Source organism: Streptomyces albus subsp. albus (genome assembly GCF_000719865.1).
Classification (GTDB): Bacteria; Actinomycetota; Actinomycetes; order Streptomycetales; family Streptomycetaceae; genus Streptomyces; species Streptomyces albus_E.
Map to the genome: position 1 here is coordinate 227,444 of NZ_JOID01000003.1, position 44,149 is coordinate 271,592.

Sequence of the window (44,149 nt, forward strand, 5' to 3'; positions counted from 1 at the left end):
CGCCGGGCTGCCGCGGCGCGGCGTGCGACGGCAAGGACCCGGAGAGCATGGGCTGCGGGATCACCGTGCGGACCCTCGGCGGCCACCGCACGGCCCGGGGAGCGGGCATGGAGATCCGCTACAGCGAACGCTGCGGTGCCGCGTGGGCCCGGATCTGGCAGTCGCGCGTCGGGGACCGGGTCCGGATCACCGCCCCGGGCGGCCGTTTCCAGCAGGCCGCGGTGGCCGACCGGTACGACGCCGAGGGCTATGTCTACACACCGATGATCGGAGCCGGAGTGCGGTCCGCCCTCCGTGCCTGCCACCTCCCGGCCCCGGGCGGGGAGCGCGAGTGCTTCGACACCACCGCGGACGGGGAGGAGACCGGGGATCCGGCCGCCGGCGCGGACGCGACCTGACGGGCCGCGGCGCCCCCCGCCTTCGGGGCCCTCGGTCCGACGCCGTCAATCCCCGTATTCGCGCCACGCGTTGACCTGTTGACCCGTCGAGCCCTCGTGTCCCGGTGGGCGGCGGAGCCCGTCCCCTCCCCCGAGCAGGACGAGCTCCGCCTGCCTCCGAGCCTCTTCGTCCGCGTGTTCGGGATCAAGAGTCAGGGGTGCTCTGTGGCCCGGAGGTGACGGTTCCGGCACGTCGTGATCATGCTGTGCGCGGTGTGTCGGGAGTCGGTAACGGCTCGGCACGGCCGTGTCCCGGTCCCGCCCGGTCCCGCCCGGTCCCGCACCGTCCCTCGCCCGCGGCCCAACCCGTCCCGAACGGCACGGATGCGGGCGTACCGCCGCCGGTGCGGGGGGTGATCCGGGGCCCTCGCGTCCCGAACCGGGAACACCCGTGTCGCCGCCGTGGAGGAACTGACATCCTGATCCCGAACATCCTTGACGGCAGGCGGTGTTACTGGGAGGTGCACCGCCGCCGGGTACGTGTGCACATGCGGGGGGAACAGGGGGAGGCAATGCCTCGTTGGAAGGTGCTGCCGGAGGAACTGGACCCGCAGATACGGGAGTTCACCGGACAGCTCCGCCGGATCGTCGAACTGAGCGGTCTGGGGGTCGGGTCCGTCGCGGACCGCACCGGCTACAGCAAGACCTCGTGGGACCGCTATCTGAACGGACGTCTGCTGCCGCCGCTCGGCGCCGTGGTGGCGCTGGCCGAGGTGACGGGCTACGCCATCGGGCCGCTCACGGCCCAGTGGGAGCGGGCCGAGGCGGCGTGGGCCCGCGCCGAGGCCGGGCAGGAGCCCGCCACGGAGCCGCCGCCGGACCCGGCGCCGGGCCGGACGGCGTCCGGGCACGCCCCGCCCGGACCCGGGCCGGAAGACGCGCCGCCCGGCCGGTCGACTCCCGGTCGCGGGACACCCGGACGGCCGGCCGGTCATGCCGGTCCCGGCCGGACGGCTTCGGAGCGCCCGGACCCCGGGTATCCGACCCCGGACACCGTCGCGCTGTCCGTCGTGACCGCCCCGGCCGGGCCGGGCGGGGGCCGCGACGCGCGCTCCGGCTCCGGCCCGCGGCCCGGCGGCGGTGCCCGGCGTGCGCTGCTGTTCGGTCTCGGGCTGGCCGGGGCGCTGGCCGCGGCCGCCGGCGCGGTCTTCTTCCTCGACCTCGGTGACGATGCCCCGGCGGACGGCAAGGCCCGGGTCGCCACCACGCCGGCGTCCACCCCGGAGCAGGAGCGGACGGAACTCCCGGAGGGCGTCACCTGCTCCGGTGACGACTGCACGGGTGAGGACCCGGAGGAGCAGGGCTGCGGCGGCGAACATGCCGGTACGGTCACGGAGTTGCGGGTCGGCGCGGCGTTCGTCGAGATGCGGCACAGCGAGGTCTGCGGCGCGGTCTGGGCGCGGATCACCGAGGCGGCCCCCGGCGACTCGGTGCGGGTGGCCGTGGGAGAGCGGAGCGAGAGCTCGGAGGTCGCGGCCGGGACGGGGACACAGCCCGGGGTGACGGAGGCGTACACCCGGATGGTGGCCGCCGAGCGGCCGTCCGACGCCGAGGTCTGCGCCACCACGGCCGCGGGCGAGAAGGGCTGCGCGCGGCCCGGCGCCGCGGAGGGCTCCGCGACGTCCGCCCCGCCGGGCGACGGGACCGGGACCGGGGCACCCCCGACCCCGGCAGCTCCGCCCGCCGAGGGGTAACCGTCCCGCACGGCCGGCCCCGGTTCGCGGCGTGGCCGCGGTCTCGTGGGCCGGGCTCCGCGGGGGACGGGCTCCGCGGGCCGGGTGGCCGGGCTCCGCGGGCCGGGGCCGGGTGGCCGGGGCCCGGCGTTCGGGGTGCTCCAACCGGGCGCCGGGATGCTCTCCGCCGGGCGCCGGGGTGCTCTCCGCGGGGCGGTGGCCGTCCTTCCGTTTCTTTCCGCCGGCCAGGGCGCATGCTCCCGCCGATCGGGGGCAGGCGCTCCACTACCCCCCACGGGTGCGGCACACCCCCTTGGCGGCCGCTCGTCTCCCCCTCCTCGACGAGCGGCCGCCCTCGCCGTGCCCGGGGACCTCCGCGCCCGTGCCACCGCCGCACCCAGCCGTACCGCCGTACCCCCGCACCCTCCGTCCTCCGGCCGGGCCGTGAGCCGGGACACACAGGGGCGGCAGGGCCCCGCGGACCCGTGGTCGGATAGCCTGGCGCCGGTCTCCCGTACCTTGCTTTCCCGGGCACAACCGGGCGGAAGACCGTAGATCACATGGGGCAGGGACACCCACCACGACCCGCAGCAGGAGATCGCACATGACTCGCACTCCCGTCAATGTCACCGTCACCGGAGCGGCCGGGCAGATCGGCTACGCGCTGCTCTTCCGTATCGCCTCCGGTCACCTCCTCGGCGCGGACGTGCCGGTCAAGCTGCGCCTCCTGGAGATCCCGCAGGGGCTCAAGGCCGCCGAGGGCACCGCGATGGAGCTCGACGACTGCGCCTTCCCGCTGCTGCGCGGCATCGAGATCACCGACGACCCGAACGTGGCCTTCGACGGTGCGAACGTCGGCCTCCTCGTCGGCGCCCGCCCCCGCACCAAGGGCATGGAGCGCGGTGACCTGCTGGAGGCCAACGGCGGCATCTTCAAGCCGCAGGGCAAGGCGATCAACGACCACGCGGCGGACGACGTGAAGGTCCTCGTCGTCGGCAACCCGGCCAACACCAACGCGCTCATCGCCCAGGCCGCGGCCCCGGACGTACCGGCCGAGCGCTTCACCGCGATGACCCGCCTGGACCACAACCGCGCCATCTCGCAGCTCGCGGCGAAGACCGGCGCCGCCGTCTCCGACATCACGAAGCTGACGATCTGGGGCAACCACTCCGCCACCCAGTACCCGGACATCTTCCACGCGGAGATCGCCGGCAAGAACGCCGCCGAGGTCGTGAACGACGAGGCCTGGCTCGCCGACACCTTCATCCCGACCGTCGCCAAGCGCGGTGCCGCGATCATCGAGGCCCGGGGCGCGTCCTCGGCCGCCTCGGCCGCCAACGCCGCCATCGACCACATCCACACCTGGGTCAACGGCACCGCCGCGGGCGACTGGACCTCCATGGGCATCCCGTCGGACGGCTCCTACGGTGTCCCGGAGGGCCTGATCTCCTCCTTCCCGGTCACCTGCGAGGGCGGCCAGTACAAGATCGTCCAGGGCCTGGACATCAACGAGTTCTCCCGCACCCGCATCGACGCCTCGGTGCAGGAGCTGGCGGAGGAGCGCGACGCGGTGCGCGGTCTCGGCCTGCTCTGATCCCCGCCCCGGACCGGCCCCCGGCCGGTCCCGGCATCTCCCGGCGGCCCGCCGCCCGGTCCGTGACACGACCGGCGGCGGCCCGCCGTGGTTCCGGCACCGGCCGGAACTCGCAGTGCCGGATCTCCCGGTGCCGGGATGCCCAGTGCCGGAACTCTCAGTGCCGGCCCGGCTGGTAGACGCCCGGCAGGGCCCGGGTGGTCACGGCGATCCGGTTCCAGGCGTTGATGGTGAGGATGAGCCCGATGAGCTGGGCGAGCTGGGGCTCGTCGAACTGCGCGGCGGCCCGCTCGTAGACCTCGTCCGGGACCCCGCCGGGCAGCAGGGTGACCGCCTCGGTGAGGGCGAGCGCCGCCCGCTCCTGCTCCGTGTAGTAGCCGGTGGCCTCCTCCCAGGCGCTCAGCAGGTAGATGCGGTCCTCGCGCTCGCCGGCGGCGCGGGCGTCCTTGGTGTGCATGTCCAGGCAGAAGGCGCAGTGGTTGAGCTGTGAGGCGCGGATCTTGACGAGCTCCGCCAGCACCGGGTCCACGCCCTCATTGGCGGCCCGGTCGAGGGCCACCATGGCCCGGTAGACCCCGGGGGCCAGCTTCGGCAGATTCATCCGGGGTCCCCCGAGGGAGTCCCCCGCAGTGCCGCTTTTTCCCGCGGTGCCGGCCGCGCCGGTCCCGTTCCCCGCTGCCGTGTTGGTCTCGATCTCGGTCGTCGTGTTCGTCATGACAGGAACGCTACGGGGCGGGTGGCGCAGACGGATGGGCCATTTCACCAGTCTGTGTACGGGCCAATCGCCGTGCGCCCGAAGGAGGTTGGCGGCACACCCGGCCGCCCCGGCGGCATTCGGCCATGGCTGTGCGCGCCATTGACGTGCTCCGGCGAGCGCTCTACGTTCGTTTCGCTTTCCGCACATTCGTGCACAGAGCGAACGCGTGGTGCATGTTCCCCGCGGACATTCGGGGCGGAACCACCGGCTATCACCGGTCCTCACACTCGGGAGTCTTCATGCACCACCGGCTTTCCGGACTCGTCATCGCGGCGGCCACCGCCGTCGCGCTGGCCGGATGCGGTTCCTCGGCATCCTCCGACGGCGGCGCCGAGACGGGGGAGGGCGGCACCGCGCAGGTGAAGGTCGGCGTCATCCCGATCCTCGACGTCGCCCCCCTCTACCTGGGCGAGAAGAAGGGCTTCTTCAAGGAACGGGGCATCGAACTCACGCTGGAGAGCGGTCAGGGCGGCGCGGTCATCGTGCCCGGCGTGGTGAGTGGCCAGTTCCAGTTCGGCTTCTCCAATGTGACCTCCCTGATGGTTGCCCACTCCCAGGGCGTGCCGATCCAGTCGGTCGCCAACGGCGTGGCCTCCACCGGCAAGGACGGCGCCGACTTCGGCGGCGTGGCGGTGGCGAAGGACAGCGGGATCAAGTCGGCGAAAGACCTCGCCGGCAAGAAGGTCGCCGTCAACACGCTGAAGAACATCAGCGACACCGCCGTCCGCCAGTCGGTGCGCGAGGCCGGCGGCGATCCGAAGGACATCGAGTTCACCGAGCTCGCCTTCGACCAGATGCCCGCCGCGCTCTCCGAGGGCCGCGTCGAGGCAGCCTTACTGGTCGAGCCCGCGCTCTCCATCGCCAAGGCCCAGGGCGCCCGCGTCATCGCCTCCAGCTTCGTCGACGCCGCCCCCGACCTGACCGTGGCCACGTACTTCACCTCCGACAAGACCGCCCGGGAGCACCCGGAGCTGGTGAAGAAGTTCACCGAGGCGATGAACGAGTCCCTGCGGTACGCCGACGAACACCCGGACGAGGTCCGCGAGATCCTCGGCAGCTACACCAAGATCGACGCCAAGCTGGCGGAGTCCCTGACGCTGCCGCGCTGGCCCACCGGGACCAACCGCGAATCGATCGAGAAGCTGGCCGAACTCGGCCGGAAGGACGGCGTGTTCACCAAGACCCCCGATCTGGACGCTCTCTTCCGATGACCTCCACCACCCTGCCGGGGGAGACGGGCACGGCCGTCCCCGGCCGCCTCGGCCCGGCGCTGCGCGGCCTCGCCGGACTCGCCGGCCTGGCCGCGCTGCTCCAGGCGCTGCCGCTCACCGGCCTCGTCTCCCCCGACTACCTGCCCACCACCACCTCCATCCTCGGCGCGTTCACCGGACTGCTCGGCGACCCGGCGTTCTGGACCGCGCTCGGCGACACCCTGACCGGCTGGGCCCTCGGCCTGGCCATCGCCGTCACCGCCGGCGTCGCGCTCGGCATCGTCATCGGCTCCGTACCCCTGCTGCGCGCGGTCACGGCCTCCACCATCGAGTTCCTGCGGCCGATCCCGTCCGTCGCGCTCATCCCGGTGGCCGTGCTGCTCTACGGCACCGACCTCCGCTCCACCCTGCTGCTGGTCGTGTACGCCGCCTTCTGGCAGGTGCTCGTCCAGGTGCTGGCCGGCGTCCACGACGTCGACCCGGTGGCCGACGACACCGCGCACAGCTACCGGCTCGGCCGCTGGGGCCGCGTCCGGTACGTGCTGTGGCCCACCGCCCTGCCCTACGTCATGACCGGGGTGCGGCTGGCCGCGGCCGTCGCGCTCGTCCTCGCCGTCACCGCCGAACTCATCATCGGCACCCCGGGCCTGGGCAAGCGGCTCGCCGTCGCGCAGAGCTCCGGCGCCGTCCCCGAGGTGTACGCCCTCGTCCTCGTCACGGGACTGCTCGGCGTGGCGATCAACCTCGTGGCCCGCGCGGTCGAACGGCGCACGCTCTTCTGGCACCAGTCGGTCCGCGGGAAGGAGCCGTCATGACCATCTCCTCGGTGGCCAAACGGGTCCTGACCGTCCTCGGTCTGCCCGCCGCCCTCATCACCGTCTGGTGGTTCGCCACGGCCGACAGTACCGACTTCTACTTCCCCGCGCTGCGGGACATCCTCGCCGCCTTCGGCACCGTCTGGACCGGGGAGCGGCTCACCACCGACGTGCTGCCCAGCCTCCTCCGGCTCGCCGGGGGCTACCTCCTCGCCTCCGCCGCCGGCATCGCGCTCGGCGTGCTCATCGGCACCCGGCAGGCCGTGCGCGACGTCCTCGAACCCGTCCTGGAACTCTTCCGGGCCATCCCGCCGCCCGTCCTCGTCCCCGTGATCATGCTGTTCGCGGGCATCGGCGACACCATGAAGATCCTGGTCATCGCCAGCGGCTGCCTCTGGCCGGTGCTGCTCAACACCGTCGAGGGCGTGCGCTCCGCCGACGAGGTGCTGAGCGACACCTGCCGCGCCTACGGCATCACCGGCGCCGCCCGGCTCCGGCACTTCGTGCTCCCCGGGGCCGGACCGCAGATCGTCACCGGCATGCGGCAGGCGCTGTCCATCGGGATCATCCTGATGGTCATCAGCGAGATGTTCGCCGCCAGCAACGGCCTGGGCTTCACCGTCGTGCAGTTCCAGCGCGGCTTCGCCATCCCCGAGATGTGGAGCGGCGTCCTGCTCCTCGGCGTCCTCGGTTTCCTGCTCTCCCTGCTCTTCCGGCTCGTGGAGAACCGGGCCCTCGCCTGGTACCACGGCCTGCGCCGGGCCCAGAGGTCGTCATGACCACCGGCACCGCCACCGTCACCCCGGCCGGCCCGTTTCCACCGAGGAGGCGTCGATGCTCGACGTACAAGGTCTGCGCAAGACCTACACCGCCCGCGGCCGCACCGTCGAGGCGGTCCGCGACCTGACCTTCCACATCGCGCCCGGCGAACTCGTCTGCCTCGTCGGCCCGTCCGGCTGCGGCAAGACCACCCTGCTCAAGTGCATGGCCGGGCTGCTCACCCCGACCGGCGGCGAGGTGCGGCTGCGGGGCGAGCCCGTGACCGGGCCGCCGGAGGGCATGGCCGTCGTCCTCCAGGAGTACGGCCGCTCCCTCTTCGCCTGGATGAACGTCCACGACAACGTGGGCCTGCCGCTGCGCCGCAAGAAGATGTCCAAGGCGCGCCGCGAGGAACTCGTCGACCGCGCGCTGGAGCTGGTCGGCCTGGCCGACGCCCGCGACGCGTACCCCTGGCAGCTCTCCGGCGGGATGCAGCAGCGTGTCGCCATCGCCCGTGCCGTGGCCTACGAGCCCCAAGTGCTGCTGATGGACGAGCCGTTCGCGGCCGTTGACGCGCAGACCCGTGCCGAGCTGGAGGATCTCATCCGCCGGCTCTGGCACGAGCTGGGCGTGACGGTGCTGTTCGTCACCCACGACATCGACGAGGCCGTCTACCTCGGGCAGAAGACGATCATCCTCTCCAAGTCGCCCACCGTGGTGCAGGAGGAGCTCGTCATCGACCTCCCAGACGAGCGCGACCAGCTCCACACCCGCTCCAGCGCCCGCTTCGGCGAACTGCGCGCCCACGTCTACGAGCAGATCCAGCGCGCCAAGAACGGCGCCGCGCCGGAGAAGGCGGCGGGGAAGGCGTCCGAGAAGGCCGTGGAGCGGCCGGACGGTACGGAGCACGCGGAGCGGCGGGCGGAACCGGAGCGGGTGGAGAAGGCGTAGCGTCCGGGGAAGGCGGAGAGCCCGGCGGCCGGGCCGGGGAAGGCGCGAAGACGGTGCGAGGACGGCGCGAGGCTCCTGCTTGACACCCGAATCCGCGGAGTCCTGGCGTCCGCCCGGGATCTGGGCGTGATTCGCGCAGGTCAACGGGGGCAAGGAGAACGATGACGGACAGCGGTACGGGCAGCGGCACGGCCGGCGGCACCGGCGGCGACACGGGCGGCGGCCCCGACGGCGGGCGCGGCCCCCACTTCGTCCAGTCGCTGGAACGCGGCCTCGCCGTGATCCGGACGTTCAGCGCCGAGACCCCCGAACTGACCCTCACGGACGTCGCCAAGGCCACCGGTCTCAGCCGGGCCGCGGCCCGCCGCTTCCTGCTGACCCTGGCCGATCTGGGCTATGTGCGCTCCGACGGCCGGCTGTTCCGGCTCACCCCCCGGGTCCTCGACCTGGGTTACCCGTATCTGTCCAGCCTCTCGCTGGCCGATGTGGCGGCGCCGCACCTCGAACAACTCGTCGCCGCCGTGCGCGAGTCCTCCTCGGCGGCCGTCCTCGACGGCGAGGACATCGTGTACGTCAGCCGGGTGCCCACCCGCCGGATCATGACCGTGTCCATCAGCATCGGCACCCGTTTCCCGGCCTACGCCACCTCCCTCGGACGGGTGCTGCTCGCGGGTCTCCCGCCCGCCGAGCGGGAGGCGTTCCTGGAGCGGGCCCGGCTCGCCCCGCTCACCCCCCGGACGATCACCTCCCGGGAGGAGCTGGCGGCCGAGCTGGCGACGGTGCGGGAGCAGGGCTGGAGCATCGTCGACCAAGAGCTGGAGCTCGGCCTGATCTCGGTCGCCGCGCCGGTCCACGACGAGCAGGGGCGCGTGGTCGCGGCCGTCAACGTCTCCACCCACGCCAGCCGGGCCACCCCCGAGTCGATCCGGCAGGACCTGGTGCCGGCCCTGCTGGACACCGCCGCGGGCATCGAGGCCGATCTGCACAAGAACAGCCGCACCTGAGCCGGACCGCGCCGCCGGTGCGCCCCGGGGCCGCGCCCGTCGATGGGTCCCGTGGTCCCGGGAGGACCCGCACCGCCGCGGGCATCGGGCCGGCCCGCGTAAGAACAGCCGCGCTGAGCCGGGCCTGCCGCCCGGGCGCCCGGGTCCGCCCCGGGCAGGTCCATGGCCGTGGAGAACCCCGCACCGCCGCGGGCACCGCCGCCCCGTTCGAGGAACAGCCGGCCGCCAACCCGCTACAGAACAGTCCCACTTGTGCCGGGCCGCGCCGCCGGGTGCGCCCCGGTAGGGTCCGTGGGCATGGAGGAATCCCGCGCCGCCACCGGATCCGATCTGCATCTGGACCTCCCCGGCCGCGGCACCGCCGGGATCCGCGAGGCGCTCGGCGCCGCCCTGCGCGAGGCCGTGCGCAGCGGCCGGCTCGCCCCCGGCACCCGGCTGCCGTCCTCCCGCTCCCTCGCCGCCGACCTCGGCCTCGCCCGCAACACCGTCGCCGACGCCTACGGCGAACTCGTCGCCGAGGGCTGGCTCACCGCCCGGCAGGGCTCCGGCACCCGCGTCGCCCTGCGGGCCGACCCCGTACCGCCGCCCGCGGGCCGTTCCGTACCGGCCGCCCGGGCGCCGCGCCGCCGGGTGCACAATCTGCTGCCCGGCTCGCCCGACCTCTCCGCCTTCCCGCGCGCCGCCTGGCTCACCGCCGCCCGCCGCGCCCTCGCCGCGGCCCCCGCCGACGCCTTCGGCTACGGCGACCCGGCCGGCCGGCCCGAGCTGCGGCACGCCTTGGCCCACTACCTCGCCCGGGCCCGCGGCGTGCGCACCGCGCCCGAACGCATCGTCATCTGCGCCGGATTCGTGCAGGGCCTGATGCTGCTCAGCCGCGCGCTGAAGTCGATGGGCGCGGAGGCCATGGCCGTCGACTCCTACGGGCTCGACTTCCACTGGTCGCTGATCCGCGGCGAGGGGCTGCGCACCGTACCGCTGCCGAAGGACGGCCAGGGCACCCGGGTCGGGGAGCTGGAACACCGGCCGGAGGTCCGCGCCGTCCTGCTCACCCCCGCCCACCACTTCCCCACCGGTATGCCACTGTCACCGGAGCGCCGGTCCGCCGTCGTCGACTGGGCCCGCCGCACCGGCGGCCTCGTCCTGGAGGACGACTACGACGGCGAGTTCCGCTACGACCGCCAGCCCGTCGGGGCGCTGCAAGGGCTCGACCCCGAACGGGTCGTCCACCTCGGCACGGCGAGCAAGAGCCTCGCACCGGGGCTGCGGCTGGCCTGGATGGCGCTGCCGCAGCACATGGTCGGCGAGGTCCTGGCCGCCAAGAACCCCGCCGAGGAGATGACCGGCACCCCCGACCAGCTGACCCTGGCCGAGTTCATCACCGGCGGCGGCTACGACCGCCATCTGCGGTCCATGCGGCTGCGCTACCGGCGCCGCCGCGACCGGCTCGTCGCGGCCCTCGCCGAACGGGCCCCGCACATTCCCGTCACCGGCATCGCGGCCGGTCTGCACGCCGTGCTCGAACTGCCGCCCGGCACCGAGGAGGCGGTGCTGCGGGCGGCCGCCTGGGAGGGCCTGGCCCTGGAGGGCCTCGGCCGCTACCGCCACGACCCCGGCCCGGAGGGCGCGGGCCCGGGCTCCGCCGGTACGGACCCGGACTCCGCCGGTACGGACCCGGGCCCCGACGGCGCGGGCCCCGGCACCGGGACCTCCGGCCCGGACGGCCTCGTGGTCGGCTACGGCACCCCGCCGGACCACGCCTTCACGGCCGCCGTGGACGCCCTGTGCCGCGTACTGCCCCCCGCGCCCTGAACCGGCGGGGGTGCCCCAGCGCCCCGGCCGCCCCGGGCCGGAGCCCGACCGGACCCAGCCGACCCCGGCCGGCACTCCGACCGGCCCCGGCCGAGACCCCGAACCCCTCAGACAGCCCGCAGTTCGCCCCGGAGCCGTTCCAGCCCCCAGTCCAGGTCCTCCTTGGAGATCATCAGCGGCGGCGCGAGCCGGACTGTGGCCCCGTGGGTGTCCTTCACCAGCACCCCGGCCGCCAGCAGCCGCTCCGAGAGCTGCCGGCCCGTGCCGTTCCGCGGGGCGATGTCCACACCGGCCCACAGCCCGCGGCCCCGTACCGCCTCGACGAGGCCCTCTCCGGCCATCGCCTCCAGCTCCCGGTGCAGATGCGCGCCCAGCTCCGCCGCGCGCCGCTGGTACTCGCCGGTCCGCAGCAGCTCGATGACCTCCAGGGCGACCGCGCAGGCCAGCGGATTGCCGCCGAACGTCGAGCCGTGCTCGCCCGGCCGGAACACCCCCAGCACCTCCCGCGAGGACACCACGGCCGACACCGGCACCACCCCGCCGCCCAGCGCCTTCCCCAGCAGGTACACGTCCGGGACGACGCCCTCGTGCTCGCAGGCGAAGGTGCGGCCGGTGCGCCCCAGCCCGGACTGGATCTCGTCCGCGACGAACAGCACGTTCCGCTCCCGGGTCAGCCGCCGCACCCCCGCCAGATAGCCCTCCGGCGGCACCAGTACCCCCGCCTCGCCCTGGATGGGCTCCAGCAGCACCGCGACGGTGTCCTCGCCGACCGCCGCCTCCAGCGCGGCCAGGTCGCCGTACGGGACGATGTCGAAGCCGGGGGTGTACGGACCGTAGTCGGCGCGGGCCTCCGGATCGGTGGAGAAGCTGACGATGGTGGTCGTCCGGCCGTGGAAGTTGTCCGCGGCGACGACGATCCTGGCCCGCCCGTCGGGCACGCCCTTGACCTTGTAGCCCCATTTGCGGGCCGTCTTCACGGCCGTCTCGACCGCCTCCGCGCCCGTGTTCATCGGCAGCACCATGTCCATGCCGCACAGCTCCGCCAGCCGCTCGCAGAAGTCGCCGAACCGGTCGTGGTGGAAGGCGCGTGAGGTGAGGGTGACCCGGTCCAGCTGCTCGCGGGCCGCGGCGATCAGACGCGGATGCCGGTGGCCGAAGTTCAGCGCCGAGTAACCGGCCAGCATGTCGAGATACCGCCGCCCCTCGACATCCGTCACCCACGCCCCCTCGGCGGAGGCCACGACGACGGGCAGCGGGTGGTAATTCCGCGCGCTGTGGGCCTCTGCGGCGGCGATGCTGCGTTCCGTAGGCGCTGTCACGGCGTCTCCTTCGGCGGCCCGGGGGATATGTGAACTCTTTCTACCGCCGATCGGGCACCGCGCGGAACAACCCCCGCGAACCGCTTCCGGATCGGGGGGCCGGGAGCCCCCGCACACCTGAGACAATGGGCACATGGCCTCTGATCGACCTCGTGTGCTCTCCGGAATCCAGCCCACCTCCGGCTCGTTCCACCTCGGGAACTACCTGGGCGCGGTCCGCCAGTGGGTGGCCCAGCAGGACACCCACGACGCCTTCTACATGGTGGTGGACCTCCACGCGCTGACCGTCGTGCAGGACCCGGAGGCCCTGCGCGCCGACTCCCGCGTCGCCGCGGCGCAGCTGCTCGCCGCCGGCCTCGACCCGGAGCGCTGCACGGTCTTCATCCAGAGCCACGTCCCCGAGCATGCGCAGCTCGGCTGGGTCCTCAACTGCCTGACGGGCTTCGGCGAGGCGTCCCGGATGACGCAGTTCAAGGACAAGTCCGTGAAGCAGGGCACCGACCGGACGACCGTCGGCCTCTTCACCTACCCGGTCCTCATGGCCGCCGACATCCTGCTCTACCAGTCGGACGCCGTCCCCGTCGGCGGCGACCAGCGGCAGCACCTGGAGCTGACCCGGGTCCTCGCCGAGCGCTTCAACGGCCGCTACGGCGAGACGTTCAAGGTCCCCGACGCCTTCATCGTCCCGGAGACCGCCCGGATCACCGACCTCCAGGACCCGGCGATCAAGATGAGCAAGTCCTCCTCCACCCCCAAGGGCATCATCAATCTGCTGGACGAGCCCAAGACCTCCGCGAAGAAGATCAAGAGCGCGGTCACCGACACCGACACCGTGATCCGCTACGACGAGGAGAACAAGCCCGGCGTCAGCAACTTGCTCACGATCTACGCCGCGCTCACCGGCGCCACCGTGGCCGAACTGGAACAGCGGTACGAGGGCAAGGGCTACGGTGCGCTCAAGACCGACCTGGCCGAGGTGTACACGGAGTGGGCGACCCCCTTCCGCGACCGGACCCGGGAATATCTGGACGATCCGGAGACGCTGGACTCAATCCTGGCCAAAGGTGCGGAGAAGGCGCGCGCCGTGGCGGCCGAGACGCTCGCGCAGGTCTACGAGCGCGTCGGCTTCCTGGCCGCCAAGCACTGAGCGCAGCCCGAGGGGGCCGGTACGTCCGGGACAACGACACCAGCAGAGGAGAACGACGTGGGGACCGCAACGCTCGGCGTTTCGATCGCGGTCCCGGAGCCGTACGGCAGCCAGCTCCAGGAGCGGCGCGCGGGCTTCGGGGACACCGCCGCGCACCACATCCCGACCCACGTCACCCTGCTCCCGCCCACCGAGGTCGACGCCTCCGTGCTGCCGGACTTCCGCCGCCACCTCGCCGAGGTGGCGGCCGGGGGCCGTCCCTTCCCGATGCGGCTGGAGGGCACCGGCAGCTTCCGGCCGGTCTCGCCCGTGGTCTACGTCCAGCTGGCGGAGGGCATGCGGGAGTGCGCGGAGCTCCAGGACCTGGTGCGCTCCGGCCCCGTGGAGCGGGAGCTCCAGTTCCCGTACCACCCGCATGTGACCGTCGCCCACGGCATCGCCGACACGGCCATGGACCGGGCCCTGGTCGAGCTCGCCGACTACACCGCCGCCTGGCTCGCCTCCGGCTTCGCCCTCTACGAGCAGGGCGCGGACGGGCAGTGGAGGATGCTGAGCGAGTACCCCTTCGGCCAGGACGCCACGGCCCCCGGCCGGCCCGCACGCCCCTCGCCGGCCGGCGCGGCAGCCGCCTCCTTTCCGCGCCCCTGAGGACTCCCCGTCCGAGGACCCCCCGCCCGAGGACCCCCCGCCCGAGGACCCCGGGGACGGGGCCGGTCCCGGGGCCCGGAAGCGCCGCCCGCGCCCGGGGGAGCGCTGAGCCCCCCGGGCGCCCGGGAAACGCACCCTTCCGTTTTCCCCGCGCTCCCGGTGCGCGACCCGCGGCCGGAGAGGGTAGACGACCGCCATGGACTGGCTGAAGAGACTCCCCGTGGTGGGCCCCGCCGCCGCCCGGCTGATGCTGACGCACGCCGGGCGCGCCTATCAGCGGCTCGACGCGGTGCACTGGGACCGCCTCGCGGCCGCCATCACCTTCTTCAGCTTCGTCGCGATCTTCCCGCTGATCAGCCTGGGCGCCTCGATCACCGCCTCGCTCCTCGGCCCGGCCCAGGTGCGCGAACTGCAGCGGCAGCTGGCCGAGCAGGTGCCGCTCTCCGCCGAGCGGCTCGACCTGCCCGGGCTGGTGTCGAACGCCGGCACCGTCGGACTCATCTCCGGCAGCGTGCTGCTCGTGGTCGGGACCCGCTGGGTGGGCTCGCTCCGCGAGTGCCTGCGTGCCGTCTGGCGGAAGGAGGAGGACCCCGGCAATCCGGTGGTCCTCCGGCTCAAGGACATCGCGGTGCTCCTCGGCCTGGCGGTGACCGGGCTGTGCGCCATGGCCGGCTCGGCCTTCGCGAGCAGCGCCGTCGGCTGGGCCGCCGGCCGGCTCGGGCTCGACGAGGGCGGCGTGGGCAGCGTGCTGCTCTTCCTCGCGGGACTCGGCATCGGGATCGTTGCGGACTTCCTGATCCTCGCGTATCTGCTGACCAGGCTGCCGCGGGTACACCCCGAACGCCGCGCCGTGATCTTCGCCGGACTGATCGGCGCGGTCGGCTTCGAACTGCTGAAGCTGCTGCTGAGCGGCTATCTGCAGGGCGTGGCCGGCAAAAGCATGTACGGCGCCTTCGGGGTACCGGTCGCCCTGCTGCTCTGGATCAGCCTGATGGCCCGGCTGCTGCTTTACTGCGCCGCCTGGACGGCGACGGAACTCCCCCGCCCCGCCGGGGACCGCACGGACGGGGACCGCCCCGCAGGGGACCGCACGGACGGCGGGACCGGACCGCGGGACGGCACCGGGGCGGCCGCCGCGGAGAGCCCTCGCGCTGCCGCCGGCGTGCGGACGCCCGTCGGCGCGACGGCCTCCGCGACAGGGCTCAGCCCTGCGGCTCCTCCGGCTTCCCCGGCTCCGGGGACGGCTCAGGACTCCGGGACTTCCCCGGCTGCCCCGGATTCCCCGGCCTCCACAGCGTCCCCGGCTTCCACGGCGTCCGGGTCCGCCGGGCGGCTCCCGGAGCGCCCGGGGTCCTCTCCGGACCGCTCCGTGCCTGCTCCGGCAGCGGCCAGCGGCGATGGACCAGCAGCCCCGCCCCGGCCAGCACCACCAGCAGCGCGCCCATGAGGCCCAGCACCGTGCCCAGGCCGCCCGAGCCGCCGGGCCCCTGCCCCGCGGCGGCCCCTGCCTGCGCGGGGTCCTCCGCCCGCGTTCCCTCGGCGCCGCCCGCCTCGCCCGTTCCCGCCGGGGCGGTGGGCTCGGCGCCGCGCGGCGGCACCAGCGTGCCCACGGGCTCGGCCTTCCCGGCGGCCTCGAAACCCCAGTCGAAGAGCTTCGCGGTCTCCTTGTAGACCGCGTTGTGCTCCTTGGAGGACGGATTCATCACGGTGACGAGCAGCACCCGCTCACCGCGCTGCGCGACCCCGGTGAACGTCCAGCCGGCCTTCGAGGTGTAGCCGTTCTTGACCCCGGCGACGCCCTTGTACGGGCTGAGGTCGTAGTCGCCGGTGAGCAGCCGGTCGGTGTTCTGGATCGCGAAGGTCTCGCGCTTCTTCTTCTTGGTCTTCTTGTCCTTCACCCACTTGCCGGGGAAGTCGGCGCTCACCGTCGAGCAGTACTCGCGGAAGTCGGCGTTCTGCAGCCCCGAGCGGGCGATGAGCGTCAGATCGTAGGCACTGCTGACCTGGTGCGGGGCGTCGTAGCCGTCGGGGCTGACGACGGTGGTGTCCAGGGCGCCCAGTTCCTCGGCCCGTGCCTGCATCTCCTGGACGGTCTTCTCGATGCCGCCGTTCTTGTGGGCCAGCACGCGCACCGCGTCGTTGCCGGAGCGCAGGAAGACACCGAGCCACAGATCGCGCACCGTGTAGGTGAGGTTCTCCTTGACGCCGACGGCGCTGCTGCCCGCGCCCATGCCCTCCAGTTCGGCGCGGAGCACCTTGTGCTCCTGCTTCTTGTCGAACTTCGGCAGCAGGGTGTCCGCGAAGAGCATCTTGAGAGTGCTCGCGGGCGGCAGCTTCCAGTGCGCGTTGTGCGCGGCCAGCACGTCACCGGACTCCGCGTCGGCGACGATCCAGGAGCGGGCGGTGAGCTTCTCCGGGAGCGCGGGCACCCCGGGGCCGGTGTGCGCCTGCGTGCCCGGGCGGCCGAGCCGTTCGCCGCCGATCTCGGACATCCGCGCGGGCGGCTTCGGCTCCTTCGTCTTCCCCTCGTCCCCGTCCGCCGCGAGCGCGGGCCCGGCGGACAGCGGGAGCAGCAGCAGGGCGGCCACGACGGCCGATATGGGGCGGCGTGACAGCGCGGCGGGGCGGCGGGCGGGTACAGCCGGTACGAAAGCAGGCACGACCGTGAAAGTACCGTGTACCGCCCGCCAACGGCACACCGCGGTGGCCGAGTTGCGCCATGTGCCGGTGATCCGCCGGTGGGGGTGTGTGCTCCTTGGCCCGGCGTCCCGCCCCGGGGTGGCCGCACACCGCGGTGGCCGAGTTGCGCCACGTGCCAGGTCGTCGCGCGGGAATCCGCCGGGCCGGCGCCGCGCCGCGCGGGACCCCGCCGCCCCGGGCGGAGGGCACACCGGGTGGCCGGTGATACTGGAACACATGTCGCGTTCTGCCGTGGACTCCCCACCCGCTACTCCCCGTCCGATGGTGCTCGGCCGCAGGGCCTCCTGGTTCCTGCTGGCCTTCGGCGTGTGGAGCTGGTTCATCTGGATCACCTTCGCCCGGAACCTCTGGGGGAACGGCAGCGGACTGGCCTTCGACGACGCCGGTGAGCCGACCGCGTACTTCTGGGTGCACCTGCTGCTCGCCGTGACCTCGTTCCTGCTGGGCACCGCGATCGGCCTGATCGGGCTGCGCGGTGTGCGCGCCTGGCGCGCCGTCCCGGGCACGGGGAGCCGGGCGTGACCTTCCTTCTCGTACTGCTGGTGATCCTCGGCCTCTTCGGGGGCGTGCACTGGTACCTGTGGCGGCGGATCGTCCGCGACACGACGGCTCCGGGCGGTACCGGGCGGCGGATCGGCACGGCGGCGGCCGTGCTGCTGCCCCTCACCACGTTCGCCGCGCTGATGAGCGGCCGGGCCGGCGCGCCCTTCGCCGTCGAGCGGGCGCTGGCCTGGCCGGGCTTTCTGTGGCTGGCCGTGGTGCTCTACCTGACGCTGGCCCTGCTGGTGGGCGAGGCGGTGCGGCCGCTGCTCCACCGTCTGCTCGGCTCCCGTGACCGGTCGCGGGAACGGACCCGGGAAGGGACCCGGGAGACGGCGGACCGGCCCGCCGCCGGTGAGCAGCCGGTCACGGCGGCGGAGACCGTCCCGGAGGCCGTCTCGGAGGCGGTCTCCGTCACGGCCCCGGCCGGTGCGGCGGAGACGTCGGGCCCGGCCGGTCCCGCGGGCCCGGCCGAGTCCTCGCGGCGGTCCGGCGGCTCCGGACACGCCCCGGCGGGGGCCCCCGAACCGGCCCCTGAACCGGCCCCCGAGGCCGGCCCCGCCGCGTCCGGCACACCGGCTCCGCCCGGCCCCGGCCGGCGGCTGTTCGTGGCCCGTACCGTGGCCGTCGCCGCCTCGGCGGCCGCGCTGGGGACGGTCGGGTACGGCACCCTGGGCGTGCTGGACGGCCCGTCGGTCAAGCGGGTCACGGTCCCGCTCACCAAGCTGCCGCGCTCCGCGCACGGTTACCGGATAGCCGTGGTCAGCGACATCCACATCGGGCCGGTCCTCGGCCGCGCGCACACCCGGCGGATCGTGGAGACGATCAACCGGACGCAGCCGGATCTGGTGGCGATCGTGGGGGATCTCGTCGACGGCGACGTCGCCGACCTGGGCCGGGCCGCCGAACCGTTGGCCGGCCTCCGGTCGAGGGACGGCTCGTTCTTCGTCACCGGCAACCACGAGTACTTCTCCGGGGCCGCGCAGTGGGTGGACTTCGTGCGCGATCTGGGAGTCCATCCGCTGGAGAACGCGCGGGTGGAGCTGCCCGGCTTCGATCTCGCCGGGGTCAACGACCCGGCGGCGGAGCGCGAGGGCGCGGCGGGGGAGGGCCCCGACTTCGGGCGGGCGCTGGGCGGCCGGGATCCGGCGCGGGCCTCGGTGCTCCTCGCGCACCAGCCGGTGGTGATCGACGAGGCGGTCGAGTACGGCGTCGGCCTTCAGCTCTCCGGGCACACCCACGGCGGCCAGCTGTGGCCGGGCGAGTACCTCGCGGCCCTCGCCAACCCGACCGTCGCGGGGCTGGAACGCTACGGCGACACCCAGCTGTATGTGACGCGCGGGGCGGGCGCGTGGGGTCCGCCGGTGCGGGTGGGCGCCGAATCCGACATCACTGTGGTCACTCTGGCCTCACCAGACGCCTGATGAGCGCATCAACTGATCGAACCGGACCGTCGATGATCGAATTTGATCAAAAATGACTGTCGGGTTTGATCTGCCCGCACGGCCGGAAAACGCTTGCGCGCATACGGCTATGCGCCGACTGCACCCTGTGTTTAAGTGATGCAGATCACCGGTTGGGGGGAGGGGTGCGGTGCGCCCTTCCGCCGGTGGAGCAGGTGTGCTGTGGGAGGGCTTCCGTGGAGTGGTTCCAGTTCCGGGTCGTCGCGATCATCGTCGCGATATCGGTGACGCTGGGTGTGATCGGCATCCGTGTGCTGGAGGCCTATGAGAAGGGCGGAAAACCGATCCTCGTGGGGACCACGGACACGGTCTCCACCCTCGATCCCGCCGGCGCCTACGACGCCGGCTCCTGGGCGGTCTACTCCAACCTCTACCAGTCGCTGCTGACCTTCGAGCGCGGCCAGGAGGAGCCCGTCCCCGACGCCGCCCGCAGCTGCGAGTTCACCGGCGCCGACCTGATGCAGTACACCTGCGAACTCCGCTCCGACCTGGAGTTCGCCAACGGCAACAAGCTGACGGCCGAGGCGGTGAAGTTCTCCTTCGACCGCATCCGCCGCATCGACAGCCCGCAGGGCCCGGGGCCGCTGCTGGAGACCCTGGGTTCCGTGAAGGCCCGGGACAACACCGTCACCTTCTTCCTGAAGACCCCCGACGCCACCTTCCCGTTCAAGATCGCGACAGGTGCCGGCGCGATCGTCGACCCCGCCACGTACGAGAAGGACCGGCTGCGCGAGGACGGCGACGCCAATGGCTCCGGCCCGTACCGCATCGAGGCCTACTCGGAGGGCCGGGAGGCCCGGCTGGTGCCCAACACCGGCTACCGGGGCGCCCTCGCGAGCCTCGGCAACCGGGTCACCATCCGCTACTACGACAGCCCGGACGAGCTCGAGGAAGCCTGGGACAAGCGGGAGATCGACGTCGCCGGGCGCGGGCTGCCGCCCAAGGCCCTGACCTCCGTGATGGAGTCCACGGCCCGCAACGTCAACATCGAGGAGAACACCGCGTACGCCACCCGCTCGCTGGTGTTCAACCTCCGTGAGAACGCCCCGCTGAACGAGCCCGCCGTACGGCAGGCGGTCGCCGCCGTCATCGACCGGCAGGCCCTGGCGCGGGACGTCCACGACCGCACCGTCACGCCGCTGTACTCGCTCATCCCGACCGGGGTCAACGGCCACACCACCTCGTACTTCGAGAACGACCCCCGGCCCGACCCGGACCGGGCCCGCGCGCTGCTGGAGGAGGCCGGCGTCGAGACCCCGGTGACCTTCCGCATCGCCTACTCCCAGGGGTCCGCCACGGACGCCGAGGCCGAGCTGCTCCGCGACCAGCTGGAGGACACCGGGCTCTTCGACGTCAAGGTCACCCGGCACGAGTGGGACCAGTTCCAGAAGGGCTTCGCCGCGGGCAAGTACGACGCCTACTGCATCGGCTGGGTCGCCGACTTCCCCGACCCGGAGACCTTCGTGACCCCGGTCGTCGGCTCCGGCTCCGCCTTCCACAACGCCTACCGCGACAGCCGCGTCGACCGGCTCATCCGCGCCACTCAGCGCACCGTCGACCGCCGGGAGGCCGCCCGCGACTTCACGCGGATCCAGGACATCGTCGCCGAGGACGTGCCGCTGATCCCGCTCTGGGAGCGGAAGGACTACGTGCTCAGCACGGACGGCATCGCCGGCTACCAGTACCTGTCGGACGGCAGCGGTGCCTGGCGGCTCTGGGAGCTGAGCAGGATCTGAGCCCGGCACCGGGGCCCGCACGCCACCGGGACCCCGCACGCCACCGGGACCCCGCACGGCCACCGGGCCCGGTCCGTACGTCTCGCACGTACGGACCGGGCCCGGTGTGGCGTCTGCCGTGAGCCGGGGGCCGCCCGGGGAACCGGGCGGCCGGGCGGCTCAGAAGCGGCGCGTGATCAGCGCCCGCTTGACCTCCTGGATGGCCTTGGTGATCTCGATGCCGCGCGGGCACGACTCGGTGCAGTTGAAGGTGGTGCGGCAGCGCCAGACGCCCTCCTTGGAGTTGAGGATCTCCAGCCGCTGCTCACCGCCCTCGTCGCGCGAGTCGAAGATGAAGCGGTGCGCGCCCACGATCGCCTGCGGGCCGAAGTACTGCCCGTCGTTCCAGAACACCGGGCAGGACGACGTGCACGCGGCGCACAGGATGCACTTGGTGGTGTCGTCGAACCGTTCGCGGTCCTCGGCGCTCTGCAGCCGCTCGCGCGTCGGCTCGTTCCCCTTGGTGATGAGGAACGGCATGATGTCGCGGTACGCCTGGAAGAACGGCTCCATGTCGACCACGAGGTCCTTCAGGACCGTCAGGCCCTTGATGGGCTCGACCGTGATCGGCTTCTCCGGGTTCATGTCCTTGATCAGCGTCTTGCACGCCAGCCGGTTGCGGCCGTTGATGCGCATCGCGTCAGAGCCGCAGATGCCGTGCGCGCAGGAGCGCCGGAAGGTCAGCGTCCCGTCGAGCTCCCACTTGATCTTGTGGAGGGCGTCGAGCACCCGCTCCTTCGGGTCGATGTCGAACCGGAAGTCCTCCCAGCTCGCCTCGGCCGCCACCTCCGGGTTGAACCGGCGGATCCGGAAGGTCACGGTGATCAGGTCCGCGGCCGTGGCGGAAGCCGGGGCGTCCTGGGGCTCGTGCTTGTCGAGCGTTGCGGTGCTCATCAGTACTTACGCTCCATCGGCTGGTAGCGGGTCGTGACGACCGGCTTGTAGTCGAGCCGGATCGACTCGGTGCCGTCCTCGCCCACCTCGCGGTACGCCATGGTGTGCCGCATGAAGTTGACGTCGTCGCGGTTGGGGAAGTCCTCGCGGTAGTGACCGCCGCGGGACTCCTTGCGGGCCAGCGCGGACACGGCCGTCACCTCGGCCAGATCGAGCAGGTTGCCCAGCTCCAGGGCCTCCAGCAGATCCGTGTTGAACCGCTGGCCCTTGTCCTGCACGGACACGTTGAGGTAGCGCTCGCGCAGCGCGCCGATCTCCTCGACCGCCGTCTTCAGCGTCTGCTCGGTGCGGAAGACCATGACGTTGGTGTCCATGGTCTCCTGCAGCGCCTTGCGGATCTCGGTGACCCGCTCGGTGCCCGTGGCGCTCCGCATCCGCTCCACCTGGCCCACGACCTGGGCGGCCGGGTCCTCCGGCAGCTCGACGTAGTCGTGCTCCGCGGCGTACTCGGCGGCGGCGATGCCGGCCCGGCGCCCGAACACGTTGATGTCGAGCAGCGAGTTGGTGCCCAGCCGGTTGGCGCCGTGCACCGAGACGCAGGCGACCTCGCCGGCCGCGTACAGGCCCGGCACGACGGTGGTGTTGTCCGCCAGCACCTCGCCCTGGACGTTGGTCGGGATGCCGCCCATCGCGTAGTGCGCGGTCGGCTGGATCGGGATCGGGTCCGTGTAGGGCTCGATGCCGAGGTACGTCCGCGCGAACTCGGTGATGTCGGGCAGCTTGGCGTCCAGCTGCTCCGGCGGCAGGTGCGTCAGGTCCAGGTAGACGTGGTCGCCCTCGGGGCCGCAGCCGCGTCCCTCGCGGATCTCGGTGTAGATCGAGCGGGAGACGACGTCGCGCGAGGCGAGGTCCTTCATGACGGGCGCGTACTTCTCCATGAAGCGCTCGCCGTCCTTGTTGCGGAGGATGCCGCCCTCGCCGCGCGCGCCCTCGGTGAGCAGGATGCCCATCCGCCAGATGCCCGTCGGGTGGAACTGGAAGAACTCCATGTCCTCCAGCGGCAGTCCGCGGCGGAACGCGGCGGCCTGGCCGTCACCGGTGAGGGTGTGGGCGTTGGAGGTCACCTTGAAGAACTTGCCGGTGCCGCCGGAGGCGAAGATCACGGCCTTCGCCTGGAAGACGTGGATCTCGCCGGTGGCCAGCTCGTAGGCGACGACGCCCGCGGTGCGCTTGACCCCGTCCGTCTCGTTGAGGAGGAGGTCCAGGACGTAGAACTCGTTGAAGAACTCCACGCCCTCCTTGACGCAGTTCTGGTACAGCGTCTGGAGGATCATGTGGCCGGTGCGGTCCGCGGCGTAGCAGGACCGGCGGACCGGCGCCTCGCCGTGGTTGCGGCTGTGGCCGCCGAAGCGGCGCTGGTCGATGGTGCCGCCCGGCGTCCGGTTGAACGGCAGGCCCATCTTCTCCAGGTCGAGGACCGCGTCGATGGCCTCCTTCGCCAGGATCTCGGCGGCGTCCTGGTCGACCAGGTAGTCACCGCCCTTGATCGTGTCGAAGGTGTGCCACTCCCAGTTGTCCTCCTCGACGTTCGCGAGGGCGGCGGCCATGCCGCCCTGGGCGGCGCCGGTGTGGGAGCGGGTCGGGTACAGCTTCGTCAGGACCGCGGTCCGGCTGCGCTTGGTCGACTCGATGGCCGCGCGCATGCCCGCGCCACCGGCGCCGACGATGACGGTGTCGTACTTGTGGATCTTCATGGTCTCGTCAGCCCCGGCTCTAGCGGATGTTCGGGTCGAAGGTGAAGATCACCAGCGTGCCCAGCAGAACGGTGAACACCGTGGCGGTCCACAGCAGCATCTTCAGCCAGAAGCGCGTGGTGTCCCGCTCGGCGTAGTCGTTGATGATCGTCCGCAGGCCGTTGGCGCCGTGCAGCATGGCCAGCCACAGCATGGTCAGATCCCAGACCTGCCAGAACGGCGACGCCCAGCGGCCGGCGACGAAAGCGAAGTTGATCTTCTGCACGCCGCCGTCCAGCACGAGCTGGAGCAGGAGGTGGCCGATGACGAGGACGGTCAGCACGATGCCGGACAGCCGCATGAACAGCCAGCCGTGCATCTCGAAGTTGGTCCGGGACGCCTTCGGGGTCTTCTTGGTGCGGGCCCGCGGCGGCTCGATGACCGGAGCCGGGTTCTCGGGGCCGTACCCGGCGCTGCTGCCGGTCAGCTCGACGGACGAGCTCTCAGTGGTTGCCATGGTGCTCAGCTCCCGAAGACTTCGCTCGCGGCGTGGCCGAGGACGGGGTACAGGGCCCCGGCCATCAGCACGATCCAGATGGCCATGACCGCCCAGAGCATCTGCCTCTGGTACTTGGTGCCCTTGGACCAGAAGTCCACCGCGACGACCCGCAGGCCGTTCAGCGCGTGGAAGAGGATGGCGGCGACGAGGCCGTATTCCATCAGGGCGACGAGGGGAGTCTTGTAGGTCGCGACCACGTCGTCGTACGCCTCGGGGGAGACGCGGACGAGAGACGTGTCGAGCACATGGACGAACAGGAAGAAGAAGATGAGGACGCCGGTGACTCGGTGAGCCACCCAGCTCCACATGCCTTCCCGGCCGCGGTAAAGCGTTCCAGCCGGCACGAACTTACCCTCCGGAAGCGGGACTGGGGCCTGCCGGCTCGGGTGTCGGTATGGCCCGGCCGGGTACGGTCCACCGGCCCCGGCCATCGTAGCCACGCCTGACCTGATCACTCCCCCGGGGGGCCTCAGGTGTGATCAAACAGGCACGTACGGGCTACCGGCGGCCCGGCGGGACCGCTCCGCGGCGGGCCGGACCCCGCCGGGCGAGCGGGCGAACCGGTCAGGCCATCAGCCGGGCGAGCCGCCCGCGGCTCAGCCGGCGCAGCTCCTCCGCCACCACGACCCGCTCCTTCTCCGGCTCGTGGCCGAGCCGGGTGCGGAGGCCGGCCAGCACATGGTCCAGCGACTCGGCCGGGTCCACCCCGTCCAGGCAGATCACGAAGGCGTGGCCGAAGCGGCTCTCGTACGCGGCGTGGGCGGCGCGCAGCGCGGTGTGCGCCGCCAGGGCGCCCGGCCGCCGGGCCGGAACGGCGCCCGGCTGCCCGCTGCCGCCGCAGGCGTCGCGCGGCCCGGCCAGGGCGGGCTGCCTCTCCTCGCCGGAGCGGGACCGGGAGCGCGGCAGCGGCAGTCCCGGCAGCCCGGGCAGGCCGGACAGTCCCGGCGCGGACTCCCGGGCCAGGGCCTCGGCGAGATCGGCCGCGGTGAGGTCGTAGCTCGCCTCGTCGGCGGCCGCCAGCAGCGCGGCGACGTCCGGGTACGGCCGGTGGCGGATGAGTCTGCGGGCCCAGCGGCGGCTGCCGCAGCAGGCCGTCAGTGCTTCTTCCGCGGCTTCGGGCGGCTGGGCGTTGAAGTGGTCGAGGCCGGAGACGGTGGACTCCTCTGGGAGCCCCCTGGCAGGGCCCGGGGGAGGTGAGGTGCGGCAGATGGCGCGGTGCGCGCACCCGCGCGGTGGGCCGGGTGGCGCGAGGTGGCGCGATGTGGCGAGGGGGCAACCGTAGCGGGCGATGAAGGCCGCCATGCCACAGATGCGCGAATTTCACCCACCGGGGGAGGGTTTTTGACGGAGTGTTGATGGCCGCCCGGCGCAGCGGTTCCCGCCGGCCGCCGCCACCCGCGTGACCTGCGCGTTCCCCGGATCCGCCGGTCCGCCCGGCGGGGAGCCGCGCGGCCGGTCCGGGCGGTCCGCGCGTGTGACGGACGGGAAAGCACGTGCGGGGCCTTACCTTCGCGGGTGAACGAGGAGGTTTTCCCTTGCCCATGCTTTCCGCGCCGAAGGCGACCCGGCGGCCGCACTCCGCGCCCGGGATCCGCCGGCGGCTGTCCGCCTGGTGCGCCGTGACGGCCGCGGCGGCCCTGCTGGCCGGATGTTCGGACGGACCGGCCGGCGAGACCGGTACCGGGGAGAAGTCGCCGTCGGCCACCGCCACTCGCTCCTATCCGCCGTCGTCCCCGCCCGTGACCATCCCGGCCGTACGGAAATTCGAGAGCGGCCGCGGGCCCGGCTGGCGCCCCGGCTCCGGCAGCCGCGTCGTCGCCGACCAGGACGGGCCCCTGGCCGACGAGGCCCGCACGGTCGCCGGCGAGCTGGACCTGCCCCACCACACGGGCCCGGCCCGGCGCGGCGACCTCGAACTCGCCATCGACCGGGAGCAGAAGGGCGGCCCCGAGGCCTACCGGATCACCACCCGCGACGGCCGGGTGCGGATCACCGGCTCGGGCGACGCGGGCGTCTTCTACGGCACCCGCACCGTCCTGCAGGTGCTGCGGACCGAGGGCACCTTCCCCGAAGGCGTCGTCGACGACCGCCCCGACCGGGCCCAGCGCGGGCTGATGCTCGACATCGCGCGCAAGCACTTCACCCCGGAGTGGATCGAGGCCCGGATCCGGGAGATCGCCGACCTCAAGTTCAATCAGCTCGGGCTGCACTTCTCCGACGACCAGGGCTTCCGCGTCGAGAGCGACTCGCACCCCGAGGTCGTCTCCGGACAGCACCTCACCAAGAAGGAGCTGCGGCGGATCCTCGGCCTCGCGAAGCGGCTGCACATCACCGTCATCCCCGAGATCGACTCGCCCGGCCACCTCGGCGCGGTCCTGCGCGCGCATCCCGAACTGCAGCTGCGCAATGCCCGGGGCGTGCCCGTGCGCGGCGCCATCGACATCACCAAGCCGCAGTCCGCCCGGCTGATCGACGAGCTGCTGCGCGAGTACTCCGGGGTCTTCCCCGGCCGGTACTTTCACCTGGGCGCCGACGAGTACCGCGCGCTGATGGCCGAGAACCCCGAGGCCGCCTACCCGGACCTCGCCGCGCAGGCCCGCCGGGACCACGGCTCCGCCGGGCGGGTCCAGGACCTGGCGACGGCCTGGCTCAACGACCGGGCCGAGACGGTGCGGAAGGCCGGCAAGCGGCCCAAGGCGTGGAACGACGGCTTCTTCAGCGGCGGTTCGGTACGGCCCGACGAGGACATCGAGGTCGAGTACTGGACCGGCAAGGAGATCGGCGCCCGGCAGCCGGAGGAGTACCTGCGCGAGGGCCGCAAGCTGGTCAACCTCAACGACGAATATCTGTACTACGTGCTCGGCGAGCCCAACCAGTTCACGTACCCCACCGGCGAGCGCATCTACAAGAGCTGGACTCCGGCGGTGCTGCGCGGCACCGAGCCGGTGCCGGCCGCGCTGTCCGGCCCGGACCGGGTGCTCGGCGGCCGGCTCGCCGTCTGGTGCGACTTCGCCGACGCCCAGACGGAGGCCCAGGTGGCCACTGGGATCCGGATGCCGCTGCGGGCCGTCGCCCAGAAGTTGTGGGACCCGCGGAAACCGTCGGCGAGCTGGACGGAGTTCCGGAAGCTCGCCGACCGGCTGGAGGCGGAACGGGAGTAGACGGAGCGCCGCAGGGCCGGAGCGCCGGAGTGCCGCTGCGTCGTAGCCGAAGGCGACGCGGCGGGAGGAGCCGGGCAGGGGGACCCCGGGGGCGGGCAGCGGCGGGAGGGCGGCTGACGCGGCGTCCGGGCCGGCACGCCCCGCCCGGGCCCCGGGCGTACCGGGCGCCGTCAGGGCTGCCGGGGGTGCCCGGCCGCCGGGTCCGTATCCGGCCGCCCGGTGCCGCCGGCCCCGGCGGCCTTCGCCGACCTGGCGGCCTTCGCGGCGCGCTTGGCCTCCTGTTTGACGGCGCGGACCTCGGCGAGCGACTCCGGCCCGGTGACATCCGCGGCCGACCGGCGGGCGCCCTCCTCGCCGTAGGGCCCCGCCGCCTCCCGCCAGCCCTCCGGCCGCACTCCGAACCGCTTGCCGAGCAGCGCGACGAGGACCTGGGACTTCTGCCGGCCGTATCCGGGCAGCGCGTTCAGCCGGCGGAGCAGTTCCGCCCCGCTCCCGGCGTCGCGCCACACCGCCGCCGCGTCCCCGTCGTACGTCTCGACCAGATGCCGGCACAGCTCCTGTACGCGCCGCGCCATGGAACCGGGGTAGCGGTGCACCGCCGGTTTCTCCGACATCAGGGCCGCGAAGTCCTCCGGGTCCCGGGCGGCGATCGCGTGCGCGTCCAGGTCGTCGCCGCCCATGCGCCGCGCGATCGTGTACGGGCCCGTGAACGCCCACTCCATCGGGACCTGCTGGTCGAGCAGCATGCCGACCAGCAGGGCCAGCGGGCTGCGGGCGAGCAGGGCGTCGGCCTCCGGCTGTTGCGCGATGCGCAGGGTGGTGTCCATCCGGCCATCGTCGGGCCGCGGCCGCCCCGCCACCCCCGCCGACACGCGGGCCTGCCGCCCGCCGCCCCGGTCATCGGCGCGAGGCAGCGGGGCGGCGGGGCCGGTGCGCGGGACGCGGAGGGGAACGCCGGTCCGCCCCCTCCCCTGTGAGGGGCGGACCGGCGTGCGCGGTACCGGAGGGCGTGCCCCCGCCACCGCAAACCGTTACGCCGCCGGCACGCCGCCCGAGCGGGCCCGGCCGTGCGCGGTCGCGGCCGGCGGCGGCACGGCGCCGCCGTTTCCGTACACCCGCGGTCTCCGGAGCCTCACCGGTCGTCGTCTCTCCCTCCGTGCGGCCCCACCCCGATCACCGGTGTGGTGCTACCTGTTCAGCGCTGCGTGACCGCGGAACGTCACAGCACCCGCCCTCCGGCGCCGGTGTGACGTTTGCCACTCCGGCTGCGCTGTGCCGGTGGACGGGGCGCCACGGAGGGAGATCACGGTGGGTTTCTGGGGTTACTTAGTCGTCGGGAAGAGCGACCGCGAACTGGCGGAGTGCTCCACCCTCGCGCCCGGCCGGGAACGGCTGGAACTGGCCGAAACCTTCGCCGACGGCTGGCAGTTGTGGCAACATCCGAGCGAGCCCGGACTGGGCGACCTCGACGACGTCGCCGGAGCCCTGGCGAGGGAGACGGGGGCTCCCACGCTGCTGGCGTACGTCATGGACGGCGACTGCGCCGTGCTGGAGGGCGCCGGCCCCGTCCGCGGCTCCTGGACGGCCTGCCTGGGCCGGGCCGCGATGGCCCGGCACGTCGGCGAGGACGAGATCGTGCTGGACGATGTCTTCCCCTCCCCGGCGGGCGCCGCCGTCCATGCCGCGGGATGGGCCGCCGCGGCCGGGCGTACGGTGGACTCCCGGCGCCTGGCCGACGTTCTGAGCGCGGAACCGGACCCGGATGTCGAGAAGCTCTTCCACGAAGTACTGGAAAAGCTCGGCATACAGGCCGCCGGGGCGTGAGGATGTCACCTCCGGGTGACGTGCGCAGTCCGGCCTGCGTGACAAGAGGGCGGACCAGTGCCCGGATGCGTGACAGCGGCGGACGAAGAGGACAGCGTGGGCAAGCGTGGGGAGCGCCGACGTACGCAGCAGGGTGACGACGGAGGCCTCGGGGAAGCCGTCGAACGCGCCCAGAACGGCGATGAGGAGGCATTCACCCTGCTCTACCGGCTGGTTCAGCCGAGGCTGCTCGGCTACGTACGGGGCCTGGTCGGCGACGACGCCGAGGACGTGACCGCCGAGGCGTGGCTGGAGATCGCCCGGGACCTCGGCCGGTTCCGCGGCAACGGCGACGGCTTCCGCGGCTGGACGGCGACCATCGCCCGGCACCGCGCCCTGGACCATCTGCGCCGGCAGCGGAGCCGCCCGCGCACCGCCCTGCTGGAGCAGGACGTGCTGGAGCTGCCGGGCCGTCAGGACACCGAGCGCGAGGCCCTGGAGACCCTGTCGACCGAGGAGGCGCTGGCGATGGTCGCCGGGCTGCCGAGGGATCAGGCCGAGGCGGTGCTGCTGCGGGTGGTGGTCGGCCTCGACGGCCCGGCGACCGCCCGTGTGCTGGGCAAACGCAGCGGCGCGGTCCGTACCGCCTCGTACCGGGGCCTCAAGAGGCTCGCCGGGCAGCTCGCCGACCGGGCCCCGACGGGCGGCCGGTCCGTGACGACTCCCGCCTCTCGGACGCTTGGGGAAGTGGAATGAGCGGGCACCGACACCCCGACGGGAGCGGCGTGAACCGGAAGAAGGCGGAGCGTTTGCTGAACCGCGAGCCCTCGGGTGTCGCGGGAGGCGCCGCCGGCTCCGAGCTGGATCACCTGCTGGCGGCGGCGGCCCGCCCGCCCGCGGCCGATCCGGAGCGTGCCCGGAAGCATGAGGAGGCGGCCCTGGCGGCCTTCCGTGCCGCCCGCGTCGCGGGCCGTGCCGCCACCGAGCCGCGGCCGCAGGACGACTGGCGGCCGGAGCGGCGGGGCCTGGCCGGCCTGTGGGCGCGGCACCGCCCGGCGAAGGCGGTCGTGGGCGGCGTGCTGGCCGGGCTCATGCTGGGCGGCGTGGCGGTGGCCGCCGGCACCGGCGTCATCCGGGTGCCGTTCATCTCCGGTGACGAGCCCGGGGACTCCCGGCCGGGGGAGAACGGCAAGGAGAGCCCCGGAGACCACGGGCGGGGCGGGCCGGACGGCTCCCGCCCCGGCGGCTCGGACCACTGGGACGACGGCGCCGGGGAGAAGGACGGCAAGGCGCTGCGGAAGCTGTGCCGGACGTACGGCCGGGCGAACGCCGATGCCGACGGCGGGGGCGGCGCCAACGGCAAGGGCACCTCCGACGGCGGGAACAACGGTGCCGCGGGCGGCAAGGGCACCGGGGAACTGAGCGCGGAAGCCTACGAACGGCTGGTCATGGCCGCGGGCGGTGAGAACCGGGTGAGCGACTACTGCGCCTGGCTCACCGGTCCGGGTGCCGCCGGCGCGGAGAAGGAGAAGGGGACGGCCGCCAACGGTGGCGCCAGTGGCGATGCCGGCAGCGGCGGCAACAACGCGAACAGCGGCAGCAGCGGGAACGCCAACAGCGGTGGCAGCAACGCCAACAGCGGCGGCAACAGCGACGCCGCCACCGAGGGGAACAACGCCAACAGCGGCAGCAGCGAGAACGCGGGCAGCAGCGCCGGCAGCAGCGCCGGGAACACCGACGCCACCACACGGGGCGGCGCGAGTGGCGCCGCACGCGGCAACGCGAACGGCGGCGCAGGTGGCAATGCCAACGGTGGCGCCGCCGGGAGCGGGGGCGGCGGGAACGCCAACGGCGGAAATGCCAACGGCGGCGGAGCCGCCAACAGCGGCGGCAACGGGAACGCCAACAGTGGCGGCAACGCGGGCGGCCGCTCCGAGCGGGCTCCCGACGACGCGGACCTCCTCCGGAGCGGCAACGCGGACGAGCCCCGCGGCGCCGCCGACGCCCGCGCGAGAAGGGCGGACCGGGACACCGGCCGTCCCCGTGCCGCCCGCCGGGGCCGTGATCGCGGGGAGCGCGGTGGCGGCGGTTCGTGAGCGGCGCACCCGCGCGGCACCGGGAGAGGAGCACCCGGGACAGGACGCTCCGGAAAAGAGGACGACCGGGGTCGCCACCCCCCACAGGAGAGACCCCGGCCGTCGTTCTGGAGGACCCGTCGGGGTCCGTACTCCCTTCAGCGCCGGACGAGCGATTTGTGTCACAGTGCCGTCCGGCCCGGCGGCTCCCGGCCCGCCGCCGGGCCCTCGGTGCGCGGCCCGGGGCGTGATCTCGGCCATGGACGGCGCGCGTGGACTTGAACGCTCAACAACCCGTAGCGTTCGGGGAGTGGCACCCGCCGGGGCCCTTCCGCGACACGACCTGCGGCCCGGAAGGGCCGTACCGCCTCCGGAACGTCCGGCGGGCTCACGGAGCCTCGGCTCCGTGGCCAGGTGTCGGAAGTCCGGAAATAGTCAGGCAGGATGAAAGCGTGCTGGGGGACGACGCGGAGCTGACCGCCGCAGTGCACGCGGCACAGGACGGAAACGAGACCGCCTTCCGTTCTGTCTACCGCGCCGTGCACCCGCGGCTGCTGGGCTATGTCCGGACGCTGGTCGGCGAGCCCGACGCGGAGGACGTGACCTCCGAGGCGTGGCTGCAGATAGCCCGCGACCTGAGCCGGTTCAGCGGCGACGCGGACCGCTTCCGGGGCTGGGCCGCGCGCATCGCGCGCAACCGGGCGCTCGACCACATCCGGATGCGCGGCCGGCGCCCCGCCGTCAGCGGTGACGAGACCGAGCTGGCGGACCGCGCGGCCGACGCCGACACCGCCTCCGAGGCCCTGGAGGCGCTCGGCACCGGCCGCACCCTCCGGCTCATCGCCCAGCTCCCCCGGGACCAGGCCGAGGCCGTGGTGCTGCGGGTGGTCGTGGGGCTCGACGCGAAGAGCGCCGCCCATGTGCTGGGCAAGCGGGCCGGCGCGGTGCGCACGGCCGCCCACCGGGGCCTGCGGCGGCTGGCCGAACTCCTCGACGAGACGGGCACCGCCGACGGCGTACCGGCCGTCGGTGAGAACCCCGCGCGCCAGGGCGGACTGGACGGCGTGCCTCCGCAGCGCGGCCCCCGAAGTGGTGCGGCCGCGGCCGGTGTGACGGAAACGTATGTGCGGACGCAGAAGGACATGTGATGGCCGAGGACCGCTACAGCTGGCTCGACGAGGACGCCGCGGAGCGGTTGCTGCGCGGCGAACCCCTCGGCGTGCCGGACGCCGGGGCCGGTGACGGCCGGGCGGAAGAGCGGGCCCGAAGACTTTCGGCCGCCCTGAGATGCGTGGCGGACCCGGCGCGGCTGCCGGCCGGCACCGACGAAGAGGGCGCCTTCCTCGGCGAAGCCGTCGTACTGGCCGCCTTCCGCGAGGCGGCCGGTGGCGCGCAGCGCCCCGGTTCCGGCGCCCGGGGCCGCACCCTGTTCGGGCTTCCCCGCGCCGCCGGAGGCGGCCGCCGGCCGGCCCTGGGACGTCCGCTGCGTGCGGGCCTCGCCGTGGCTCTGGCGGGCTGCGCCCTGGGCGGGGTCGCGGTCGCCGCGGGCACGGGTGTGCTGCCCACGCCGTTCAACCACTCCGTTGAGCCGGGGCCGTCCGGCAGCGCTCCCGGCACCGGCCGCGCCCCCTCCGCCCCCGGGCACGGCGCGGGCGGTACGGACGGCGAGTCGCCCCGGGACCACCACGAGACCGACGAGCACGGCGAGAAGAGCCCGGGGGCCGGGGGCCACGGCGGCACCAAGGGCCTGGGCAGCGACCGGGACGAGCCCGCCGGCGGCCGGGACGGCGCCGCGGACCGCATCCCCGTTCCCCCGGGCTTCGGTGACGCGAAGACCCGCGGGGCGGTGATCGCGCTCTGCCGGGAGTACACGGCGGACACCCTCGATCGCCGGACCCGCGGCCGGATCGAAGCCGCCGCGGGCGGCCCCGCTGCGGTGGAGGGCTACTGCGGCCGGCTGCTGGACGGCAAGGACGACAACGATGCCGAGGGCTCCCGCGGCGGAGGCTCCGGCTCGGACACCGGCGCCGGCGCGAGGCCGGGGTCCGGAGACTCCGGGGGTTCCGCCCCCGGCACGCGGCCCGGGTCCGGCTCCCACGCCGACCCGTACGTCGGTTCCGGCCCCGGCGGCGTGAACCCGCCGGGCGCCGGCGGCGGCCGCGACGGCAGAGCCGGGCACGGCGAACGCGGCGGTCACGCGGACCGCCCGCCCGGGCCCCTGCGCGACGAGCCCCGCTCGGACCGCCGCCACGACCGGGAGCACCCGGCAGACCGGGAGAACCGGGGCCGGGAGAACCGGGGCCGGGAAGACCGGGGCCGGGAAGACCGGGAGCACCGCCAAGCCCCCCGGGACCGCGCGGACAGCCAGGACGGCAGAGCGAGCGGCGCGCCGAACAGCCGGACGAACGGCGCCGCGAACGGCCAGCCGGGCGCTGCCGCGAACGGCCGGACTGATGATGCAGGGAACCGCCAGGCGAACAGCCGGCCGAACGGCGCCGCGAAGGGCCGGGCGGACAGCCGCCACGCGGCCGACCCGGGCACGGAGCGGGCGGACGCCCCGGGCGGCACGCGGGCTTCGTCCCCGTCGGCCTCTCCGGCCGCACCGTCGAACGCTTCCCGCACCGGCACACCGCCCCGCCCCGCGGCAGCGGAATCCCCCGAAGCCGGTTAGTGCGCCTTCCGGCAGTCCCGCCTGCCCGGGGCGGCGTCGGGCTCGCACTCCCTGAGCCTCGGCCGGGGGCCCCACGCCGCGTGTCCGGGCTCGTCCCGAGACGCCCGGTGTCGGGACAGTCCTCCGCCTTGCGAGCGCACGCACCCGACGCCGCCGGGTCCGCCCGCCGGGCCCGCCCTTCGGGCAGACGGCACCACCTGCGGAACACGCTGGAGGCGCCGGGGCGTCGCCCCGTCAGGCGCCGACCGCCTCGGAAGCCGGCCTCCCCCCGGCCCTCGGCCCCCGTCCCCGGCCGACCTCGCCGGGGCGTGCCTTCCCGGGCTGAGCCCGTACTCGCCCCTGCCCGGCCCCGCCTGGCGTCATCGGAACGCCCGGGCCGGGCCGCGTGATCGTCGGTCGCCCGACCATCGCCCTTGCCCGGCCCTGCCGCCCGGCCCCGCTGCCCTGCCGCGCCGCCCAGCCCTGCCGCTCCCAGCCGGGCGGGCGCATCCGTCCTGCTCCGAGCCCGTTGTCGTGCCCCGACCCGAGGGTGATGTCGTGCGGCGATCCGGGGGGCGAGCCGGGCGGCGAAGGGCATGGGCACATTTTTTCGGCGCCAGGTGTGACGTTTTTCGAGCGGGGGGCGCAGTAAGAAGTGAGCCGACTGGTCATCGGCGGCACGTGAGCCCGGGTTCCCCCCGTACCTGAGGCTCCGTGCACGGCGCGGGCGGGGCACGTTCCCCCGGCCCTGCCCGCGCCCTCTCTTCGTCCCGGCAGCTCTTTCGTCCGAGCTGCCTTTCCCGCCCCGGCCCGACGCGCCGCCCGCGCCTGCCGGGTCCACACCCGGCGTGCGCAGGCCGGCTCCTCCCGCGTCTGCTCGCGCCCGTCCGCCCCGCTGCCCCCACCTCTGCAGTGCCGCCGGCGCGCCACTGCGCCCCCGCTCGCGCTCCGCCTGCGCCCCGTACGGAGAGCCCATGCTGTTCTCTGTGAGCAACGTCCCAGCGTGTGGGCCTCCACGGCACACGCGCCGCGCCGCTACAGTCCGTGGCGGACCCAACCGACTACCGGTGAGTACCGGGCGGCGGCACCCCACCCGCTCTACAGGAGGCAAGGCGAACATGGCGCGCGAGTCCGGCAAGAAGCGAATGACCGAGTCCGGGCTGCCGATCGAGCCGGTCTACGGGCCGGACTCGCTGGGGGACTGGGACGCGGACGAGAAGCTCGGCGAGCCCGGCTCGTACCCCTTCACCCGCGGTGTCTATCCCACGATGTACACCGGGCGCCCCTGGACGATGCGCCAGTACGCGGGCTTCGGCACCGCCGTCGAGTCCAACGCCCGCTACAAGCAGCTGATCGCCAACGGCACCATGGGCCTGTCGGTCGCCTTCGACCTGCCGACCCAGATGGGCCACGACAGCGACGCGCCCATCGCGAGCGGCGAGGTCGGCAAGGTCGGCGTCGCCATCGACTCGATCGAGGACATGCGGATCCTGTTCGGCGGCATCCCGCTGGACAAGGTCTCGACGTCCATGACGATCAACGCCCCCGGCGCGCTGCTGCTCCTGCTCTACCAACTCGTCGGCGAGGAGCAGGGCGTCCCGGCGGAGAAGCTCACGGGCACCATCCAGAACGACGTGCTCAAGGAGTACATCGCCCGCGGCACGTACATCTTCCCGCCCAAGCCCTCGCTGCGGCTGATCGCGGACATCTTCAAGTACTGCAAGGCCGAGATCCCCAAGTGGAACACCATCTCGATCTCCGGCTACCACATGGCGGAGGCCGGCGCCTCGCCCGCGCAGGAGATCGCGTTCACGCTGGCCGACGGCATCGAGTACGTCCGTACGGCCGTGGCGGCCGGTATGGACGTGGACGACTTCGCGCCCCGGCTGTCGTTCTTCTTCGTCGCCCGGACGACCATCCTCGAAGAGGTCGCCAAGTTCCGCGCCGCGCGCCGGATCTGGGCGCGGGTGATGAAGGAGGAGTTCGGCGCCAAGAACCCCAAGTCGCTGATGCTCCGCTTCCACACCCAGACCGCCGGGGTGCAGCTCACCGCGCAGCAGCCCGAGGTGAACCTCGTCCGCGTGGCCGTGCAGGGCCTCGGCGCCGTCCTCGGCGGCACCCAGTCGCTGCACACCAACTCCTTCGACGAGGCCATCGCGCTGCCCACCGACAAGTCGGCGCGGCTGGCGCTCCGCACCCAGCAGGTGCTGGCCTACGAGACGGATGTGACGTACACCGTCGACCCGTTCGCCGGCAGCTACGTGGTGGAGTCGATGACCGATGAGGTCGAGGCGGCCGCCCTGGAGCTGATGCGGAAGGTCGAGGACATGGGCGGCGCGGTCAGCGCCATCGAGCGCGGCTTCCAGAAGAGCGAGATCGAGCGCAGCGCCTACCGGATCGCGCAGGAGACGGACAGCGGCGAGCGGGTCGTCGTCGGCGTCAACCGCTTCCAGCTCGACGAGGAGGAGCCGTACGAGCCGCTCCGCGTGGACCCGGCCATCGAGGCGCAGCAGGCCGAGCGGCTCGCCAAGCTGCGGGCGGAGCGCGACCAGGACGCGGTGGACGCGGCGCTGGCCGAGATGCGGGCCGCGGCCGAGGGCACCGACAACGTCCTCTACCCGATGAAGAAGGCGCTGGCGGCGAAGGCCACGGTCGGCGAGGTCTGCAACACGCTGCGGGAGGTCTGGGGCGCGTACGTTCCCACGGACGCGTTCTGAGCGCGCTGCGCCCGTGCCGGCGTGACGGCGCGACGCTGTGACGGCGTGACGGCGTGACGGCGTGACGGCGTGACGGCGTGACACGACACGGCCGGGGCCGCCCCACCGGAAGGGGTGGCGGCCCCGGCCGTTTCCTGCGCGGCCGCGCCTCCCGCCGGACAGCCGCCCGGCAGCACGCGGCGGTGGCCGCACGGTGACGTCCGGCACCCGGAATCCGCCTGACGCAAAACCGCATTCCTGTGCCAAACTCCGCTCATGCTGGGAGTCACCGATCTTCCGACGTATCTGGTCGGACTTGCCCTGATCATCCTGCTGCCGGGGCCCAACAGCCTGTATGTCCTGTCCGTCGCCGCACGCCGCGGGGTGCGGCGCGGCTACGCGGCGGCGGGCGGCGTCTTCTGCGGGGACGCGGTGCTGATGCTGCTGTCCGCCGCCGGTGTCGCCTCGCTGCTCCAGGCCAACGCCGTGCTCTACAGCATCGTGAAGTACGCGGGCGCCGGCTATCTGACCTGGCTGGCCGTCGGCATGCTGCGCGCCGCCGCGGGGATGTGGCGGAAGCGGCAGGAGCGGCCGGCCCGCGACGCGGCCGTGCCGGCCGCCCGGGCGGTGCCCGGGGCCGGCGGCTCCGCCGGAGCCCCCCGGTCCGTCGCCGGTGAGCGACCGTTCCGCCGGGCCCTCGGGATCAGCCTGCTCAACCCGAAGGCGATTCTCTTCTTCGTCTCCTTCTTCGTGCAGTTCGTCGATCCCGGGTATGCCCACCCGGCTCTGTCCTTCCTGCTGCTGGGCGCCTTCTGCCAGCTCTTCAGCTTCCTCTACCTGACCGCCCTGATCCTCGGCGGCAGCCGGCTCGCGGAGCGCTTCCGCCGGCGCAGGCGCCTCGCGGCCGGTGTCACCTCCGCCGCAGGCGCGCTCTTCCTCGGCTTCGCCGTGAAGCTCTCCCTCAGCAGCGCGGCGGGCTGAGCGGGGTCCGGCCGAGGGCCCCGCACGGACCCGGCCCGGGCTTCGGCCCCGGGGCCGGGGTGCGGGCCGGGCCGGGTGGCTTCGCCGTCTCAGGGCGCCAGGACGTCCAGCTCCGCCATGGCGCCCACGGTGATCTGCCGGGTCAGCCGCTCCGCGCGCTCCTCGTCCCGGGCCCGTACCGCTTCCGCGACCTGGACGTGCAGGGTGACCGCGGCCGGGTCGGGGTCGGTGAACATCACCCGGTGCTGGGTGCGGCCGGTCAGCACCTCGGCCACGACATCGCCCAGCTTGGCGAACATCTCGTTGCCCGAGGCCCGCAGCACCACGCGGTGGAACGCGACATCGTGCACCAGGTAGGCCTCCAGCTGACCGCCGCGTGAGGTCGCCACCATGCCCAGCGCGTGCCCGGTGAGTTCCGCGCACTGCTCGGCCGTCGCCAGCCGGGCGGCCAGTCCCGCGGCGACGGGTTCGACCGCCGAGCGCAGCACGGTCAGCGAACGGAGCTGCCGCGGCCGGTCGGAGCCCGCCAGCCGCCAGCGGATCACCTGGGGATCGAAGACGTTCCACTCCTCGGTGGGCCGTACGGTGACCCCGACGCGGCGCCGGGACTCCACCAGCCGCATCGACTCCAGCACGCGGACCGCTTCCCGGACGACGGTCCGGGAGACGTCGAAGCGCTGCTCGAGTTCGTCCGTGCGCAGCACCGTCCCCGGCGGATATTCGCCGGACGCGATGGCGGGGCCGAGCGTCGCCAGCAGCTTGGCGTGCAGTCCCCGCTCCTGGCCCGTCATGCCTCTGCGTCTCCCCGTGTCCGGCGCACTTCACTGAGTGGACGCAAGCCTACGGGGCGGCCCCGCCCGCTTTATGTATGACATTTCGATGACGAGCTCTTGAATAAGTCATACATCTGGGCTTGGGTGGGCTCCGGCGGTCACCGGACGACCCCGCGCCGGCGCCCGACCGCGGGCAGCCGTCAACCGGCCCGCGGAGCGAGCGCCCCTCCACGGGCAACCTTGACGAGCAACCCGCGGCAGGCACCGAACCAGTACCCCCGACCCGCACCAGCAACCAGCAGAGACAGCGAGGTAGTGATGCCCACCCCCCACGTCGTGGTCGTCATGGGTGTGTCCGGTACGGGCAAGACGACCGTCGGCCGGCTACTGGCGGCCGAACTCGGCGTCCCGTACGCCGAGGCGGACGACTTCCACCCGCCCGCCAACATCGAGAAGATGAGCGCCGGCATCCCGCTCGACGACCGGGACCGGGCGCCCTGGCTCGACGCGATCGGCGCCTGGGCGCACGGCCGGCTCGGCCGGGGCGGGGTGGTCAGCTGCTCCGCCCTCAAGCGGGCGTACCGTGACCGGCTGCGCGCCGCCGCGCCCGGCCTCTTCTTCCTTCACCTGGCGGGCGACCGCGCCCTGATCGCGCAGCGTCTCGGACAACGCCGGGGCCACTTCATGCCCGGGGCCCTGCTGGACTCCCAGTTCGCCGCGCTCGAACCGCTGGGGGAGGACGAACTGGGCGTCACGGTGACCGTCACCGCGGAGCCGGAGGGGATCACCGCCCGCGCGGTCGCGGCTCTCCGGGCCCTTCCCGCCGCCACCGATTCCCCCACCCTTCCCCCCACCCTCCCCGCGGAGAAACCGGAGAATCCAATGGAGCGTTCTCATGGAAGCGATTGACCCGGCCCACGGCACCGCCACTCTGCTGCTCATAGCGGCGGGAGCCGTCGCCCTGCTGCTGTTCCTGATCATGAAGGTGAAGCTGCACGCCTTCGTGTCGCTCGTCCTGGTGAGCCTGCTGACGGCCCTGGTCGTCGGCTTCCCGCTCGCGGACATCCCCGCCGCCATGATGTTCGGCTTCTCCAGCACGCTGGGCTCGGTGGCCCTGCTCGTCGCCTTCGGCGTGATGCTGGGGCGGCTGATGGAGGTCACCGGCGGCGCGCAGGTGCTGGCCGATACGCTGATCGGCCGGTTCGGGGAGAAGCGGGCCCCGCTCGCCCTCGGCGTCGCCGCGCTGCTGTTCGGGTTCCCGATCTTCTTCGACGCCGGTCTGGTCGTCTTCCTGCCGATCATCCTGACCGTGGCCCGGCGCTTCGGCGGCTCCCTGCTGCTGTACGCGCTCCCCGCCGCGGGCGCCTTCGCGGCCATGCACGCGATCGTCCCGCCGCACCCCGGCCCGGTCGCCGCGGCCGAGGCACTCGGCGGCAGCGTCGGCGTCATCCTGCTGGTCGGCATTCCGGTCGCCGTAGCGTCCTGGTATGTCGGTGTGCTGCTCGTCTCCCGCTATCTCGGGGCGCGCATCGACGTCTCCGTACCCGTCGCGCTCTTCGGCGAGGTCAACGGCGGACGCGGGCTGGATGGACGCGACGGCGGCGGCGAGGGCGAGCGCGAGCGCGAGGCCGGCGGAGACAGCGCCGGCCCCACGGCCGGTGAGACCCGGCTCGGCCACCGGCCGCCGTCCTTCCGTACCGTCCTGCTGCTCCTGCTGGTGCCGCTCGTCCTGATCTCCTTCGACACCGTCCTCGACACCCTCACCGTGTCCGGGGTCCTGAAGGAGGGCGAGGGCTGGGCCGCGTTCCTCGGCCTCCTCGGCAACACCCCGGTGGCCCTGCTGATCACCGTGCTCGTCGCGATCGCCGTCCTCGGCCGGCCGCGGGCCCGGATGACCGAGGTCACCAAGATCCTCGACGACGCCCTCGGGCCGATCTGCTCCATCATCCTGATCACGGGGGCCGGCGGTATGTTCGGCGGTGTCCTGCGGCTCAGCGGCATCGGCGACGCGCTGAGCGGCTCCCTCGCCGACCTCGGTATCTCGCTGATCGTCCAGGCGTTCGTCATCGCCACGCTGCTGCGGGTCGCGCAGGGTTCGGCGACGGTCGCCCTGACCACGACCGCCGGTCTCATCGCCGGCGCGGTCGCGGACGCGGGCCTCGGCGACGTCCAGATCGCGCTGATCGTCGTCGCCATCGCGGCGGGTGCGACCGTGCTGTCGCATGTGAACGACTCCGGCTTCTGGCTGGTCAGCCGGTTCTTCGGGATGGACGAGAAGACCACGCTGAAGACCTGGACGGTGATGGAGACAACGCTCGGCCTCACCGCCTTCGTGATCGCGCTGGGCTTCTGGATGGTGGTCTGACGGAGCGTCCTGATCGTCCGGCAGTCGTCTGGGGTGTCGTCCGGCAAACCCTCCGGTAGCTGGCGACCTCCCGGCCCGCAATTGCTTCGACAGGCGCGCGTTCGTTCGGCAGGCTTCCGCCATGGACCCGGACGTCGTGCACCACTGGCCGCTGTACGGCCTGCGTATCACCACACCCCGCCTCGAACTGCGTGTGCCGGACATCGCGCTTCTGGACGAACTGGCCGCTGTGGCGGCGGGCGGGGTGCACGATCCGGCGGAGATGCCGTTCTCGTTCCCCTGGACGGACGGGAGCGCCGAGGAGCGCGGCCGCGCCACCTTCCAGCACGTACTCGGCACCGTCGCGGAGTGGAGCCCGGCGAAATGGACCTTGAGCCTCGCCGTGCTCTGTGAAGGCCGGGTCGTCGGCCGGCAGGACATGGTGACCAGCGACTACGCCGTGACGCGCGAGGGGGAGACCGGTTCCTGGCTGGGTCTGGCCCACCAGGGGAAGGGCATCGGCACCGAGATGCGTGCCGCCGTGCTGCACCTGGCGTTCGCAGGGCTGGGCGCCCGCGCCATGACCACGGGAGCCATGACGGACAACGCGCGGTCGATCGCCGTCTCCCGCAAGTGCGGCTACCGCCCGGACGGCGAGCAGGTGCTGGCGGTCCGGGGAGAGGCCCGGACACTCCGCCGGATGCGTCTGGACCGCGCCGGCTGGGAGGCCCACCGCACCGTCCCGGTGGAGATCCGCGGCTTGGAACCGTGCCGCGAACTCTTCGGGGTGCCGTTGCGGTGACTCGTCCCCTCCCTGCGAGGGATACGACCCGAGGATGCCGGAAGCCAAGCCGAGCCGAGCCAGGCCGAGCCGAGCCAAGCCGAGCCGAGACGGACCGTCTTGCTCTCGCGGATCGTGGTGCGTAGTGTGCGATCCACCGCGAGACGCCGCGTCTCGCTAAAGCGAGTCCGGAGCCGCTCCATGCCCGCCGCAGTCACCCCCGCCAACCCCACCGCCCCCGCACCCACCACCAGCCCCGCCACCGCCGAGACCGCTCCCGCCGGTCCGTGCGCAGAGCGGGCGAGGGCCGACCGCGTCTGGTTCATCACCGGAGCGAGCCGCGGACTCGGCCGCGCTTTCACCGAGGCGGCCCTCGGCGCCGGCGACCGTGTGGTCGCCGTGGCCCGGACCGTCACCACGCTTGAACCTCTCGTCGCCGCTCACGGCGATCGTCTTCTCGTCCTCCCCCTGGACGTCACGGACCGCTCGGCTGTCTTCAAGACGGTCCGCGAGGCGGTGCGGCACTTCGGCCGCCTCGATGTGGTCGTCAACAACGCCGGGTTCCTCGCCATGGGCATGGTCGAGGAATTCGGCGAGGACGAGGCGCGCGCTCAGATGGACACCAACTTCTTCGGTGCGCTCTGGGTCGGCCAAGCCGTTCTGCCCGTCCTGCGGGCCCAGGGCTCCGGGCACATCGTGCAGATCTCCAGCATCGGTGCCCTGGGCGGGTTCGCGCTCACCGGGATGTACAGCGCGAGCAAGTTCGCCCTGGAAGGGATGAGCGAGGCGCTGGCCGCGGAGGCGGCCGGCTTCGGCGTCAAGGTCACCATCGTCGAGCCCGGAGGCTACTGGACCGGTCTCTACACCACGGGACTGGCCGCCACCGAACCGATGGAGGCCTACGCGCCCCTCCGCGCGGAGCTGGAACGGCGCTTCGCGGAGGAGTCCGTGGACAGCCCGCCGCACCTCGCCGCCGAAGCGGTCATGAGGCTCGTGGACAGCGCGGATCCGCCCTCGCGGCTGCTGCTCGGCAGCTCCTGCTACGACGTGGCCTTCGATCTCACCCGCAAGAAGATGGACACCTGGGCGGCCTGGGAAGAGATCAGCCGCGCCGCCGAACAGGCCACCGAGGCCCCCGGGGAAGACGGGGCGGCGCAGGGCGGATAGGGCGGCGGAGGCGGTCAAGGTGCTCGGGGCGGTCGGGGCGGTCGGGGCGGATCGCCGTCAGGGCAGGGTCAGGACGCGGGGGCCGTCCTCGGTGATGGCGACGGTGTGCTCGACATGGGCCGCCCGGCTGCCGTCCGTGGTGAACAAGGTCCAGCCGTCCGGGCCGGTCCAGTAGTCGTCGCCCCCGCCCGCCATGAACATCGGCTCGATGGCGAGCGTCAGGCCATGACGCAAGGGATAACCGCGCCCGGGGCGGCCGCGGTTGGGAAGGTGCGGGTCCTCGTGCATGCGCCGGCCGATGCCGTGCCCGCCGAAGTCCCGGGGCATCCCGCAGCGGGCCTCCAGCGCGGCGGACTGGATGGCGTGGGAGATGTCGCCGAGGCGCCGGCCGACCGTGGCCGCGGCGATGCCCGCCGCGAGAGCCTTCTCGGTGGCCTCGATCAGGGCCAGATCGGACGGGCGGGGTGTGCCGACAGTGAAGCTGATGGCGGCGTCCCCGGTCCAACCGTCCAGCTCCGCACCGCAGTCGATGCTCACCAGATCGCCGTCCCGGAGCCGGTAGCCAGTCGGGATCCCGTGGACGACGGCGTCGTTGACGGAGGTGCAGATCACCGCCGGGAACGGGGTGGGGGCGAAGGACGGCCGGTAGCCGAGGAAGGGTGAGCGGGCACCCGCCTTGTCCAGTACGGCGCGGGCGGCTTCGTCCAGTTCGTGCAGCGAGACCCCGATGCCGGCCGCCTCCCGGGCGGCGGCGAGGGCGTGGGCCACGACGCGCCCGGCCTCCCGCATCGCTTCCAGGGCTGTGTCGGTCTTGATCTCCACCATGTCCTGCGGCACCTCGTCCCATCCCCGCGCAGGCGGCGGCCCCACCCTCTCGGCGAGGCCGAGGCGCCTGGCGCTTGCCAATTCTTATACCGGTATTAGTATCACGGCATGGTGAGAACTCCTCTGACTCCGTGGGAATGGCAGCGTGGTGAACGGTTCGGCGCTCTGCTGCGCCGGGCTCGCGGCGACCGCAGCATGGTGGAGGTCGCCGCGGCGGCCGGAGTCTCGGCGGAGACGCTGCGGAAGATCGAGAGCGGCCGGGCCCCGACCCCCGCCTTCTTCACGGTGGCGGCGCTGGCCGGAGTGCTCGGGGTGTCACTGGACGAACTGGCCGCAGCGTGCGCGCAGGAAGCGGACGGCGACGGGGGAAAGGTGCTGTCGGCATGACGCGGCAGGATGACGGTGTGGTCGTCTACTGGCGGCCGGGGTGCCCGTACTGCATGAAGCTGCGCCTGCGCCTGCGTTTCTCCCGGCTGCGGTACACCGAGGTGAACATCTGGCGGGACAAGGAGGCCGCAGCCTTCGTCCGCTCGGTGGCGAACGGGAACGAGACCGTGCCGACAGTGACCGTGGCGGGCCTTCCGATGGTGAACCCCTCGAAGCGTCAGTTGCTGAGCGCCGTCGAGACGTACGCCCCGCACCTGCTGGCTTAGGTGCCGTTTCTCCTGGCGGTGTCACGGGCGGGGTGAGAGGGGCTGTGGGAGCCGGGGCCTGCTACGGCTTCCTTTCTGGCATCTGTGCTGATGCCCTGTGAGCGCGCTGACGGAGCCTGAACGGTTCCCCACCGGCGCGGGGTGGTTGTGGTCGTTGCCCAGGTCGGTATGCGGATCAGGCGGAAGCCGGAAGCCGGAGGACGGAAGCCGGAAGCCGGAAGCCGGAAGCCGGAGGACGGAGGACGGAAGTCGGGCCTCAAGCCGGGCCTTCGCGGTGGGTCGGGGTTCGGGCGCCGGGTGGGCGGCGCGGTGGTGGTGGCGGGTGCGTCGCGGGCCGTCGGGGGTTGTGGGGTTGGGGTTACGGCATCCGTGCCGGGGGTTGGCCCGTGGTCGGTCGTCTATCCGGGGCCTTATGCCGCCGGGGTCGGTTGGAAATGCGATGGCGTGGCTGG

At 73.3% G+C, this 44,149-nt stretch carries 39 protein-coding genes and 1 pseudogene (1 of these 40 only partly in view); 29 read left to right on the forward strand and 11 right to left on the reverse strand.

Translation table 11 applies throughout. The features are described 5' to 3' along the window. The 3 genes from IF83_RS0104520 to IF83_RS0104535 all read left to right on the forward strand — a co-directional run. Positions 1 to 398, forward strand: the 3' end of a protein-coding gene (locus IF83_RS0104520; protein WP_051722449.1) for a helix-turn-helix domain-containing protein. Its footprint begins 649 nt before the window's first position; 398 of the gene's 1,047 nt are visible here — the last part of the coding sequence; the start codon falls outside the window, past its left edge; its stop codon occupies positions 396 to 398. Positions 399 to 949: 551 nt separating this feature from the next. Beyond that, positions 950 to 2,131: a helix-turn-helix domain-containing protein gene (locus IF83_RS0104530; RefSeq protein WP_078843157.1), complete on the forward strand. Its 1,182-nt coding sequence runs from the start codon at positions 950 to 952 to the stop codon at positions 2,129 to 2,131. A 583-nt stretch (positions 2,132 to 2,714) separates the two neighbouring features. Next, the gene (locus IF83_RS0104535) at positions 2,715 to 3,704 is read left to right on the forward strand and encodes a malate dehydrogenase (RefSeq protein WP_030542697.1); all 990 of its coding nucleotides are present in this window, start codon (positions 2,715 to 2,717) and stop codon (positions 3,702 to 3,704) included. Between the two features lie 157 nt (positions 3,705 to 3,861). Here the strand turns inward: IF83_RS0104535 and IF83_RS0104540 are convergent, their stop codons facing one another. Continuing rightward, on the reverse strand, positions 3,862 to 4,305 hold the full coding sequence (locus IF83_RS0104540) for a carboxymuconolactone decarboxylase family protein (protein WP_051722468.1): 444 nt from the start codon (positions 4,303 to 4,305) through the stop codon (positions 3,862 to 3,864). 395 nt (positions 4,306 to 4,700) lie between these two features. Between IF83_RS0104540 and IF83_RS0104545 the strand changes: the two genes are divergently transcribed. From IF83_RS0104545 to pdxR, 6 genes are all read left to right on the forward strand, one after another. Continuing rightward, positions 4,701 to 5,672, forward strand: coding sequence for an ABC transporter substrate-binding protein (locus tag IF83_RS0104545; RefSeq protein WP_030542699.1), 972 nt, complete (start codon positions 4,701 to 4,703; stop codon positions 5,670 to 5,672). Further along, on the forward strand, positions 5,669 to 6,487 hold the full coding sequence (locus IF83_RS0104550) for an ABC transporter permease (RefSeq protein ID WP_051722451.1): 819 nt from the start codon (positions 5,669 to 5,671) through the stop codon (positions 6,485 to 6,487). The genes IF83_RS0104545 and IF83_RS0104550 overlap by 4 nt, the downstream gene beginning before the upstream one ends. Beyond that, complete coding sequence (locus IF83_RS0104555; protein WP_030542701.1) at positions 6,484 to 7,266, forward strand: ABC transporter permease; 783 nt, start codon at positions 6,484 to 6,486, stop codon at positions 7,264 to 7,266. Before IF83_RS0104550 ends, IF83_RS0104555 begins: the two co-directional genes overlap by 4 nt. Before the next feature lie 55 nt (positions 7,267 to 7,321). Then, positions 7,322 to 8,197 (forward strand): ABC transporter ATP-binding protein, encoded by an 876-nt coding sequence (locus IF83_RS0104560; protein WP_051722452.1) that lies wholly within the window; start codon positions 7,322 to 7,324, stop codon positions 8,195 to 8,197. A 161-nt stretch (positions 8,198 to 8,358) separates the two neighbouring features. Then, positions 8,359 to 9,201 carry an IclR family transcriptional regulator domain-containing protein gene (locus IF83_RS0104565; protein ID WP_078843159.1) on the forward strand — a complete coding sequence of 281 codons (843 nt, stop codon included), beginning with the start codon at positions 8,359 to 8,361 and terminating at the stop codon, positions 9,199 to 9,201. Positions 9,202 to 9,498: 297 nt separating this feature from the next. Further along, positions 9,499 to 11,010 carry a MocR-like pyridoxine biosynthesis transcription factor PdxR gene (gene pdxR / locus IF83_RS0104570; RefSeq protein ID WP_030542704.1) on the forward strand — a complete coding sequence of 504 codons (1,512 nt, stop codon included), beginning with the start codon at positions 9,499 to 9,501 and terminating at the stop codon, positions 11,008 to 11,010. Between the two features lie 107 nt (positions 11,011 to 11,117). On the opposite strand, the gene rocD is transcribed toward pdxR, so the two are convergent. Then, positions 11,118 to 12,329 (reverse strand): ornithine--oxo-acid transaminase, encoded by a 1,212-nt coding sequence (rocD, locus tag IF83_RS0104575; protein WP_030542705.1) that lies wholly within the window; start codon positions 12,327 to 12,329, stop codon positions 11,118 to 11,120. 133 nt (positions 12,330 to 12,462) lie between these two features. Here rocD and trpS point away from each other — a divergent pair, with 133 nt between their 5' ends. The 3 genes and pseudogenes from trpS to IF83_RS29855 form a co-directional block, all read left to right on the forward strand. Then, complete coding sequence (trpS, locus tag IF83_RS0104580) at positions 12,463 to 13,476, forward strand: tryptophan--tRNA ligase (RefSeq protein ID WP_030542706.1); 1,014 nt, start codon at positions 12,463 to 12,465, stop codon at positions 13,474 to 13,476. Positions 13,477 to 13,533: 57 nt separating this feature from the next. Next, the gene (locus IF83_RS0104585; protein ID WP_030542707.1) at positions 13,534 to 14,124 is read left to right on the forward strand and encodes a 2'-5' RNA ligase family protein; all 591 of its coding nucleotides are present in this window, start codon (positions 13,534 to 13,536) and stop codon (positions 14,122 to 14,124) included. 247 nt (positions 14,125 to 14,371) lie between these two features. Next, positions 14,372 to 15,145: pseudogene (locus IF83_RS29855) on the forward strand (YihY/virulence factor BrkB family protein); the annotation flags it as partial. A 181-nt stretch (positions 15,146 to 15,326) separates the two neighbouring features. Here the strand turns inward: IF83_RS29855 and IF83_RS0104595 are convergent. Beyond that, the gene (locus IF83_RS0104595; protein ID WP_394297299.1) at positions 15,327 to 16,784 is read right to left on the reverse strand and encodes a D-alanyl-D-alanine carboxypeptidase family protein; all 1,458 of its coding nucleotides are present in this window, start codon (positions 16,782 to 16,784) and stop codon (positions 15,327 to 15,329) included. Between the two features lie 301 nt (positions 16,785 to 17,085). On the opposite strand from IF83_RS0104595, the gene IF83_RS0104600 reads away from it, so the two are divergent. From IF83_RS0104600 to IF83_RS0104610, 3 genes are all read left to right on the forward strand, one after another. After that, positions 17,086 to 17,346 carry an SCO4848 family membrane protein gene (locus tag IF83_RS0104600; protein WP_030542710.1) on the forward strand — a complete coding sequence of 87 codons (261 nt, stop codon included), beginning with the start codon at positions 17,086 to 17,088 and terminating at the stop codon, positions 17,344 to 17,346. After that, positions 17,343 to 18,788 carry a metallophosphoesterase gene (locus tag IF83_RS0104605; RefSeq protein ID WP_030542711.1) on the forward strand — a complete coding sequence of 482 codons (1,446 nt, stop codon included), beginning with the start codon at positions 17,343 to 17,345 and terminating at the stop codon, positions 18,786 to 18,788. Before IF83_RS0104600 ends, IF83_RS0104605 begins: the two co-directional genes overlap by 4 nt. 215 nt (positions 18,789 to 19,003) lie before the next feature. Beyond that, positions 19,004 to 20,563, forward strand: coding sequence for an ABC transporter substrate-binding protein (locus tag IF83_RS0104610; protein WP_030542712.1), 1,560 nt, complete (start codon positions 19,004 to 19,006; stop codon positions 20,561 to 20,563). A 159-nt stretch (positions 20,564 to 20,722) separates the two neighbouring features. On the opposite strand, the gene IF83_RS0104615 is transcribed toward IF83_RS0104610, so the two are convergent. The 5 genes from IF83_RS0104615 to IF83_RS0104635 form a co-directional block, all read right to left on the reverse strand. Next, a complete protein-coding gene (locus IF83_RS0104615; protein ID WP_030542713.1) occupies positions 20,723 to 21,496 on the reverse strand; it encodes a succinate dehydrogenase iron-sulfur subunit in 774 nt (257 codons plus the stop codon). Beyond that, positions 21,496 to 23,250, reverse strand: a complete 1,755-nt coding sequence (gene sdhA / locus IF83_RS0104620; RefSeq protein ID WP_030542714.1) for a succinate dehydrogenase flavoprotein subunit — start codon at positions 23,248 to 23,250, stop codon at positions 21,496 to 21,498. The genes IF83_RS0104615 and sdhA overlap by 1 nt, the downstream gene beginning before the upstream one ends. Positions 23,251 to 23,269: 19 nt before the next feature. Continuing rightward, positions 23,270 to 23,746: a succinate dehydrogenase hydrophobic membrane anchor subunit gene (locus tag IF83_RS0104625; protein ID WP_030542715.1), complete on the reverse strand. Its 477-nt coding sequence runs from the start codon at positions 23,744 to 23,746 to the stop codon at positions 23,270 to 23,272. Positions 23,747 to 23,751: 5 nt separating this feature from the next. Then, the gene (sdhC, locus tag IF83_RS0104630) at positions 23,752 to 24,132 is read right to left on the reverse strand and encodes a succinate dehydrogenase, cytochrome b556 subunit (protein ID WP_030542716.1); all 381 of its coding nucleotides are present in this window, start codon (positions 24,130 to 24,132) and stop codon (positions 23,752 to 23,754) included. Between the two features lie 220 nt (positions 24,133 to 24,352). Then, complete coding sequence (locus IF83_RS0104635; RefSeq protein ID WP_078843162.1) at positions 24,353 to 25,090, reverse strand: 2-oxo-4-hydroxy-4-carboxy-5-ureidoimidazoline decarboxylase; 738 nt, start codon at positions 25,088 to 25,090, stop codon at positions 24,353 to 24,355. 239 nt (positions 25,091 to 25,329) lie between these two features. Between IF83_RS0104635 and IF83_RS0104640 the strand changes: the two genes are divergently transcribed. Continuing rightward, complete coding sequence (locus tag IF83_RS0104640; protein WP_051722454.1) at positions 25,330 to 26,949, forward strand: beta-N-acetylhexosaminidase; 1,620 nt, start codon at positions 25,330 to 25,332, stop codon at positions 26,947 to 26,949. 170 nt (positions 26,950 to 27,119) lie between these two features. Here the strand turns inward: IF83_RS0104640 and IF83_RS0104645 are convergent, their stop codons facing one another. Continuing rightward, positions 27,120 to 27,776, reverse strand: coding sequence for an HhH-GPD-type base excision DNA repair protein (locus IF83_RS0104645; RefSeq protein WP_051722455.1), 657 nt, complete (start codon positions 27,774 to 27,776; stop codon positions 27,120 to 27,122). A 481-nt stretch (positions 27,777 to 28,257) separates the two neighbouring features. Between IF83_RS0104645 and IF83_RS0104655 the strand changes: the two genes are divergently transcribed. The 7 genes from IF83_RS0104655 to leuE all read left to right on the forward strand — a co-directional run bounded on the left by IF83_RS0104655 (position 28,258) and on the right by leuE (position 37,154). Beyond that, the gene (locus IF83_RS0104655; protein WP_030542720.1) at positions 28,258 to 28,773 is read left to right on the forward strand and encodes a hypothetical protein; all 516 of its coding nucleotides are present in this window, start codon (positions 28,258 to 28,260) and stop codon (positions 28,771 to 28,773) included. 96 nt (positions 28,774 to 28,869) lie between these two features. Next, the gene (locus IF83_RS0104660) at positions 28,870 to 29,508 is read left to right on the forward strand and encodes an RNA polymerase sigma factor (protein WP_030542721.1); all 639 of its coding nucleotides are present in this window, start codon (positions 28,870 to 28,872) and stop codon (positions 29,506 to 29,508) included. Then, the gene (locus IF83_RS33600) at positions 29,505 to 30,848 is read left to right on the forward strand and encodes a hypothetical protein (RefSeq protein ID WP_158710996.1); all 1,344 of its coding nucleotides are present in this window, start codon (positions 29,505 to 29,507) and stop codon (positions 30,846 to 30,848) included. Before IF83_RS0104660 ends, IF83_RS33600 begins: the two co-directional genes overlap by 4 nt. Before the next feature lie 431 nt (positions 30,849 to 31,279). Beyond that, positions 31,280 to 31,975, forward strand: a complete 696-nt coding sequence (locus tag IF83_RS0104670; RefSeq protein WP_030542723.1) for an RNA polymerase sigma factor — start codon at positions 31,280 to 31,282, stop codon at positions 31,973 to 31,975. After that, positions 31,975 to 33,498: a hypothetical protein gene (locus IF83_RS31035; RefSeq protein ID WP_051722456.1), complete on the forward strand. Its 1,524-nt coding sequence runs from the start codon at positions 31,975 to 31,977 to the stop codon at positions 33,496 to 33,498. Before IF83_RS0104670 ends, IF83_RS31035 begins: the two co-directional genes overlap by 1 nt. A 1,097-nt stretch (positions 33,499 to 34,595) precedes the next feature. Continuing rightward, entirely contained in the window at positions 34,596 to 36,194 is a 1,599-nt protein-coding gene (locus IF83_RS0104680) for an acyl-CoA mutase large subunit family protein (protein WP_030542725.1), read from the forward strand. Positions 36,195 to 36,449: 255 nt separating this feature from the next. After that, positions 36,450 to 37,154, forward strand: coding sequence for a leucine efflux protein LeuE (gene leuE, locus IF83_RS0104685; RefSeq protein WP_030542726.1), 705 nt, complete (start codon positions 36,450 to 36,452; stop codon positions 37,152 to 37,154). Positions 37,155 to 37,243: 89 nt separating this feature from the next. Here leuE and IF83_RS0104695 read toward each other — a convergent pair whose 3' ends face one another. Beyond that, positions 37,244 to 37,945: a FadR/GntR family transcriptional regulator gene (locus IF83_RS0104695; protein WP_030542727.1), complete on the reverse strand. Its 702-nt coding sequence runs from the start codon at positions 37,943 to 37,945 to the stop codon at positions 37,244 to 37,246. A 300-nt stretch (positions 37,946 to 38,245) separates the two neighbouring features. Between IF83_RS0104695 and IF83_RS0104700 the strand changes: the two genes are divergently transcribed. From IF83_RS0104700 to IF83_RS0104715, 4 genes are all read left to right on the forward strand, one after another. Next, the gene (locus tag IF83_RS0104700; RefSeq protein WP_051722457.1) at positions 38,246 to 38,836 is read left to right on the forward strand and encodes a gluconokinase; all 591 of its coding nucleotides are present in this window, start codon (positions 38,246 to 38,248) and stop codon (positions 38,834 to 38,836) included. Beyond that, positions 38,823 to 40,292, forward strand: coding sequence for a GntP family permease (locus IF83_RS0104705; protein WP_030542729.1), 1,470 nt, complete (start codon positions 38,823 to 38,825; stop codon positions 40,290 to 40,292). The genes IF83_RS0104700 and IF83_RS0104705 overlap by 14 nt, the downstream gene beginning before the upstream one ends. Before the next feature lie 121 nt (positions 40,293 to 40,413). Beyond that, positions 40,414 to 41,073: a GNAT family N-acetyltransferase gene (locus tag IF83_RS0104710; protein ID WP_030542730.1), complete on the forward strand. Its 660-nt coding sequence runs from the start codon at positions 40,414 to 40,416 to the stop codon at positions 41,071 to 41,073. Positions 41,074 to 41,253: 180 nt separating this feature from the next. Next, entirely contained in the window at positions 41,254 to 42,219 is a 966-nt protein-coding gene (locus tag IF83_RS0104715; protein WP_078843163.1) for an SDR family oxidoreductase, read from the forward strand. 57 nt (positions 42,220 to 42,276) lie between these two features. Here the strand turns inward: IF83_RS0104715 and map are convergent, their stop codons facing one another. Next, positions 42,277 to 43,044 carry a type I methionyl aminopeptidase gene (map, locus tag IF83_RS0104720; protein ID WP_030542732.1) on the reverse strand — a complete coding sequence of 256 codons (768 nt, stop codon included), beginning with the start codon at positions 43,042 to 43,044 and terminating at the stop codon, positions 42,277 to 42,279. 108 nt (positions 43,045 to 43,152) lie between these two features. Between map and IF83_RS0104725 the strand changes: the two genes are divergently transcribed. Then, entirely contained in the window at positions 43,153 to 43,431 is a 279-nt protein-coding gene (locus IF83_RS0104725) for a helix-turn-helix domain-containing protein (RefSeq protein ID WP_030542733.1), read from the forward strand. Continuing rightward, positions 43,428 to 43,697: a glutaredoxin domain-containing protein gene (locus tag IF83_RS0104730; protein ID WP_030542734.1), complete on the forward strand. Its 270-nt coding sequence runs from the start codon at positions 43,428 to 43,430 to the stop codon at positions 43,695 to 43,697. Before IF83_RS0104725 ends, IF83_RS0104730 begins: the two co-directional genes overlap by 4 nt. Positions 43,698 to 44,149 lie beyond the last annotated feature (452 nt).

Coding starts and splice junctions, on each gene's coding strand:
- IF83_RS0104645 (WP_051722455.1), bottom strand. CDS start 27,776: ATGGACACCACCCTGCGCATCGCGCAACAGCCGGAGGCCGACGCCCTG.
- IF83_RS0104635 (WP_078843162.1), bottom strand. CDS start 25,090: ATGGCGGCCTTCATCGCCCGCTACGGTTGCCCCCTCGCCACATCGCGC.
- IF83_RS0104695 (WP_030542727.1), bottom strand. CDS start 37,945: ATGACGGGCCAGGAGCGGGGACTGCACGCCAAGCTGCTGGCGACGCTC.
- IF83_RS0104545 (WP_030542699.1), top strand. CDS start 4,701: ATGCACCACCGGCTTTCCGGACTCGTCATCGCGGCGGCCACCGCCGTC.
- IF83_RS0104535 (WP_030542697.1), top strand. CDS start 2,715: ATGACTCGCACTCCCGTCAATGTCACCGTCACCGGAGCGGCCGGGCAG.
- IF83_RS0104560 (WP_051722452.1), top strand. CDS start 7,322: ATGCTCGACGTACAAGGTCTGCGCAAGACCTACACCGCCCGCGGCCGC.
- IF83_RS0104625 (WP_030542715.1), bottom strand. CDS start 23,746: ATGGCAACCACTGAGAGCTCGTCCGTCGAGCTGACCGGCAGCAGCGCC.
- pdxR (WP_030542704.1), top strand. CDS start 9,499: ATGGAGGAATCCCGCGCCGCCACCGGATCCGATCTGCATCTGGACCTC.
- IF83_RS0104725 (WP_030542733.1), top strand. CDS start 43,153: ATGGTGAGAACTCCTCTGACTCCGTGGGAATGGCAGCGTGGTGAACGG.
- IF83_RS33600 (WP_158710996.1), top strand. CDS start 29,505: ATGAGCGGGCACCGACACCCCGACGGGAGCGGCGTGAACCGGAAGAAG.
- IF83_RS0104715 (WP_078843163.1), top strand. CDS start 41,254: ATGCCCGCCGCAGTCACCCCCGCCAACCCCACCGCCCCCGCACCCACC.
- sdhA (WP_030542714.1), bottom strand. CDS start 23,250: ATGAAGATCCACAAGTACGACACCGTCATCGTCGGCGCCGGTGGCGCG.
- IF83_RS0104730 (WP_030542734.1), top strand. CDS start 43,428: ATGACGCGGCAGGATGACGGTGTGGTCGTCTACTGGCGGCCGGGGTGC.
- IF83_RS0104615 (WP_030542713.1), bottom strand. CDS start 21,496: ATGAGCACCGCAACGCTCGACAAGCACGAGCCCCAGGACGCCCCGGCT.
- IF83_RS0104555 (WP_030542701.1), top strand. CDS start 6,484: ATGACCATCTCCTCGGTGGCCAAACGGGTCCTGACCGTCCTCGGTCTG.
- leuE (WP_030542726.1), top strand. CDS start 36,450: ATGCTGGGAGTCACCGATCTTCCGACGTATCTGGTCGGACTTGCCCTG.
- IF83_RS0104530 (WP_078843157.1), top strand. CDS start 950: ATGCCTCGTTGGAAGGTGCTGCCGGAGGAACTGGACCCGCAGATACGG.
- map (WP_030542732.1), bottom strand. CDS start 43,044: ATGGTGGAGATCAAGACCGACACAGCCCTGGAAGCGATGCGGGAGGCC.
- IF83_RS0104705 (WP_030542729.1), top strand. CDS start 38,823: ATGGAAGCGATTGACCCGGCCCACGGCACCGCCACTCTGCTGCTCATA.
- IF83_RS0104565 (WP_078843159.1), top strand. CDS start 8,359: ATGACGGACAGCGGTACGGGCAGCGGCACGGCCGGCGGCACCGGCGGC.
- IF83_RS31035 (WP_051722456.1), top strand. CDS start 31,975: ATGGCCGAGGACCGCTACAGCTGGCTCGACGAGGACGCCGCGGAGCGG.
- IF83_RS0104540 (WP_051722468.1), bottom strand. CDS start 4,305: ATGAATCTGCCGAAGCTGGCCCCCGGGGTCTACCGGGCCATGGTGGCC.
- IF83_RS0104550 (WP_051722451.1), top strand. CDS start 5,669: ATGACCTCCACCACCCTGCCGGGGGAGACGGGCACGGCCGTCCCCGGC.
- IF83_RS0104710 (WP_030542730.1), top strand. CDS start 40,414: ATGGACCCGGACGTCGTGCACCACTGGCCGCTGTACGGCCTGCGTATC.
- IF83_RS0104680 (WP_030542725.1), top strand. CDS start 34,596: ATGGCGCGCGAGTCCGGCAAGAAGCGAATGACCGAGTCCGGGCTGCCG.
- trpS (WP_030542706.1), top strand. CDS start 12,463: ATGGCCTCTGATCGACCTCGTGTGCTCTCCGGAATCCAGCCCACCTCC.
- IF83_RS0104700 (WP_051722457.1), top strand. CDS start 38,246: ATGCCCACCCCCCACGTCGTGGTCGTCATGGGTGTGTCCGGTACGGGC.
- IF83_RS0104600 (WP_030542710.1), top strand. CDS start 17,086: ATGGTGCTCGGCCGCAGGGCCTCCTGGTTCCTGCTGGCCTTCGGCGTG.
- IF83_RS0104640 (WP_051722454.1), top strand. CDS start 25,330: ATGCTTTCCGCGCCGAAGGCGACCCGGCGGCCGCACTCCGCGCCCGGG.